Origin of the sequence: Sphaerisporangium album (assembly GCF_003323745.1) — a bacterium.
Lineage (GTDB): Bacteria > Actinomycetota > Actinomycetes > Streptosporangiales > Streptosporangiaceae > Sphaerisporangium > Sphaerisporangium album.
This window is the reverse complement of the sequence record NZ_QOIL01000030.1, coordinates 1-57,671: the sequence shown is the minus strand read 5'-3', so window position 1 is coordinate 57,671 and position 57,671 is coordinate 1. Positions and strand designations below refer to the sequence as shown.

Below are 57,671 nucleotides of genomic sequence, written 5' to 3'. Positions count from 1 at the left end.
CCGTTTCCCGTCCCCCGGGAGGCGGGCCGGTCGCATGTCCGGCTACCTACTCGCCGTCTCCCTCAAGCCGCTTCCCTGTCTCCTCCGCCACCACCTCAAAAGCAGCCCTGATCCCCGCCAGCCACGCACACTGTGCAGCCTCCTCAAGCTCTCCCCATGAGGGGGGACTGTCCCCCGCATCCCCTCGGGCCATCCACTCCCGGTAAGCCGCGTAGGCGGTCTGAGCGATCTCGATCGGCTTCATCTGTCCATCCCCCTCACGCGCTCCTGGGTACGTCACCCGGTTCACGTACGCCCATGACGTGACGTACCCGGCCCCCGGGGCCGGACCGGCGGCATGCGGGGGCACTCCTGGCGGCCGTCGAGCGCGCGCAGCTCGACCACGCCCGACCCGGGCCGCCAGGAGTGCCAACCACCTCGACCCGGTCGCGTACGCTCCCGAGTCCTGGACGTCCTGAAATTCACCAGATCCCCGGTCGTTCGGCCCGGGCAGTGCTTACGGTGGACCGCCGCCGTTTTCAGGCGACACACCCAGTTCCCCGATCTGTCAGGTGATGTTCATGACCATCAGCCAGCCGCAACCCCAGACCCGTTTGTGCCCGGCCTGCAAGGCCGCCGTTCCGCTCACCGAGGACATGGTGGTGGCCATGTGGCTGGAGGACGGGGCGACGGTCGAGCAGATCCACGCCGGCGACTGCCCCGACTACCTGGACCACCAGGCGCGGCTGATGGAGAGCGTCGAGCGTACGCGCCAGAAAGAGGAGCGGGCGCGGCAGTTGTTCCCCGACGCTCACGCCCGGTTCCAGGCCGCCCTCCAGTCGCTGCCCGCAGAGCAGGCCGCCGGCCCGTTCGCTGCGGCGCTGGCCGAGCTGGTCTCCATCCAGGCGGGCCGCTTCTTCGGCAACGGCGGTTTCGTCATCCTGCCGGAGTGGGCCGACATCCTCGATCGGCATTTCCCGGCCACCGGCCGGTGACGTTGCTTCGGGCCCTGCCAGCGGGTTGCGCCGCCCCGGTCACCATCGCGCAAAGGGGCGGCGTCGGCCGGTTGCGGCCTTCTACGCTGACGGCCATGACGAGAGCTGTTGACCTGCTGCGACGCGTTGATGAGGCGATCGCGGCGCACAAGGACATGCGGGATCCGCCGGGCGTTGAGATCGTCTCGATGCCGGTGAACGTCACCGCCCTCGATGACGTGGACGCGGAGTTGGTCCGGATGCGCTACCAAGCCTCAGGTCTCGGCTTCACGCTCGTCGACGACCGCGTCCCCGCCCGCCCGGGTACCGTGCCCGGCTCCTCCCTGACCGCCGCAGAGCGGGAAGCGCTGGCAATGGCGAAAGCGGCGCGCCTGCGGTCCGAGCGGGTGAACTGACAGGCCGCGAGGGTGAACACATCCGCGGCGTCCCTATGGCCTGTCGGTGCTGTTCGACGGGCGCGTGGTGGAGCTGGCCTCCCCCGCCGTGACGGCCACCGCCACGGCGGGCTCGGCCTGCATCCGGGCGTCGATCGCGCGGGCTACAGGCTGCCGGCGAACTGCTCCACTGACGGCGCCTCGGGCAGCTCGCCCGACTCGGGCCCGACGAGCCCGGCCGCGCCCTGGAGACCGAGTCGCCCCATCCAGCCGGTCAACCATCCGGCGACGACGGCGGCCAGCGTCCCCGCCCCGTCCGCGTAGGTGATGGCCCCGCTGTCCCAGTCGCGGGTGGTGAGGACCACAGGAGCAGCTCCGGTGATCCGGGTCCGCCCGTCCTCCACCCGTACGTCCAGCGCGGCCTCTACCCGCCACGGCAGCGGGCCGTCCCAGCACCAGGCGATGATCTCGACGCGGCCCGGCGCGGATTCGGCAGGCATCTGCATGTAGACCTGGCCGTCTGCAGAGCCCGACATGGCGTCCACGGCCTGGAGCAGGCGCTGGGCGACGATCCAGCCACGGCCGTGCGCGGCCCGATCAGCGAGCCGCACGACCAGGGCACGGCCCCGGTACTCGTAATGCGCCTGGGACAGGCGGATGGGCTCCCAGACGCCGGTGAGGTCGACGGTGGCGCCGGGACCGGGCGGGACGTCCAGCACAGCGCACTCGGCCTGTGCCGCTGCGGCGTTCGAGGCGTCCTGCTCCGACCGCTCCCGGTCGGCGGCGGTGGGTTCCGGCAGGTTCTGGTCGCTGCGGGGCAGGAGGTCGTGCTCCCATTCGGCGAACTGCTCGCTGTGGTCCATGTCCCCTCCTCGGGGTCGTCGGGCGGGCGGCCGTCCCGGGCGGGGGGGGGGCGGCCGGTGTCCCTCGAAGGGGTGATGAAGTCTCTCTGCCTACCGATGGACGACGGGCGCCGCTACACCCACCACACGACTCGCTGGTCGTCGTGGCCGCCCTCGGCCTCCGGGTCCTCGCGGTGGTCTTCGATGGCGGTGCGAGCCCGGTCGACGCTCGTCTCGCTGACGCCGAAGCCGCACCAGCACGAGCCCTCACACGGGTCTTCGCCGGTCACGGATGCGACCCTCACGCGCTCGCTGGTCTTCTTGTCCACGACCTAGCCGGTGGCCATATTGACTGCGCTCCTTCCCTCTCACTTACTACTGATGGACGACGCCCCGCTCGTGCATGATCTGCGGCGTCAGGCGCGGATGTCGGCGCGCTCGCGCACCAGATCGGCGGTGTCGGGATACATCTTGTAGAGGCCGTTCAACGCGGCGTCGGCCTGCTCGTCGGTGACGGGTGAGTCGAGCTGGCGTTGTCGAGGCATCCACCACCGGACCGGCAAGGCTCAGCATTCCACCAGAATCCCCGCAACGACACATCGCCGCGGAATGCACCCCACCGAAAGGACGTCGTGATGACTGTGATCACCGGCGCGTACGGCACAGCCCACCGCATACCCCCGACCAACTACCAGGCGCACGCGCGCGCAGCGCTCGACGGCTGGATCATCACCGCGCCGATCTGGCACCCCCTGTGGTCCCAGTACACCCTCAGCGTCGTCACCCTCGCGGACATACCGGGCGTCCCGGCCGCCAACAAGCAGCGGCCGGACGTCACCCACGAGCTGCTGGTGGCGGCCCTCAACCCGGAGCATGGCCCCGTACGGGCCGAGGACGTCCAGGAGGGCTCGCTGCGGCTGCTGACGCCGGTCAACATCGCTGAGCAGGTCACCACGACCGACGAACGGGCCGTGCAGCTCGCCGAGCTATGCGCCCGGGCGGTGGTCGACGGAGTGCTCTGCCCGGAGACCCTTGACGCTCCCGACCTGATCCGCACCATGTGGCGGACCAGCATCCACCAAACCTTCGACCACCACCGCGACCCCCACCACGGGCGGAACTGAAGGACGCCGACCGCCGCCCTCGGCGCCGAGGTAGCAGAGACATCGGGGCCGCCCGACACGCCGGGCGGCCGATGTACGTCCCGGCCTCCGACGCTCAGGCTGATGACGATGTGCGCATGAGTTTCGTCCTGGCGTTCAATCCGCTGTCGACCCCGGTGACGGCCGACGACGGCCGGGTGGTCGGCGCCGGCGAGTGGGAGTGCGTGGACGACACCGGCCCCGTCGTCGCCGAGCTCGTCACCGCCCACCGTCTGAGGCTGCTGCCCGACCCGGCCGAGGCCGCCGAGATGGATCCGCGGGCCGCGGCCGCCTGGGCTCGCGTCCAGGACGCGCGCGCCGGTGCCACAGCCGACAGTGCGACCGGGCCGCGCCGTCGCGGCCGCGCCGCCGAGACCAGCGAGGGGTAGCCCATGCCCGGCGTCAACATCGTCACCGCCACCCGTTCAGGACCGGCCTCGACCGCGCAGAGCGTCGGCGCACGCTACTTCGTGGCGGGCATGACCGAGCGCGGCCCGGTGGACCGGCCGCTGGTGGTGCGGTCGCTTCAGCAGTACATCGACGTCTACGGCGACCGGGTGCCGTACGGGTACCTGTACGACGACCTGCGCACTCACTTCGAGGAAGGCGGGATGGAGGCGGCGGTGATCCGGGTGGTGGGCCCGGCGGCGACCGCCTCGCAGGCCGCGCTCAACGACCGCGCGGGCTCCCCGGCGCAGACGCTGCAGATCTCCGCGGCCTTCCCGGGGTCGTGGGGCACCCGGCTGCAGGTGTCGGTTGCCAACGGCACCGCGAGCAACACCTATGACCTGTCGGTGCTGTTCGACGGGCGCGTGGTGGAGACCTATCCGGGGCTGGCCTCCCCCGCCGCGGCGGTGGCCGCCACGGCGAGCTCGGCCTACATCCGGGCGACCAACGCCGGGTCCACCGCGCCGGCACCGGACAACAACCCGGCGGTCACCACCGCGCCGGTCGGCCTGGCGGGCGGGACCGACGACCGGGCCTCGGTCACCGCGAGCCACTATGTGGCGGCGCTGGCGCTGTTCCGTCCCGAGCTCGGCACCGGCTGCGTGGCGGTGCCGGGGCAGCCGTCCTCGGGGGTCGGGTCGGGGTTGCTGGTGCACTGCCGGGCCAACCGGCGGATCGGCCTGGCGGCGGTCGCGCCGGGCACCCCGGCCGGGTCGGCGCAGAACGCCGCGGTGGCGCTGAAGGCGGTGGCGGCCGGGCAGGGCCAGCACATCGGCCTGTTCTGGCCGGCGATCCGGATTCCCGATGGGGCCACGGTGCGGACGATCACCCCGGAGGGGTACGTGGCGGCGTGCCGGGCCCGGGCGATCGGCCAGGTGGGCGGGCCGTGGCGGGCTCCGGCCGGGGCGATCGCCCAGGCGCGGTTCGTGCTGGCACCCGAGATCGACGCCGACCGGGCGCTCGGCGACAACCTCAACGCCTCCGGGGTCAGCGTGATCCGGACGATCGCCGGGACGGTGCGGCTGTACGGGCGGCCACGCCTGGCCACACCAGGGAGCAGCCTTGACCCACGCCTCTCCCAGCGCCGGCCCGCACGGCTCGCCATGGCATGTGCTCGGCGCCGCGATCCGCCACTGGCGTGAAGACGTACACGGCTGGGGACTGCGGGCAACCGCAGCTCACGCCCACATCAACCACTCGTTTCTCGCCCGGATCGAACGCGGGGAGCGCATCCCGCAGCTCTCCGTGGTGGCGGATCTGGATCGCATCCTCGGCGCCCAGGGCATCTTGATCGCCCTGTTCAAGGGTGCCGAAACGGCCACGCAACCGGTCAGACCGGTGGTGCCCGCGGCGGCGACGGTCGATGCTGAGGGAATGGACGAAGTACGGCGCCAGCTCCTCTCGGGCATCGCAGGGCTGGCAGTGACAGCGGTGGCGGCGCCCCTGCCGGGGCTCGACCAGCTACGAGAAGTCGTTGACGCGAGGATGGGACCGGCCAGCGTCAGCGAATGGGAGGAGACGGCGTGGGAGTACTCCCACGCCGTGCGGGCACGGCCGCTTCCCCAGGTGATCCCGGATCTGGCGCTGGACCTGCTCGCGCTGCAAAAGCTGCTGGCGGCGCCCGGCGGGCGGTCACCGGCGTGGTGGCGGGTGAACGCCCGCATGACCTTCATGCTCGCCCTGGCCGTCGGGGCGGCCGGGCAGACCCGTCAATCCCGGCATTGGTGGGCGACCGCCCGCCACGCGGCCGACCGCACGAGCGACGGCGAGCTGATCGCCGTCACCAACGCCTATGAGGCGGTTCACGCCGTCTTCGAGGACCGGCCCGCCTCCATGATCATCGCGCGCGCCGAGGCCGCCCTGGCCGCGGCCGCCGGTCGTGCCTGCGCGGGCGCGGCCGAGGCCTACGTCGCCCTGGCCCAGGTCCACGCGATGACCGGCAACGCCGAGGCCGCGCGTCAGGCCCTGGAGGGTCAGGCGCGGCTGGTCGACGAGCTCCCCGACACGATCACCGGCGACTACGGCTCCACTGACGGGTGGCCTGTCACCCGGATGCTGCACGCCCGGTCCTTCGTGCACACCTACCTCGGCAGCGCCGACGCCGGTCACGCCCAGCAGGAGGCGCTGAACGCCTATCCGCGCGTTCAGACGTCCTACGTCCGGCGGCAGCTCGCGCTGATCCGGCTCCATCAGACGATCTCGGCGGTCCGGGACGGCGACGTGTACGGCGGGCTGGAACAGGCACTGGACATCGTGGAGGGGCTGCCCGAGCAGACCATCTTCGTCCGCCGGCTCGCCTCCGCGGCCGCGGACGCCGTACCCGCCGCCGACCGATCACGCAGGCCCGTGATCGACTACCGCCATCGTCTGGCCCTGACCTCTGGAGAGTGATCGTGCCCATCGAGTTTCGCCGCATGACCGGGAGCGACGCCACCGCAGCCCTCGACGAGCGCTTCGTGACCGCCTACGAGGAGATCTACAGCGAGCCGCCGTACGCCGGGATCACGCTGTACGGCCGCGAGCAGTACCTGGCCCGCACCCGCGCCCAGGTCCAACGCCCCGGGTTCGAGCTGGTCGCGGTGGAGGACGGCGACCACCTGGCCGGGTTCTCCTTCGGGTACACCATGCCCGCCGGGACCTGGTGGGGCGGCGAGTCCACCGAGCCCGCCTCCCCGCTGCGCGAGGTCGACAAGTTCACGGTGATCGAGCTGATCCTGCGCAAGCCGTACCGGGGAGCCGGCACGGGCGGGCGGCTGCTCCGCGAGATCCTCGCCGGCCGTCCCGAGCCGTGGGCGACGCTGCTGGCCCACCCGCAGGCACCGGCCCGCGCGATGTACGACCACTGGGGGTGGCGTCTGGCCGGGACCTGCCATCCGACGCCGGAGGCACCCGTCCTGGACGCCATGGTCCGCCCGCTCGGCACCACCGAGCAGTGACCCGGCTGTGATGAGCCGGGCGCGGCGGTCGCTCGGCTCCGGCACCTCCGCGACGTTGACGCGCGCCGACCACGTGCACGCCCGCGAGGAGTGGGAGCCGGGGAGGACCTGTCCCAGGTGAAGCCCGGGCAGGGCGCGGCCGCCGGCGCGAGCGGCCGATCGCCGACGCCGGGCACGTTCACGCCTAGCCAGTCCCGCCCGGCGACGTCGCCGCCGAAGGCTCCAGCGTCGCGCTGGCCTACGGCGACCACGCGCACGGCCGCGAGGTCGCCGCCGGAGGCGCGGGCGCGGCTGTCCGGCGACGGCGATTACCGGACCGTCACGTCGAGACGGTGCGCTGGCCCGGCGTTCTATTCGGCGGGGATGTGTGGTCGGCATGCAACCCCGACCGGCTGATCATCGCCCGGAACGGCCTCTACCAGGTCGGCATAAAGATCACTGTCGGCGCGAGCTGGAGCGTGACCACCCTGGCCAACGGCAGGCTCTGGCTGCAGGGGATCCGCGGCGGCACCACGACGAGTCTGATGCAGTGCACGGTGATGTTCACCGGCAGCCCGAACGGCGTCGGCGAGGCGCCCCGGGCGGCGGCACCATGCTGGGCCTGCTGCAACTGGTGTACGGGTGGCGCCGGGATCGGCGCAGGGGTCTCCACGCCGACTATCAACGCCTGGCATTCCTGCTGCAGCATCTCGGCGCATCCGAGGGATTGTGCTGCTGCGTCGCCACGGCCGCCTGGTATTCAGCTGCGAATCCGCTCTTTGCCCAGCCGCACCTCAAGGTGATCTTGGCGATTCCGCTCTCGTTCAGCCTCGTATCTCGGCATGCCTGATGCTGCTCTACGCCCAAACGCCAGCGCGACGACATCGCCCAAGCAGGGAACCACAACGTCCCAGCACTCTCGGTCAGCAACCAACTGATCGAGATCGCTCTCCGGATCGCTCGATCATCGGCTTCCCCCGGTCGTGCAGGTCGAGAGGTCGCCTCAACTCGGTTGCATCAATGGCCAGAGCCACACTTTTCTGTTTACTCTGATTGACAGAAATAGTCAGATCCATGTCAGGTGTTGAAAGGCACCGCGCAGCGGGGGGCTGCGACCAGTGGATGGGCTATGCCGGGGCGGAGAAGTCTAGGTCTTCTATCCGGCGTTTCCCCTGGTCGCAACAGCCATGGCGCCGACTGGGCCGAGGAAGCCCCACCCGCGCTGGTTGTACTGAGCTCTTGGCCACCCCCACCGTTTGTCCTTCTCAAGTCCTAGCCCCCTCCCTGCCTACGGAGTCACCATGGCGATGTCTCTTCTACGAGCGGCGCGACGTCATCCGCTGTTTCAACGGGTGCAACAGGCAGTGATGGGCGGACGCCGCCGCGGCGAGTACCAGGCGGCGCGACGAGGTGAACAGGCTCGGTTTGCTCAAGCCCAGGGAGATGCGGCGCGGCGTCGCTATGCCCGGCATCTGCAGGGACAGTTGGCAATTGCGCAGCCGATCATGCGGCAGGTCTATGAGGATAGTTGGTGGGAGCAAGCCTCTCCGGAGCGGTTGGGCGCAGTGTGGCAGCTCATCGTGAGCTGGGCGGCGGTGGCCGAGCCCACAGCACAGGCAGCCTTGCTCCACCTGACCGCACAGACCGAGGCCCGTTACGGGGTTCGCGTCGGCAGTGTCCGGATGCAGGCGCGCGATGTGGTCGCCCTGCTGGCTCGCACCTGGCCGTCCAACACGCGCCAGCCGGTGTTCCATGGTGACGCGACGACAGAGCCGCGATACAGCTATGTGATTCGTGATCTCTGGTTCGGAACCATCGCAACCCAGATGATCGGCCGCTCCCCCGGCGCCGGTAGTTCGGCAGAGTTGTTTGGCGCTGAGCAGCTGCTCGCGTTCGATGCTCAACTCAGCCAAGCGACGGGGGAAGCCAACGCGGCGCTCTCGCGCCGGTTCGCGATTGAAGTGTTCGAGGGCGACGATGTCACGGCGGATCCGCTCGTCCTCATCAGTGGCGGCCAAGCCAATGCGGTACGTCACAGAGTGCTGGATCGACGTGAACGGATCCTCGCCGGAGAGCCGGCCGAACCTCAAGAGGTGCGCAATGCACTGCTGGTGGAGAGTCGGCGGATCCGTGATCTGATCGCCGTGCACGGCCCGACGTCGGCCGACGAGGTGGGTACCGTCCCCGCACAGGCGGGGGTGCTGGCATCGCTGGCAGAACAGCTGTCGTACGTGGAACTGCGCATCGAGGCCGCTGATGCGGCCATGCGAGGCGAAAACGCCGAACAGGTCTATGAGCGAGCGACTCTGCTGCTGTGGCTCAACGATGACTGGTGGCGGTCTGCGTCCCGCCACGAGGTTCTTGCGATATGGAGAGTGGTTGCAGGCTGGAGCGACGGCCAGGCCAAGCACGACATGCTGGCGTTCCTGGCCAGTGGGGTCGCGGACCACTTCAACATCAGGCTGGGAGCCGAGCCCTCGCTGGCCAGCGCGCTGCAGGCATTTGGCCTGACAGACCCGGCCGATGAACGGCTGCAAACTTCTCCTCCGCTGCCTACCCCAGAGGCAGAAGCCGACTCCGCCCCTGGACCGCATGCTCCCATCGTTGGAGCACCCAGCGTTCCGGCCGATGCCAGGCACGCCGAAACGGCGGCCACCAAGCCCCGCCAGCCAGAGATCACCCACCAGATTGGGGATGAGCCGCGGCACGAGGCCCCTTCAGACGGCGCGCACGAGATGGGCGCCAGTCTGGCGGAAGTACCCAGCGCGAAGCGAGGCGAGCCTGACGAAAACTCCTCGCTCGCTGCGTCGCCTGACCCGCGCAACGACAGCGTGGGCAGTGTCGAGGCCCCCGGCCCAACGCTCAACAGGAGCATGACCGAGTCCGCCGGGTCCCCCGGCGGCGCAACGTCGCCCGACGATGCTCAAGCCCTCACAGACAGCGCACGCCCCCCTATCTCGCAGACACGGGAAGCACCCAACGTTGCAGGGGACCATGCGGCGAGTGCCACCACCGATGCCACCCTCGCCCCACCTCCCCTCTCGCGAGCCCCCCACGCACAAGTCACGCTCACCGATCAGACCCCGGAAAACCCGCTTCACCCGGCGACATCGCGCCCCCTCCCAACGTCTCCCCCAGCCGGCCAACGCCACGGGGGAACCGATCAGCCTGTGGTCCGCGCGATGGACGAACCTGCTCGGAACTCCGGCGCGTCGACGCACCACGACGACAAGCAGCTCCCTCCAGCGACAACGCCGCAGACACCCAAGGGCCTCCAGCATCCCGAAGTGCATCGGCCGTGGCCGGGCAGCCCGGGTGTGGCCGGGCAGATGGCTGCCACGGCTACTGAACCATTAGCCCCCACCTCATCCCCAGAGGCCACGCCTGCTCTCACCAGGGAAGAACCTGCAACGGCCCTAGGACACGCGGAAGAATCCACAACTTCGGCGCCGAAGAGCCCGGCCCGTGATGAGGATCCACCCGCTGACGCCGATCAGGCGCAGTCCGTGGTCCGCCAGGCAGATCCCCCGCTGGCGATCCCTTCGGCCCTCGCAGGTGAGACGCCTGTGCAACTGGTGGCGGAGGCTTATCAGGCCTGGGCGGCCAGTTCGACGGCTCGCACTCTCGCCGCAGAGGAGAAGGAATTCGGCGCGGAATCCGGGTTCTCGGGCACCAATGAAGGTGCTTGGGTGGAGTTGGCCTGGCGGCATGTTGAGCATGCGCTGGCATACAGAGGGGCCCTCACCGAAGCCGTTCGAGACCTGGCGCAGGTATGCCTGGATGGCGAGCGTCTGTTGGCTGCACGTCAGGCCTTCGTGGCAGCCGAGGATCGTATGGCCTTGCACCGTCTGGCCAGCAGTGCCCAAGGCTTCGCCGTCCGCGGCTCCGCCGTCGCTCCCCGTGCTGGGCTGGCTGAGCCAGTGGCGACCACTGCCCTCACGCCGTCTGCTCCGACCCCCACCAGCCCTGCCAGTGTCCGCAGCCAGCCAGATACTCCAGCACCGGAAGCCGGCCCGCTACCAGGCCCTGCGACCGCAGAGGTGGCAGGACGAGATCTGCTGAGCACAGCTTGGCACAAGGCGGAGCCTGACACAGAGTCCTCTTCCGCACGACCACCTGCTCAGGAACTTTGGGCGGAAGAATCGGCATCCAGCACCGCACTACCCGGCCCCGGCACGACCGGCACCAAAGGCGCGCCGCGTTCTCCTGGTCACGATCCCCGCAACGGCGAGAGCTCCAGCACACTCGATGAGCGTTCTCAGCTCAGGCGCGAGCGCGTTCAGCGCTCGCGGCAAGATCAACGCCCACGACAGCCGACGCGCTCTTCATCCGACAGTGCGCTGGTTGCACTGACCTCCACGCTCACGCCCACTGCCGTCTCGCGGTTCCTTGCCTCCCACGGGTGGACCCTTGAGTCCCGAAGAGAACAAGTCAGGGAAATCTGGAGCCGGCTGGGGGAACGAGGACAGCTCGACGCGCGGATCATGCTGCCGTTGGCGACCGACTACGAGGACTTCGCGCCACGTTTCTATGACGCACTTCGGGCCATCAGCGCCGCGCATCGTTGGGACGCAGGCCAGCTCTACCAAAGTGTTCAAGCCGCCCAGTCCCAACCCGCATCTGCGCAGCAGGACGGCGGTCAGGCTGGTGACAACGACACAGCCGCGCAGGTGGCGGCACCAACGCAAGTCCCCACAGCAGAATCCAATCTCGTACCCGACGTAGTCGACCACGACCCGGGTGACCCTGCTGCCGACAATGAGCCGTCCACGGAGGAGCTGGACGGCCGGCGCCTTCCCCGCAGTGACGCAACCGAGCACGAACACCACATCACCTCACCAGCGCTCGTCCCCGAATCGGCCCTGGCCGACCTCTCACTGCAACATTCGCTCGCACGTGAGGCGGGAGATCCCGCTCACCTGACCGCCGCGATGGCAGCTGTCGTGACCCGGGCGCTTGCTGAACCCCTCCTGCGCACCGAAGCCGTACGGGCTTGGCGGCCCGACGATCTCGACGACAGCTCAATAGAGCGGTGGGACGGCTACCACGACTTCACGGAACGTATCTTTTCGGCCTGGGTGTCGGACCTTCTCCGGGACAGCGACGACCCTGCGTTGCAGCGCTTGCGGTCTTTGTATTTCACGAGCCTGGCACCACAGATCGAGATCACATCCCGCCTCGCCCAGTACGTGTGCAGGCATGCCACGGATCCCGCCTACTCGCAACTGCCCGTCCCCGATGCGCCATGGAACGGACCGTGTGAACTGCTCGATGTGGTCATGCGGGGACTGCAGGCGGCCAACGTCTCCTATGGGAGCGTCACGCATCACGAGGACGGGCGGATGCAGGTCACGCTGACCCTGTCCGGCGACACCCTCCCACTCGATGTTGCCGCCGGCCGTCACCTTCCCGCCCTGGGCATCCGGCCGGCCGCGTTGACTGTCCACGATGTCGCCTCTGCCCTAAGCAGCGTGGGGGTGCAATGGTTCAGCCGATTGCTGCAAGCGGTGGAAGACCCCGAACAAGTATCCGCCCTCTACCCCACTACCCTCCTGCGTGAGCATCGCACTCCAGGCCGGCAGCCGGTCCAGTCCGTGCGGGCCGAGCCTCGCGGCCTGCATATCCAGGTAGAGCTGTCAACTGGCACGCGCATCGGGACACTCGGCTGGCGTGCGCTGGCTGACTGGATCCGGCCCGGCATCACCAGCGAAACGGCGAACACGATCCTTGCGGCAGTACGCGCCCGCGACGACCAACGCTCCGCCAGCAGTGATGCTCGAGACAGCCACCAGCGAACGTCTCCGGACGCCGTCGGGGACGAGGCGCTGGCCGTCGCAACCTCAGCTCAGCAAGCGATCGTTGAAGCCGCCAAACAAGCCAATGTCGTCACCGGCTCCTCTCCCGCCCCTGATACCTCTGGCGGGTTGAAAAGGGATGCTCACGCCGCGGCACAGCAGGCGATACCCTCCCCCAACCCCATCGGTCAGAATGTGCCTAGAGCAGCAGACCCGCGGGGAAGGCTGAGCGAACACCAGAACACCGCACCGGATCCACAGCTCGGAGTATTGCCGCTCTTCCAGATCAATACGCGTCACGGCCAAAGCACGGGTGAGCAGCACGGCATATCCCCCGACCTCGTCAAGGACGCGGGGCCAAGCCAGGACGGTCCTTCAGCGCTAGCCGAGCCGCTCGTGCCGTCGGCGCCGCATCGCGATTCACCGGGGGATGACAACCTCACCGACATCGATATCTTCTATACAATTAAGCAATTGAGCGCGCATGATATCGCCGCTGTGATAGTCAGCATCGAAAGGGAGACGGCGCTCAATTCTCTCATTTCCAGCAACTACGGAGCGGGGTGGACCGACCGAGCAGAATCCGAGCCCCAGAGACAGTTTATTCAAGTCGGGCGCAAGGGCATAGAAATCACCATCCGGTGGGAAGGTGGAGAACGCAAGGGTCTTATCTCCTGGGGGCGACTGCGTAAGTGGGTCTCCGCAGGCCTCGACCACGAAACGAAGGAACTATTCCTCACCGCTGCTCGGCTACAGAGCAGGTACAACGCGGCCTGGAAACATTTCCGGCTCATCGACCAGGCGGAGCTTCACACTGCAGCGCTGCGGGAACTTGAGACACTGGCCCATCATGCCGCCACCACGATCGCCGAACGGGCACTGGAGGCCAATCAGAACGGAGCAGTGCCGGCGAAGCCGGCCATCTCCCACAAGATCGCCTCTCCGGTGACTGCTACCACGCTCTTCGAGACGGGCGAACAGCCCTCGGCCAGCCCAGAACACCTCGCCCAAATGCAACGCCTGCACGCGCTTGAAATGGTGTTGCCTTCCCGCTGGCACGACGAGGAGCCACTGACCCATCTGCCACCCGGCACCCTAATCGAGTACGGCGGCTACCAAGATGATGCAGTTCGCATAACCCAATGGCCGGTCGATCGCGGCCAGTACGTCGAAATAACTGGCGAGCTCGTCCTCCGCAAGAAGCCGATAACCATACCGTGGTACAAACATGCCGGACTTGACGCCACAACCCGTGTCATCCATTTACCTCACTCCCTGAAGCCGCTGTTTGCCCCGAGCGACCATGACACCGGGACCACCTCGGGAGCGGCCGCTCAGCCCCAGGGAGCCCACCGGGCGACTATCGGCACATCAGCTCCGGCCGGCGACGACCAGGCAGCTCCTAGCCAATCGCCTCAGCCAACCACCGCCCATGGCCAGGGCGACCAGGTCACACAGGAAACCCAGGCCCCCGCCGTCACGATCGTCGACGCGCCAACCACAGAGCATCACTCCACAGTCACCCAGGACACCGGCCGTGATGCTCGGACACACGCCCCAGAACCACTCCTGCCACACGCCGACCACGACACCGCCCGCCCCGATGACCTGCATGCGGGTGAGGCCGAACCGGCCGCCCAGCAAGAAGCCCCCGGGCACAGACCACAGCCTGATCCCGACCCAGCCCTGCCGGTCAGCGAAAAGACCGCGGCCTCCCCCGCATCGGTCCACGACCTCCCCGATTCCTCTCACGCCCAGGCGCCGACGAGCAGACGGCTCACCGACCAGGACCTGCAGCACGCCTGGCACAGCACCCACACCTGCGATCCGGCCGACTGCCACCTGGGCTCCCTTCCCCAGGACCGCGTCGATGACCTCCAGCACGCGATGGATCTCCAATCGGCATTGGACCGGCTCGGTGTGCCCAACGGGTATCTAGCGCTGACCTGGGATGCCACCATGGGCTCCTTTGGAGTGAGCTGGCGCCCCGCCCCCCGAGCGCGGCCCTGGACCATCTACGTCCGCGCCACCGGCCCTGGCATCTTCCCGGTGTTCCGTGGCAGCACATGGGCCGATGCCGGGCTGGGGATGACCAGCCAAACCCCTGTTGAGGAGGTCGCCAACCGCTTCCACGCCTTTCTGACGGCCCGAGCAGGACTTCACACCTCTCCCCCTGCGGAAACGCCTCCCGGGCAAGCACCCATCGGGCAACACCAAGCGAGCCCAACTCGCTCGGCCCCCACCGAAGACGCAGCAGCGCAATCGGCCCTTCCTTCGGCTGCACCAGCCGCCACACCCCAGTCGACGCCTGCCCGCGCAACACCACAGCCGTCCCTACCCCGCGATGACCCCTCGGCACAGACCACCTCACCGACCGAGCCCTCTGCGCCGTTGACCGCCTCCGATATCGCCCTCACCCTGACCAAACTGCCATCCTCGACATTGGTCGCGGTCATCCGGGCGGCTGTCGATCCGCGCCATCTGCGAGACGTGGACCTATGGGCAACACGCAGTCAGCGACGGCAAGGCGAACCGGATGCGGGCCTGAGCGAGAGCATCGATATCGAGCGGGCCGGCATCACCGTCAGCATCGGTGAAGGGCGGCGCGCCGGACATCTGACTTGGAGACAGGTCCTGCAGTGGCTGGAACCGGCCCTGGACTCGGTGACCTCCGACATCCTGCTGCGCGCCTACCGGCTGGGAAATGCGTACCGCAGCGGGATGGCCAGCCTGGCGTTGATCGGCGAACAATCACTCGGCGCGGTGATCCTCAAGGAGGTCTACGGCTATCTCACCCAGGCCACCTCGCAGCTCACCACCACGGCCCTGGCCGAGCACGAGCGCCCCGCCGGAAACCGCCCAGTTCCGCGCGTACGCCGCTCACTGCTAGAGACCGCTGAGGGGGCTGAGGCGGACGCGCTGTTCTCGATCAGCGAGGTGGCGCAGTCCGCTGTGAAAGACAGCGACCAAACGATCCTGGACAGGTTAGACCTGCTGCAGGCCATGGCCCCTCCGCTCGCAGGCGCAGGCACGCGCATGCGGCTGTCGCAGCTGAGCGGCGGAGCGATCATCACCGACGGCACACAGTCCCGATGGCCGCTGCGACTGGACGGCCCTGCCACAGCCGTTCCCGACGGACTGCAGCTCACCGGCACCCTGCTCCAGTCCCCAGATCCGCAACCAGACGCCAAATGGACCTACGCGCTGGAAAGCGCAACCGCAGAGCCCACCGTGTGGGCGTTGAAAACACCCGCCTCGCTGCGCGACCTAGTGAGCCCACCATCCCCCGCTCCCCCAGTGCCTGGCGCACCCGTCCCCGCGGTAACGCCTGAGGATCTGAGCAACCAGAGCGAGGGCGTCGCCGACGCCAGCGTGCCGGGGTTCGGTAGCCTCGGTGACCTCTTGGCTTACCTGGCCACCCCGGCGCCGGAGACGATGCCGGAGCGGCAACGGCGCACGCCGTTCGGCCCCGCCGACACCGATGAGACCTACGCTGCCAAAGTCAAAAGCCAGCGTGCGCTCATCGAGCACATCCGCCGCAACAGTGAGTTGAGGCTCAGCCCTCAAGGGCATCTGCTGATCTACACCGATCATCAGGGAGACTTCCAGATCGCACTCACCCGCACGCTGCTGCGCTTGCCCGCAGTACTGCTGGAGGGCCGCGGCGGCCAAGAGGTGCAAGCGATAGCCGAATGGATCGAAGACCGCGTCCGCGATACCGCCGGCGTCACGTTCCCGTGGAGCTCACCCCAGGTGCGTCACCAGATTCACTTGTGGCGCTCGGCCGACGGGCTCAACATTCGACAGGAAATCCAGCGGCTGATCGCCGAGTACGACCGCTCACATGGTGTCTCGTCGCTGGCCGTGCGGGAAGACGACGAACGGCGCCGTGGCCTCCTGCAGCGGCAACAACCTCCGAGCGGGCCGATTGGGATCGCTGACATCGCTAGGGGTGAGCGGATACGCGTGGTCTCACGCCGAGGGCTGTGGGAACAGGGGGACGTCCACGATGTGACGGACCATCCTGATCGCCCAACAGTGAAGGTCGTGACGCTACGCAAGGCTGATGGGTCTGACGTCGAGCAGTTGGTCGATCCCGCCGAGCACAAAGTGCTGCGCCTTGCTCGCCCGCCCGCTGATCACTCCGCCGGCCTGAACGCCAACGAACCGCCGTCCTCGTCGAGCACGCGAACGGAATCACGCCACCAAGCCGTGCCAGCTCCTATCGCGTCTCCTTCTGATTCTAATGGCACGAGGGCTGATGCTGGCGAGAGCGTGTTGTCTGACTCGGGTGGGCGTGGCGATGTGCATGCCTCGAGCGGCGCGCCTTTACAAAGTAGATCACTATTCGGCTTACCGACAGATGCCGCCAGCGCGGCGGAGCTCCCCGCTCCCGCTCCCGACGCACCAGGGGAGCAGCGGCGTGCCTACGCTGAAGCGCTGGTCGAGCGTTTGCGGACGCTTACGATTGCCGAGGGCGCGTTCTCCCCCGTCGGCCAGGAGCGGATACACCATGCGGCCGCCGCACTCTCCCAAGCGGTGGAGCGTCGGCAGACCTGGGACATCTACCGCCACTGGGTGGTGCTACAGCATCTCCTGACCGTCGTTGGGCCCGCTGCGCAGACCGACCACGGTGAGCGCGAGCGCACGCGTCTGCTGGCACTAGCGGGCGCCGTGGTGCCCGCCCAAGATCGGGCCTACGGCAACGAGGACATCTCTCCCCAGATGTATTTCGGCCCGGACAAGCCAGATTCAACGCACGTGCTTGCAGGGTTGCAAAACGTCATCGAGCAGGCGCTGGTGGATCTGCCCCTCCGGGCGGCGGCGGCCGCGCTCGACCAGGAGGACTTCACCGAGCGAGTGCTGTCGGCTTGGCTGGTCCGGCTGGTTCGCTCCTCGCAGGAACTGCCCGCAGACTTTCGCACCGCATATTTCTCAAACAAACAGGATCGCATTCACCGATGGATCGGTGTCGCGGTCCACGGTGTCGTCGCTGTCGAGGGAATAGATCCCGCCGGCCCAGGGGCAGGAATAGCGCCCACTCAGCCCGGTACCGAGGCCGAGCGCCTCCAGGACAAGATCCTTTCTGGACTGCGTGACGCCGGCGTCGGCTACCAAATTCGTTACCGGGACAACGGGATCACCTCGGTCTTTGTCACCGATAACGGCAAAGAAATGCAGGCAAAAGATGTTACTTTGGACGTGGCGGCCGCTCGCTTCGCGCCCCAATTAGGCATTAAGCCGCACCCCCTCTTGCATGGCGACATCGTTGACGCGCTGCACGTCCACGGCCGGAGCTGGTGGGCGGAATTCGTCAGTGTCATGTATTACTCGTCTCGAGTGCGCAGACTAACGGGCAAACCCGCCGGGAAAGGCGGAGTGCTGTCCACTCGCGATGGCCTGCAAATCGAGGTGCGAACTGTTCACGGCACCCGCCGCGATGTCGTGTCCTGGCAGCAGATCACCGAACAGTGGCTTCGTCCCGCGCTGAGTGTGGAGCAGCGGCGCATCCTGGTCGAAGCAGAGAATGCCACACGCGAGTACTTCGTCGGCCGCGACGCCACACGATTTGAAAACTACGCCGGTGTGGAAGCCATACGCGCTGAGCAGCAGGCTATGGCCAAGGAAGTATTCGATGCTTTTATCGGCTTCGCCGCCAAGACGCCGCTCAAATCCGCCCCTTCTGGTTCTGGCTCCCGCCCCCGTCCTTCGGCAGCGCCACAGAGCGAAACCCTGTTCCACGACAGCCAGGCTCCCTCCGCCGCAAGCGCGATCGACAAGAACCCCACTCCCGAGGACGTAGCGGCTCTGGCGCGGTTCGACGAACTGGCCGATGAGCTCTCCCGGCGATGGGAGGAGTTCCAGCACGGTCCCACCGGCCCGCAGGCCGCTGTGGCCACGCTCTTCTCCGCAGAGGACCACCAGGCGGATCTGACCAGGAGCACAGGCGCCCTCACCGCGGTCTCCTTGCCACCGGAGTTATTCGCCGCGGCCGATCGCGACCGCATCAACCGCGCCACCTCCGCTCTGGCCCAGGCACTCGCCGGAGCCGACCCGGTGGAAATCTACGGTCAGTGGGTGGCGCTGGAGCGCGTGCTGGACTTTGCTTGGCGGCCTCCGGGTCCGGCCAATACAGAGGCATCCGAGATCCGGCAGCAACTGCGGCAGTTGGCCGACACGGCCCTGCAAGCCTGGCAGCAGGTACACCCAGGCAAGGAACCGATCAGGTTCCAATCGTGGTTTCCCCCTGAACGCCGCCAATCCAAAGCCATCCTGTACGACCTGAGCCAGATCACAGAGTGCATTCTGCTCGTGGACATCCGCGCCGCAGCCGCCTCGGCCGATGCACGCGACTTCACCGAGCGCATCTTGTCGGTCTGGCTTGCGCGGGTCATCCGGGCGGATGCGATGGAGTTTTCACCGCAGTTCCGTCGCGCCTACTTTGGCCGGCATCAAGAGCGGATTCACCAGCGGCTGGCCGCTACGGTGCGGGCGTTAGTGGCGATTGAGGGCGTCAATCCCACGGGAAGGCCGATGGAGCCGGTGCGCCCAGCTGATGAGGCCGAGGCTGTTCAAGACCAGATCCTCACCGCGTTGCGAGACGCCGGCGTGGTCTACCGGATGCGTTACCGGGAAGATGGCCAAAACTCTATCTTCATGACGCACAACGGGCAGGAACCCGAAGAAGCTCATCTTCCTTTGGATGTTGCCGCAGCCCGTTTCGCCCCACAGCTAGGAATCGTCCCCAAGCTGCCGTTGGACAGCGACGTCATCAATGCGCTCCAGCACTTCAGCGTCCAGTGGTGGGCCCACTTCCTGGCCGCCCTGGACGATGCTCAGGAACTTCGCAGCCTGACCTCCACCCCGTACGGCTACGGCGACCTTGGGGTGGTCACCGCCGAAGGGGTTGCGGTGACTGCGCGCACGCGGGAAGGGACGCGGCACGGCATCGTCCCATGGCACCAGCTCATCAGCCGGTGGGTGCGCCCTGGCCTGACCCGCCACCAGCGCAGCATCCTGGTACAGGCGATGCGCGTCCACGGCCTGTACCGGGCGGGAGATCGGGCATTCGCAGCTACAGGCACCACCGACCAGGCGGCGGCCGCGCAACGCGAACTGAACACCCTCGCGCAGACTGTGCGCGATCAACTGATGGACTTCGCCCGTCGTACTCCTTTAGGCCCCGTAAACGCCGTGGCCACGCAGGCCGACCAGCTCCCGCAATCCGGGCATCTGTTCACCACTGACCTGGCGCACAGCGATGTTGACCAGGACCCGTCCCCTGCCGAGCAAGCGGCGCTACAGCGCATCCGGCAACTCGCCGCTCCGCTACCGCCAAAGTGGGCAGACACCAAGGAACTCGCGACGCTCCAGGCCGGTGACGCGGTGTTTGTCGCACCCGATCGGGTCTCTGTTTTGATCGAAGCTCCCCGTGCAGCCGAGGGCACCGTCGAACTGATCGGCCGATCCCTCACCAACGGGACCTACGGTGCGCCCGCAACCTGGGCGATCACCACAGCGGGCCAGGACCCCGGGCAGCAGGTCATGCTGCTGCCAGAGTTCGCTCCCCGCCCCCCTGAGCTGGCAGCTCCCCCGGCCACGACGCACCATCCCAGGTCGCAGAACGCCTCAGCCGCTGACCAGGCAGACCCAGCTGACCCCTCCCCCCTGGCGACCGCGCCCGGTGAGCAGCCGCGTTCACCCGGTCAGGAATCCCAGCCGGCACCCTCACTGGATGCCGCAGTCGAGAGCCTGTGGTCGATCACTGCGCCCAAGGGGATATTCACCCCCCTCGACACCGCTCGTATCCAGCAGGCGATTGCCGATTTCGCTGAGGAACTCCCCAAGCACAAGCCGGTCGAGATATACCGCTGCTGGGCCGTGCTGCAGCATGTGCTGAACAACGCCGACATGCCCGCCGATCCTGCAAATGCCGCGGCCGCGGGCGCCGAACGCGATCGGCTACGGCGCCTGGGACGGGCCGCCCTGCAGGCGCGCGAGCAGCTGTACCTGGATCGCACATTGATCAGCATCGAGTCGCTGCTGCGCGCCAACCACCCCGCGCCCGCCACAATCGTGACGGCGGCCGACACGGTCACCACGCTGGCGTTGGCTGAACTGCCGCTGCGGTCCTCGGCTGCCACACTGGATCCCGACGATTTCACCGAGCGTGTGTTCTCGGTCTGGCTGGTACGACTCATGCGCGAGGGCCACATCGACCTGCCGCCGGAGTTTCGCGCCTTCTACTTTTCTAACCGGCAGCAGGAGCTCCACCAACGGCTCGCCGCGGCGGTGCGCGGCATCGTCGCCGTCGACGGCATCGACCCCACCGACGCGGCCACTGCGGTGGAACCCGCACAGCCGGCCACCGATGCAGAGCGCGTGCAGGACCGGATTCTCTCCGCACTGCGCGATGCGGGGGTCGTCTACCAGATGACCTACTGGCAAGACGGCCTGACCGACATCTGGATGACCTATAACGGTAAGGACTGGGAGAGCTCCAGCCTTCCTCTAGATGTCGCGGCCGAGCGTTTTGCGCCTCAGCTGGGCATTGCCCCCAAGCCGCCTGTCGACCAGGACGTGATCAAGGGACTGAGCCTGTTCAACACCCACTGGTGGGCGAGCTTGGTCGCGGCGATGGGCGATGCGGCCCGATTGGCCGACTTCGGCTCCCGGATCAGCGGCCAAGGGTTCGTTGAGGCCACCCGCCAGGGTCTGCGAATCGAGGTCCGCGCCGTCGACGGCACCCGCCGCGGTGTCGTGCCCTGGCAGCAGATCGTCGATCGATGGGTGCGGCCGGCCTTGACCCACCAGCAACGGCGGATCCTCGTCGAGGCGATGGCCGCATATCGCACCTATGTCGGCGGCCGTGAGGTGTTCGACATCACCGGCACGACCGGCCACGCTGAGGCCCTGCAATACGAACTGGATCGGCTGGCCGAGGCGATCCGCGATCAGGTGATCAGCTTCGCCGGACGCACACCGCTGGGATCCATCGGCTCAGCGGGCTCCGGTGTGGCCAGGGCGCCGCAGGCCGAGGACCTGTTCTCGGCCACCGTCGGCGAACACGACAGCGATTCCGCAGAACACCAGGAGGTGCTCGATCGCATCAGCGCGCTGGCAGCCGAACTGCCCGCGGAGTGGATGACCACAAAACCCCTGTCACAGCTACAGCCCGGCGACGCGCTGGGGAGATTGAACACCAACTTCCGCCTGTTCGTCCTGATCCAAGAACCTCACACCACCGGCGGCGAGGTGATTTTGACCGGCCGCGTGCTGCACCGGGGGGCTTACGCCGAGCCCTCCACCCGCACCGTTCCCATCGACGGTGATGATCCTGTTCAGCAGGTGGTGCTGCTGCCGCGCTTCGCACCACTGCCAGCTGAACTGATCGCCGACGACGCGGTGCCCGCTACTCCTGTGCAGGTCACCTCGGCGGTGGGGTTCGACAGTGACACGCCCGTGAGCTTCCCCACCTCAGCAGCTGTTTCGAAAACCGAGGCCGCCTCGGCCCCTGACGCCGCAGCGTCTGCCCTCGCCGAGACAATTGCTACACCCGCCGGCGTGGACAACATGACTCACCGCCAAGGGGGGGCTGCCGCCGGCCACACCATGGAGATGCCTGTTCGGTACCCCATCGGACCAGGATCCGCGGTGGCGCTGCCCGCCGCTTCGGTGGCCACCACCAGACCGGCGCCGCCCGCGCCTGACACTCCAGCCGAACAACAGCCGCCACGGCCCGGCACCGAGCACACCGCCGACACCACCCCAGCTACCGGTCCGTCTCCAAGCCCATCCTTCGCGCTGAACGCCGACCGCATCACCGCTATCGCCGCTGCTCTCAACCTGCCCCTTCCCGACCTGGAGCCCTTGGCGGCCTTCGTGACCGCTGATCAGCTTGCGCTCACCACGCGCCTGGTACGGCGCCACCTCCAGGCGCTTCAGGCGATGAGCGATGCAGAGCTCCACACCGAGGCGATGCAGCTGCACGCATTGATCGACCAGACGAGCGCATGGCCCCACCTGGCCCCGGGCCTGCGCGCCACCATCAGCCGGGACATCCTCACGGCCCTGGCGGCCTGGGACACCCACCTCAGCGAGCTGGCCGTCCTGGCGCCCAACCGCCAGCCGCAGCGTAACGATGCCTTCCTGGGGGGCGTGGATACGGCCAAGCACGGCTACACGTTCGCCTACGTGGCCTACGACGACGGTGGCCTCTCGGCGCTCATCGGCGCCACACCGCACGAAACCTTGCACGCAACGGCCATCTATGCTCGCGCACGCGCCGACACTCCCGCCACCAGCTCGGTCTCACTGGCGACGGCCCACGCGGGCGCTGCCGCCGCGTGGCGGCGGCTGGCCGATCAGCTCGATGACCATCTGCGTGTCCTTGACCCCGACTACCTGCCCCGCCCCGCTCGCGGGCTGCGCCACGCCAGCCAACCCGCCGACGAGGAGCACCAGGTCACTGCCGATGCCCTTCACGCCGACCGTGGCGGCGCCCTATCAACCTCCGATCCGCAGTCCGCGTACGACCTCGCCGACCTGGATGACAACGCCGAGCCGCTGCTCCCCCGACCCGGGCGGACCGGCTTCGCCGTTGACGACCTGCTCGTTGACGACCTGATCGAGGTCAACGGCGAATGGCTGCGCATCCTGCGGCTCAATGACAAGAGTGTCGGCTGCGCCCGCGCCGACGACTCCACCACCCGGCACGACTATCTGGCAATCACCCGGGCGCGCCGCCCGAAATGGACCGGAGTAGGCGACCGGCAGGTGCCCCGCTGGGAGCGACACGCCTTCGCCTTGGCCTCCGATGCCGTCAGGCACGCCGCAGGGCGGGCACGCGAAAGCGGCCGCCCCTACCACCTGTACGCCCGGGACGATGTCTTCGTCGCCGACGTCGCCGAACCACAGCACGCCCACTTCAGGGTCCGATTGCTCGACGGGAAACTCCAGTGGAGCCGTAGCGCCGACGGGCACGTCGAAGCCCTGCCCCGCGCCCCGCAGTACGACCTGATCACCGAGCTCGCCTTCCGCGACTCCAGCGCAGCACTGGACCTGGATCACATCGTCGAGTACGGAACGCCGATCTTCCCTGCTATGGCCAGCGCCTACCGCGCCGCCGACGTTCGTGTGCACGACGCGGTGGACGTCGACGGGCGCTGGGCCCGGGTGCAGCGCATCACCAACGGGCAGCTGCTCGTCCTGTTCCCCGACGGCGGGCAGCACCTGGTCGGCTACGGCACGGTAGGCCGGGTACGCCGGATGCCCGAGCCCGGACATGTCGATGTCCCCGGCGGCGAGTGGCTGCGTGAGGCGTTCGTCCACGTCGGCAACGCTGCCGAACACGCCCGCACACTGCTCGGCCAGCACCCGGAGGCCATCTACGTGTATCCCCGGGAGGGATACACCGTCGTGTCGCTGCATCGGCCCGACTGTGCGTTCTACTGTCCGGCCTCCGATGGGGGATGGCGGGTGACGGTAGAGGGCCGTACCGAGGCACACCGCACCCGTTTGGAATCCGAAGATGTGCGCGCCATCGCCGGCCGCCCGGCCGTCGCGGCCGCACCTGAAGATCCTCAGACCACACCCCAAGAGCGCCGCGCCGACAGCGCCGCGCCTACCCCCGCCGCTGGCGGCGCCGGTGCGACTCATCCTTCCAGCCTCGCGTCGCCCCCTGCAGCAGCCGCACCCGCCAACGCCGCAGACGATGACGCCCTCGCCGATCCGGGGCAGACAGCCGCCGGGTTCCAGGAGCCAGAACCGGATGCCGCCTCGCCCCTGGCCGATCGGGTTGATCGGCCAGCCCCGGCACCGGCCGAGGCCGACTTGCCGGCGGATGTGGCGCAGATGTTGCGCCAGTGGGGCCGACTGGCCGCTGACGAGTCGGTGGCGATGCACCCCCAGATGCGTATGTTCTTGCGGGGGGTGGCCGACAATGCCGATCAGGAAATCGGCAACTACACGCTGGCGGGCCGGCATCGCTTGGTGGTGCAACGGAGCGGATCTAAGGGGCGGTACACCTACCAGCTGGTGTCGGCCGTACACGGGCATCTTGTTCCCGAACAATTCCAGCCCCAGCATGGTGGCCTGAAGGGTGCGCTGTCCCTGGCCGGCGCCTATGAACATCAGCTCATCGACAGCGCGGGCGCCCCCTACACCTGGCCCCCCGACCCTAAGCTGAACCAGGCCTGGCGCTCTGGTCGACAGGAACCCCTGCTCGAGGCACTGCGACGCGTCAAAGGCGAGCACGACCGCAACCACGGCTACGCGACGCCTGAGGCCGCATGGGTCACCGAGCACGAAGCGGCCGTCCACGTCATCCCCGGCCGCGCCGCCTCCGGCCCCTGGCATGTCTACGGCGACCAGATCAGCATCGGCGACCGGATCCTCGTGAGCGTGGGCCCCGACTGGAACCGCACCTCCATCCTCGGGGAGGTAGCCGACAGCAGCGAAGTACGCCCTGGCGTCTTCCAGGTCACCCTGACCGACGGCACCACCACCGAGGTGTTTCGCAACGCCCGACTGCAGCGCGATCCTGACGAGTCCATCGTCCGCGACATCAACGGTGTCCGCTATGGCGAGAAGGTCCCGAACTACCGGCTCCAGGCCGGGGACAGTGTCGAGTTCCCCGACTTCGACCAGCGGATCCGCGAGGCTGCAGGAATCGCCGGCGACCAGCAGATGTTCGTACGCGCCCGGCTCGCGGGAGACCGGTTCGACTGCGTTCAGGGCGGCCCGCTCCAGGATGTGACCATCCACCTGGCCGACGGCACCGAAGCACAGGTCGACGACGCCTACCGCAGTCTCTACACCCGGTGGGTACCCACCCCCCTGGTCACCCGCTTGGACCAAGCCCAGCCGCAGCGCCTGATGCCGCCGGCGGCCGCGGCTGCGGTCGACCAGCCACTCCCCCAGGGATGGACACAACACCAAGACGCCCACTCCTACCTGCTGCAACCAGGAGACGAGTTCTCCGTCCTCCTCGCCGCCTCTGCCACCGACAATCCTGAGGCCTTCGACAGCATCCCGGCCCCCCGCGGTGCGCAGGTCCGCGTCACGGGGCGGATCGCCCAAGACAGCCGCACACAAGCAGGTACCCCCTTCAGCGAGCTTCACCTGTTGAATGGACGCTGGCAGGCCCTGGACAGCACCGGCACCCCGATGGGCCCGCTGCGGCCCCTCGGAAGTCACCATGCCGACGAGCTGGGACGGCCGTTGACCGCGCTACGCATGTACTCCACCACGAAGGTGACCTACCGGCGCCCGCCCGAGCTACCACCCGGCGCCGCCCCAGATCTGGACGTGGTCCTGCAACGCGTCGATGACCAGGACGAATACCGGGTCCTGCGAGGCGATGAGCTCCTGGGCCGGATACGCCGCTTCTTGAGCGTATGGCGATTCAAACAGGAGAACATCGACCCGTCTGACCTGACGCTGCACAGCTGGCGCGACGCCCTTGAGCATCTGGTGCATCGCGGGCAACCGGCCACGGCCATCGACCGGTACCCGGCACGGTTCACCACCTTGCACCAGGCTCGGGAGCACCTGCGCGCGGGAGGCGACACGCCCGACGCCGCGACCAGACACGGAGCGCGCCAACTAGCCGATCACCAGGAGCTTCAACTCCTCGGCGACGGCTCCTTCCTCCTGATCAGCGATCCAGACTCCGCGCCGGCGTCCCGGCTCATCGCGCACACCGGCAGCGGCCTGCTGCTGAACCACACCGACCTTGTCTCCGACCAGCAAGCCGCCGCCTTGGCCACCGCGCTCAAGGACCTGCGCCTGTCCGATGGGCAGTTGTTCGACTGGGATCAGATAGATGCCAGCGAGCAGTTCTCCGCCCTCGCTTCCGCGGTCGACGAGCTGTATCGAGATCTGCTGGTTCGCAGCCTCCCGCCGACTCTGTCCGAGGAGACCCGGGAGTCGACGATCGCTGCCCTGAGTTCGCCGCCGCCCCAGCAGGCTCTCCTCACATTCGTGCCCTTCGAACCTGCTCAGGATCAAGACGACAGCCCCGCAGTGCGGGACCCAGCGGTGCTTCTCACCGACGTGCGACTGACCATCCAGCGACTGCGTGAGTATCTGCGCCAGCACAGCGATGACATCCTTGCAGGCCTACCCGACAGCGAGCGTGGCCAGGCGGCCGCCGAACTACAGGACCTGGCCGCAGAACCGACGCTGACGGTATCGGCCTCCGGCAACATGTTCTGGTTCCAGCAAGGGCGTCTGTTCCAGATCGGCGCCGTGGGATCGGGGTTGCCTGTGCTGCCCTCGGACATGCGGATCCGCGCCAAGGAGGTCGCCCATTTTGCGGTCATGCTGGAAAGGCAGCTCGTTGGCCCCGAGGGCCGGGCCTTCCCCTGGCGGTCGGTGGAGCTGCGGCGATTCGTCAGAGACTGGCGCTCAGCCCAGGGTCTGGATCTGCACGATGCTGTCACCTCCATTCGGGCGGACTTCGATCGCAGCCGAGGCCGCACGTCGACCCCGGCGATCAAAGCGGCGGCCCATATCGCGGTGATGCTCCAGCAGCATGCCGAGCGCGAGCAGCGCGCCCAGGCCCTGCGCGGGTATGCCGAGTCCACCGGGCGGACGGTCGAGTCCCTCGTTGACCTGATCACCGGGGATCAGATCGAGTTCACCGTCATCTTGTCCACCGCAGACCTCAAACGTCTGCGCGGTAATGACACCCCGGGAGCTGCCGAGCAGGTCACCATCACCGGAACCCTGAACCAGCAGCCCACCTATGAGGCGCCGATCGAGTTCGTCCCAGGAACCGGCCGCTGGCAGGCCTCGGATGGGCGAGAGGGAACCCTCGCGCCCACGGGACGCGGCCGGACCCTTCGCACCGCACGCTGGGGCCACCCGCCCGAGGAGATCCTGGTACGCCGGGCCGACCACTTGCGTGAACTACGCTTCGATACCGCACTCGATCGCTGCGTCGAGCAGGCGCACGCGCTCGGAGTCTCGGTCGCCGGCATGGCGGCCATCCCCGCGTATCTCAACGGACTCGACAGCGAACCGGGGCTGTGGGACAGCTCGACAGCCCAAGATCTCGCGGCGAATCACATGCGACTCGCGGCCAGTGACCTCGACGCCCTGGCCGCATCCATTCGTGCCGGTTTCGACCTGGCCGAGCAGCATGACCGGCTGTTGGACCTCGACCACCGGCACGGGACCGTTGCCTACTTGACCGTTCAACTGGTCGCCCTGCACGCCGAGCGCGTCCGCCGCGGTCTGCCCCACGCTCCTTCTCGCGAATACCAGGAAGGCTGGCAGTGGGTCATCGCGAAGTTCGGCCAGGCCCTGTGGCCAGCGGATCTGCAAGAGCTCAACCTCGATCGGTACACGGGCGCGCGTGACTACGCCCGAGGTCGACTGGAATTCCTGCCTCACCAACAACCGCCGACCCCAGCGATGCAAGCGGAGCGGGAGCAGTGGCAGGAGATGTACGGGGTCTTCGCCGCAGTCGACCGCATTCGAGAGGCGGAACTCACACGCCACCAGCAGGAACGCCACGCCAGCGAACGCATCGCGGCGCTTCCTTCAGCGATCGCCGCGCTTGCCGACCCCACCGGCGCCCAGCAGGCGGCCGGCCACCGGATGGCGCAGCTACTCGTCTCGCTGCGAGAAGAGGATGTGGGTGAGGTCCCGGATTCCTGGGCGGTGATCTCCGACTATCTCAGCGACGCTGTGCAGCGCGACATCGAAGGAGCCGCAGCGCTGCATGAAGAGGTGGCCGCCCTTCTTCGAAATGACGGCTACGAGGCGCCGGACCAGCACACCCGCCGGTTGCGGGGTGAGTGGACCTCGATGTCGGACGCCGAACTCCTCCAGGCACACCAAACCGCGCCGCAGCAGCCGAGTCACATCCGTGACGAGCTTGAGCAAAGACTGCGGGAGCGCGGCTGGCACCCATCCGGACAACCGCATGCGGGGACACCGCATCTGCTGACCGACCCTCAACGCCCCAACCTGGCGATGGTGGGACGGCGTCTGGCCTACAACAATGGCACCGAACAACTGCTGGGCATCCTGCGGCAGGGCTCCGACGGAGGTTTCGAGCTTCACCATCACATCGGCGATCACACCGCCACCCTGTATCTCCAGGCCGACGACTTCGTTGACGTAGTTGCCGCAGATGATCCGCGCCTGGATGAACTCGAACCAGAAAGACTCCTGACCCCGGAATTGGACGCACGGCTCCACGCGCTGTCCCGCACGGCAAGCACTCTGTGGCAGGCCGGCCGCCGCCTAGGCGATCCGGAGTTCCTGCGGGTGTACGCCGAGCATCGACGCCTGGCCTCGATGTGGGAAGGGCGCACCGACCGAGACAGCGGTGAGATTCTGCATGGTGATCCGCTACCATTTTTAGCTGATCTTGATCTGGATCCGCCTACGGCACCTCATGCCGCCTCCTCCAGTCGCCTGCCGGGCAATGACGGCGTGAGCGCTTGGTCTTCGCCTTCCGGCGATGAGCGAGAGTCAGCGCCGGCTGAGCGGGATCGATCCGGAACGCAGGAGGCGGCACCGACAGATGACAGGATGGACGGTCAGGCCGCACCCGCAGCAGGCGAGGTTCATGCAGATGATGAATCAGTACGGCATGAAGGCTCTGGAGCACTGGCAGAGGTGGCTACCAGAGAGGCTGGAGAAGATCGACGACCCGGAGGAGTTCTTCACGGATCTGGGAGAACGAGCGGTCAAGGAGATCGAGACCTTGACAGAGAGCACACCGAGGCCATCGAGCGGCAGCTTCATGGACAATCTGGGATTGGCGAACATGGCGCGCCACTTGGCGGAGGAACAAGTCATTCGGACGATGATTCTGGTGGATCCGGAGGACGAGCAACAGATCGAGGCCCTGCTGGGCTGATCCGGTTCACCCCCCGCACGCAGTCCGATCTCGCGCCTTCCCAGGACATGGCCCGCGTGCGGGCCAACCTGCAAGCCCTGAAATTGCTACAACGGTTGGACCGCGAGGCTCGGCCAGCCTCCGCCGACGAGCAACAGATCTTGGCTCGATGGTCGGGTTTTGGAGCGGTGTCCGAAAAGGTCTTCAAGGAGCGGCACGCCGACTTCAGCTTCGCCCGTGAGGAGCTTGAGCAGCTGCTGACAGCCGAGCAGATCGCCGACCTGCGCCGCAGCACCCAAAATACCCACTACACCGATGCAGCCATCGTGGAGCAGATGTGGGCGGCACTACGCCGTCTGGGTTTCGACGGCGGACTCGTGCTGGAAGCTGGCTGCGGCACCGGCAACTTCATCGGCATGGCGCCGCAGGATGTCGCCGAGTCCACGACCATGGTCGGCGTCGAGGTGGAGTCGATCGCCGCGAACATCGCCTCGGCGCTCTACCCGGATGCGATCATCCGCAATGAGAGCTTCGCCGACACCCATGTCCGTGCCGGCAGCTTCGATGCCGCGATCGGCAACGTGCCCTTTGCCTCGGTCGTGCTCAGCGATCCCCGGTACAACGCCGGTCGGCATTCCATCCACAACCACTTCATAATCAAGTCACTGCGGTTCGTCCGCGAGGGCGGCATCGTCAGCGTCATCACCTCCCGCTACACCATGGACGGGTCGACAAAGGGAGCGGAGGCACGCGCTGAGCTCGCCCACTACGCTGACTTGGTCGCCGCCATCCGGCTGCCCAACGGAGCCCACCAGCGAGCGGCCGGCACCAACGTGGTGACCGATTTGCTGATCCTGCGGCGCCGTGAAGCGGGGCGGGAACCGGATCCGCTGGCCTGGCACAACGTGGTCACCCTCGAGCGCGACGGCCAAAGCGTCGAGATCAATGAATACTGGCGCGACCATCCCGAGATGGTCTTAGGCGAGTTCAGGATCGGACACGGCCCCCGCAATGAAAGTGAGTTGCAGGTCAGGCCGACAGGTCAGTTGACCGTAGCGCTGTCAGCGGCGCTAGATCGCGTGGTGGCGGAGGCGACCGCGCGCGGGCTGACGATGAGCCCTCGCCCGCCCTCCGGCGCGCGGGTGAACCTGGATGAGGTACGGGTGGGCGCCACCCGCGAGGCACGCTTCGAAGGGTTCATCACCGCCCATCGTGACGGCAGCTTCACCCGGATCGTGAACGGCTTCGAGGAAACCTTCAACGTCCCCAAATCCCAGGTCAAGGAGTTGCGCCACCTGCTGGGGCTACGGGATACCGTAGTCGCGCTGCTGGAGGCCGAGGCCGCCACGGCGGAGAATACGCCAGACATCGACGCGCTGCGCCAGCAGCTCAACCACCGATACGACTTCTACCAAGCCACCTACGGGTTTCTCAACCGCAGCAATCGCCAGCAGCGCACGAACAAGAGCACCGGCGAAGTCACCGAGGTCAAGCTCCGCCCTCCCGTGCTTACCCGCCTCCTGCTTGACCCCTTCGGCGTCACGGTGCAGGCGCTGGAGAGATACGACCCCACCACCGAACAAGCCACCAAGACAGACATCTTCCACAAGCGGGTACGCGCGCCTCGAGCACCACGCACCCACGCCGAAACCCCGGCGGACGCGCTCGCGATCTGCCTAGACTCCTACGCCGAGGTCCGCCTGGAGGTGATCGCGCGCCTGCTCGGACTGGCAGACGCAGCGGCCGCCCGAGTCGCGCTGGGGACACTGGTGTTCGAGGACCCTGGCGAAGGTGTCCTCATACCAGGCCCGGTTTATCTGTCCGGGAATGTGCGGGTCAAGCTGAAGCAGGCCCAGGCGGCCGCCGACCAAAACCCCGCGTTCCAGGTCAATGTCGAGGCATTGACCGCAGTGATCCCCGAAGACCTTGGCCCGGCGGAAATCGAGGCTCGGCTGGGATGCATCTTCGTTGAAGCCGACTACGTGCAGCAGTTCCTGCGTGAACTGCTGGATGACCCGGAGCTGACGGTGACCCGCAACCATGGTGTCTGGAGCGTCAAGGGGGACAACCGTAAGAGCGTACTGGCGACCACCACTTGGGGAACCGCCCACCTTTCTGCGGGCAGGCTTGCGGAGCAACTGCTCAACCTGCGCCCCATCAACGTATCGAAGAAGACCCCTGAGGGCTCCTTGGTTCCCGATCACGAGGAAACTGAAGCGGCCCAGGCCAAAGCGGAAGAACTCAACGACCGTTTCAGCACATGGGTATGGGAGGACCTGCAACGTGCTGAAGAAGTAGCACGACTATACAACTGGCATCACAATGCGATCGTGCTGCGTAGCTACGATGACGTGGAGCTGTCACTACCGGGGCTGAACGCGACGGTCACCTTGTTCCCACATCAAATCGCCGCAGTAGCCCGGATGATCTATGAACCGGCAGTGGGCCTCTTCCATGACATGGGCGCCGGCAAGACGTTGGAGCAAATCGTCGGGGTCATGGAACTTAAACGGCTCGGATTGATCAACAAGCCAGTAATCTGCGTCAAGAACCACATGCTGGCTCAGATCCGTGACGAGTTCCTGTGGGCGTATCCGCAGGCGAGGATCTTGTGCGCCGACAACGACGACCTCGCCGATCGCTCAGGGAAGAACGACGCCACCATTCCCGGGACACGGCAGCGCGAGTTCGTCGCCCGGTGCGCCACCGGTGACTGGGACGCCGTCATCTTGACCCGCTCGGCCTTCGAGAAGATCGCGATGACCGAGGGCTCACAGACTCGGTACATCAAATGGCTCAACGAGCTATTCGAGGCCGCCCAGGAAGAAGCTGAGTCCGACGGCGACGAGCACACGATCAAAGAGTCCGCCGCAGCACTACAGAAATTCGAGGAGCGCGCGAAGGATAAGCTGTCGCGCACAAAGTACGGCGGCCTGTCATGGGAGCACACCGGTATCGATTACATCTGCTATGACGAGTCCCAGGACCTTAATAACCTGTTCACTCCGTCCAACCTGCAGGATCAAGCGATTCCTGGGTCCGCCCGGGCGTTCGATGCCGAGATGAAGATTCGCTATACTCGATCCCATTACGGCAAGCGGGTATGCACCTTTGCTACAGGCACACCGGTCACGAATAAGATCAGCCAGATCTACGTCCTGCAGCGGTATCTCCGTCCGGATCGGTTGGAGGAGGCCGGGTTCGACACTCCCGATTCCTGGCTGGGCACTTATGCCACACAGAAGACCCGCCTGGAGCTGAAGGCCAATGGTGCCTACGAGCCCAAGAGTCGCTGCACTCAACTGGTCAACGTTCCCGAACTGCTGCTGACCTATCATGAGATCGCCGACATCAAGCAGTATGACGATCTTGGCTTGGAGCGGCCCGCGCTGATCGGCGGATCTGCCGAGATCGTACCCATCCCCCCATCTGCTGCTCTGCTGGCCTATCAAGCGAATGAGCTGGAGCCGCGGTATCGGAATGCTAAAGGCGCGCGGCGCGAAAAAGGGATGGACACCGTCGTCTCGGTCATACAAGACGGACTCAAGGCCGCCCAGCATGTCGGATTGGTCCGACTGGATACCGACGAGCCGCAAAAGCTCAGCTTCATCACTGACGAGATCTACCAGCAGTGGCTGCTCCATAAAGACGATGACCACTATGTCACCAAAAGCGGCGAACCGGATCCGGTCAAGGGCAGCTTGCAACTGGTGTTCTGCAACATGGGTGTACCGGGCGGGGCAGGCATCAATTTGTATGAGGAACTGCGTGACGGCTTGGTGGCCAAGGGTATGTCTCGCGAGCGGATCCGATTCATTCACGAGGCCACCAATCGGCGGCAGAAGGGAGAACTGTTCGCCGCATGCAACGCCGGCCATGTCAATGTGCTCATCGGCAGCACCGAAAAGATGGGGGTCGGGACCAATGTGCAGACGCGAGTCATCGGTATTCATAAGGTGCACGGTCACTGGCGGCCCGACTATCACGATCAGGAAGATGCACGCGGCCGCCGCCAGGGGAATCAGAACCCGGAGATCTTCATCAAGATCTACCGGACACAGAGGTCGTATGAGCCGTTCCGGGATCAGGCATGCGAACGGAAATCAGACTTTCTGAAGTACTTGAAGAAGCGGGACCCGACCGTACGCACTCTGGACATTCCTGATGGGGACACCATCATGTACGCCCAGATAGCCTCTGTCGGCGCCGACGATCCCCGAATCATGGAAAAGGCGCAGATGGAGGCTGACCTAAAGCGCCTTAAGAGGCGCCGCAGTCAGCATGCCCGCGATCAGAACAGCCTTCGCCTGATCATCTCCCAGCGGGGGTCGGACATAGGTGGCCAAAGAAACTTGATCGCTAGCGTCGAAGCGGCACTCAAGCAACGGGCGCCCACCGCCGGTGACGCCTTTGCCATGGAAATTTCCGGGGTCACGTATACCAAGCGGACTGAGGCGGCTGAACGCCTTCGCCAGGAGATCGACAGCGGCTTGCAGGCCCTCGGCATTATGGGGACAAGCCGACTTCACATCGGCACGATCGGCGGCTTCCCGCTCGACGCGTCCTTAGATCGCGGCCGTGAGCTATCGGTTCTGCTGTTGCTACGCGGATGCCCCGAAGGGGGCGTTTTCTTAGATGGAAACAATCTGCCTGGCGGAATCGGCCTAGTGACGCGCCTCGAAAACAAGCTCACAGCGCTGGAAACAGTAAGGCAAACCGCCATAGCGGAAATCCAAAGGTTAGAGGGTGAGATAGAGAAGGCAACGGCTTCCCTGGGTAAGGCTTTCCGGGAAGCACATGAGCTGGACGAGTTGGAAAATCGACTCAAAGCGCTGGATGACGAGCTGAAGAATGAGCGTGGTAAGCCGGGTGGGCAAGAGTCTCCGCGCCAGGGAAGCTCCTCGTCCGTACACGGGACGTCGCATGCCTACGCGCTTCAGGTTGCGCAAAGTCTACAGGCCCCTGATGCGGAGCAGTTCGCTCAATGGTTCGCTGCCAGCTACAAGCATCAAAAGATGGATGAGCAACCACTGGTGGCGCAGGCATATTTCGAGAGCTGGCTTCCGGGTCAGCCCGACAATCACCCCCTCAAACAGCACGCCCCCGACGAACCTTCTGTCCGCGCCAACGACGGGCGGGGGCATGTGGAGCAGACAGAGCCGGTTTCTCCCACAGGCTCGCCATCCTCAGTGTCAGACGCAGCCCTCCAGCAAGGCGGCGCCGCTTCCTCTTCGGCGGACACGGCGGCCGATGAGCGGGTCTACCGGGTCACTCCCGCCGGCGACGCAGCCGCAAGCTATCTGAGGGAGCAGGAGTTGTTCCAAGCCCTGCACCAGTTCATCGTCGATGGCTTAGTGAGACTGACCATCCCGGTCGCCGCCCGTATCGAGGTCGTCTTCCTGCGGAAGGGCTCGATCGGCGGTGAGGATTTCTCCGCGACCTTGCTCCCCTCAGTCGCGGCGCGGCGCTGGCGGGAGGCCAATCCCGTCCAGCCTGCTCCGCGTCCCGCAGGCAATGGACCCACAGATGCCGCCCATCAGCGACTACTGACGAAGGCGGCTGACGATCACCAGCTACGCGAGTACGTCCACAGCTACCCCGCGCTCCCGTTAAGCGAACTGCTTCTACTCGAACGCTGGATGAACAACCAGTCCTTGTCCGGCTTCCCCGACGTACCCGACGACTTTCGCAGCCGCTACCTCAGTGATCAGGTTTTCCGCACCAACATCGAACAGCTGACCACGCTTCAGCTGTACCGCGCCTTCACCGACGGGGCGGAACTGATCTACGACAGCACACGCCACGCTGATCTCAGCCATGCCTGCCACGCCGCTGCCGATCGAGCACGCATCATCGACCGCACCTGCTACGTTTTCCCAACTCAAGACAGATTCTTGGTGGCCACGTTCGCTCCCGCGGACGGACACCTCTCGATCACCCCTGAGGGCCGGTGGACCTACCACCACCAGGAAGCCTTCATCACGCTGGCCACCGCTCCGCAGCATTTCCCCCCTGCCCTCGCCCATGCACGGCCAGTTCAGCAGGCAGACACCGACTACCGGTCTCTTGCAGTGCTGAGCGGCCCGTACCCCTCCGATGCCGCCATCGCGGCGGGCCGGATCCAGATCCCAGATGACCTCGCTGCAATCATCCACTCGGCGGCCACGTACCGTGCCGCCGACGCGACGATCCAGGCCGCGATCGATGAGTTCCTGACCCAACTGAGGAGGCAAGTCACCACCCTTACCGCAGGTGCCGACCGGCAAACTGTCATCGCAGAACACGCCGCTATCAGCGCGACAGCCTCCGCACTGCGGGACGCATCGGGCGGAGACCTGGCGCGCGCGGCCGGTCGTTTGGCCGGTCATGCCATGCAGCACTGCGCCCACTTGCACGCGATGCCAGCGCACGACATAGAGCGACTCATGACTCAGTCGTGGGAGCGAAGCGCTGACGACGAGCACGTCCAATCCGCGCTCCGCGAACTGGACGCGGCCCCTGAGCCGTACTACGACGGCGGGGTAAGCAGTCACGAGCGTGAGACGGTGGTGGAGCACCTCAGAACATGGACCTACCGACATGCCGGCTCCACCACCGCTGACCCGCTCGAAGCCAGCGACCTCAAGGTCATCTACCGCACTGTCCTCGAGAAGAACACCGATAGTCGCTCCTTGCCAATCGCGCTGCAGCGGTGGAGTCAGGTGAGCGTCGCTGCGCTACAGGCCGGCCACAGTTGCCGGGACGACGGCGAGCGGCAACTGCTCTATGCCATCGCCCGTGGCGCGGCCATCCATCACGCCCGCCTGGACGCACACCGAATCGCCGCCGACGGCAGCCCCGCGTATGTAACTGCGGAGGAGTATCGGGCCGAGCTTCAGCAGCTCACCGACCTCCACAAGTCATGGGTCGATACCCGGACCGGCAAGCTGCTAGCCGCAGGTGGCAAACGCACCAGGGAAGCCAAACTCGAACAGGGACACATTGCCGCTCAGCAATATTTGGGCGCGCGTTCGGCTGCGCAATGGCGTCGCACAGATGGAGAAGACTCCCTCGAGGAGTTCCAACAGCACCACGGCGACCGAGTGGAACAGGCCGCGCACAGCGCCTACCAGATTGCCCTGTCGCTGGCCGGGCCCGGCCAGGGAGGCTACCAGGCCCCAGGTGATCGTGTGCTGCACAAGGCGCTGATCGAAGCGTGGTATCGCCACGCGGCGCGCATTCGCGCGATCGGCCATGCCCCTGCCTTCCTTACCGAGTTACGGGCAGCACTGCTCTCCTCCGGTGCTGCGGCCACCGTAATCGGTCCGTCGGCTCCGGTGGCGGCGGCGTCGGGTCCACTGCACTCGCCTGCCGCGACTGCCGCCCATGCTGCCCCCTCGTCGGTCATCCGTGCCGCCCGCGAGGAGCTGCTGGCCAAAGCCCTCAGCGACCCCAAACTCGCCCAGGCGGCGCGTGCCAACCTCGACGAGAACAACTTCGCCTTCGTCTTTGAACGGTGGCTGACCGACCACGCCTTAGAACTGGCCGAGACGCAGGCCTCCACTGATGGTGGCACCACCCTCACCGCCTGGTTCTCACAGCACAACCCACAGGCGCTGCCGGACCTTATCGCTGAGCTACAACCACAGGTGTACCGCCGCCTGCGGGAGGCCGGTTCCAAGGCCATCGTGTCAACGCCTGACCGAGAAGCTCCCGCGGCCGTCCACGGGCCGCAAGGGGTGGGCAGAGCCACCAATACAGCGACATCGGCGTCAGAAGCTGGCGCCGAGCACCATGCGGATTCGACATCCGCATCAGAGTCGGCGGGTGGAAATGGTCAGAGTATGGCGGGGGGCAGCCTCGCTCCACACCAACAAGATCGCTACGGCGAGACATTCGACCCGCTCGTTCAACCATTGGCCGCCCTGCCTGAACGTCCCACATACTCATCACTCGCCCAGGCGCGCACGGCCTGCTCACGTCCGCTACCGGACTTCGCTGCTCTGGCTCCGGGCGGCAGGTACGTCACCGGCAAACCCAGTCGGCACAGCAGACAAGTCCGCGTCTACCGACTGCCCGAAGGGCAGCCTGCCAGCGCCGACACCTACCCCACTCAGGAGCAGGCGCTGTGGGCTGCCGATCGTTTGTTGAGACAAGAGCTGTGGCAGGACGCCCGGCAGCTGGGCGGAGAGACGAGCCCAGGACCGTACGCGGACGTGTCCTCCGAGGAGGGGCTCGCCGTTGCCCAAGAACGGATGCGGCACGCCAGGGGCGCTGTGGAGGAGGCATGGAAAGCCTGGGCAAGTTCGCCGACTCGCCTCGCCTTGAACAACTCCCGATTCGGGAGAGCCGCCAACAGAGCTCTCGACGAGGCCTGGGCCAGTCGCATGGCCCAGCCGGGGAAGCCCAGTGTCCAGCATCGGATCCGCAGCCATCTGCAGATGCATCGGGCCGCAGTCGCCGCGATGAAACAGCTTGAGGTAGGCAACGAACCTCTTCTCAGTCACCAGGCGGGAAGCGGTGAGGAGCTTCAGCGTCTATCACAGCTCGCCGGCTGGGACGCTCACCGGACAGTCGCCACGATGGATGCCCGCAGCGACTTCAACAACCAAACCCGACACGTCGAGAATCAGGCGGTGATTGCCACGGTCGGCCGCGCGCTCAACGAGTCGCCCAGTGACGCCACCGCAGATGCTGCAGTGCCTCCTGCGGCGTCGGCCCAAGCCAACCCTGTAGAAGGGGAGGACGGCTACCATTACGCGATCGTTGATAGCACTGTCGTCGTCTACGGCCCCGATCACATCCCGATCAGCCAGGCGCCGAAGTCCCGACGGTGGTCCGCGCGTCAGATTTCAGTCGGAACGGTCGGTGGGACACGTGTCGCCGGACGCGGCAGCGCTGAGTATGCGCGCAACGCTGCGCGCCAGCACCGCTCCGCAACCAGAGCGCAGGATCAGCGCGACAGAGCCTGGATTGAGATCGTCCCAGATGACCGTGCCAGAGCTGGCCATGTCATCGTGGTGCACGGCACCGAAAAGAACGACCCCAATGATACTCGGGCGACCAAGGAGATCGGCCACTTCCTGTGGTCCAGTCAGCGCCAGGCCCGGGTGAGCGGCCGTGCATGGACTTCACAGAAAAGCGACGAGAACTTCGCTGCTCTGCTGGCTGAGTTCGCCGCTCAGAACCGGTTCGTCCTCATCCACGATCACACAAGCACCAATCCGGGCGCGAGCACATCCGACGGCGGGCAGGAGCAGACGGCCGAAGTCAGGGGCAGCGAACGAACGTCTCACGTCAGTGAGCCAGTAGCAATCATGCCCTCAGGTCGGGATGAGCAGGCCAGCAAGGCGGGCGCACACCACGACGAGCTGCACCTCCTGGCCCGGCTGTTTGTCGATCCCGCGCAGATTCCTGAAGTCCGCCAAGTGCTGGAAGGGCCTGACGATTTCACCGATCCAGAACTCGCTCATCTGTACGCCGCCACCTTGAGATTGCACGATCAAGGCAAATTCGTCGACGCGGTGCACGCTGACATCGAGGCGGGGCTGCACAAGAATCCAGAGACACAAAACGTGCACCAACTCAAGCAACTGATACAGGAGCTGAAGAGCGTTCAGCACCGTTCTGCGGCGCTCCCCCATGCACTGCGGATCGCCGAGTCCGCAGCGGCCAGGCTGATCGCCGGCTATACCGACACGCTTCCAGCCGCCCCGAGGGACTATCAATGGGATGGGCCGGTCACGATCGCGCTTTCTCATGCCGCCGAGCGAGCCCGCGGTCACAACCAGCCGCACTACGTCTACGGCTATGAAGGTCAGGCAGAGGCACGGCTCAGCAACACTCCACCGGCCGATACTGGCTACTGGATGGTGACGGCGAATGGCATATGGGTAGGCATTAGCGGGCGCAACATCACCACGCTGTCCCCAGAAGAGGCCGATTTCGAGCAGATACGCAGCAGTGAACCGATGGTCCATACCGAAGCACATACCGACCTTGCCCGCATGCTGGCGTCCGGCAAAAGGTTCCTGCTGCTGGCCTGGACCTCACCCCTGGCAGCCGTGCTGCACGCTACAAGGACAGCGAAGGCCAGCGGATCAAGGTTATCGGTCTACGCCCAAGAGCAGACGTTCGTGGTCACCGATACGGGGCCGTCCGAACTGCCGGGCTACTTCACCGTAGACTCTGATGGATCGTGGTTGCTACATCGTGAAGGCGCCGCCACCTCCGTCGAGGCGCCAAAGAGCGCTGAAGCCTTCCGCGCCCTAGTAAGCGCGAGCGCGGCCCCGGTCCCTTCGCCGTCTGCGGGCACGCCGGCCAATCCGGCGCACACGGGCACGACGCCTGTCTACTCGCTGCCCTTCCAACAGTCACAAGGATCCGGACCATCCTTTGGCATGTGATCGCGGCCCAGTCGAGACCATGCATGATTATTCGGCCGGCGAAGCACGTTGGCGTAAGCGGTTCCCCGACGTACCGGCAATTCCGCAAGGGACCCTCATCATGTTGACCTCTGACAGTTTCGCTGAGCCACCCCACCTTGAGCGACTGGGCCACCGCGACCCGCACATCCGGTTCCAGGCCATCTCCGCCACTGTTGCAAGCCTGGGTGCGGCAGTATGCGCACTTCGGCACCATGCCCCGGAGGAGGAGTTCGCCGCTTATGCCTACGCCGTCGACGCGGCAACACATGCCGCGACCATCCTTGAACTTCCCGCTGCGCCGCCCCTCGTATTCCCCTCCCTGTCAGCAGCACAGACCAATGCACTCGCCGAAACAGTCACCGTCGCGTCGATCCGCTTGAGCAGAGCCCTGCTGGCCCTAGCTGCAGAAGAGCACGATGCCGAGCAGCAGCTGAAGATGTCCCAGGCCGCGGCCAGCCTTGCCGAGGTCCACTACTGGCTGGCAAGCGACGACGAATGACTGCGACCTTAGGGAACTTCCTCGATGGCTGCCGCCATAACCTGATGACGGCCAGCTATCTCAGCCGTCGCCGTCTACTCGACGGCCGAGTCCTCGCTGCGATCAGTGGATCACGCGACCTTACCCACGCCATGACCAGGATGTGGGACTTCGTCGCCGCGTCAGCACCCACCACCCTGGCGCGTCGGCGCCTGTTCCCTGGCATGTCCTACCCTGAGCCATTTGACCACCTCACTCGCGCCGACACGCTTCTGCAGCAATGCATGGCTCAACTGGCCCATCGGCACCCACCCGGAGATGACCTGCTCGCCGCGCATCTAAAGGGCGCGGCGACCATTCTTGGCACCGGGTTGGACTTACTCCAGACGCATTACCACATCGACGGTACCGGCAATCGCCTCTCACGGTCCGATTGGACCCGCGTCATCGAGGACCTGGACACCCAACACGCCCTGCTCCACGACCTCGCCGGGAACGGTCTGCTTTTGGGTGACATCCTTGAACGCATCCAATCGGACATTAGACGCGGACCATTCACGCCGCTCCTGGAATCGGCGATCACGGCCTTACGGGCCCTGCCTGGCACGCTTATCTCCGCAACCCTGGGCGCGTATCGAGGCGACGGACACGCGCTACTGTCTGGCGTACCGCCGCGCCAGCCCGATCCACCCCGTCCACCACCCGAACATGCCCAGTCGGTCGCAGAGTTGTGCCGTGACATCATCGCCAACACCGAATCACTGCGGACGCGCTACACCGACAGCGCCCGGCCACTGGTCGACGGGCAAGCGGACATTCGCCAATGGCGCCGCACCGCCGCCGACGGAATCGTGCTCAGCCACATTCACCTGCAGCTGTGCCAGACGATGAATCTCCGCGTACTGCACGCGGAGCGAGGTGCTCACCCCTGCGTACGGCGCTCGCCGAGGCACACCGGGTCAGCGCAAGGGAGGTGGCCAGCTGGCAGGAGATCGGCCAGGCTTGGGATGAGCTGGTGCCGGATTTGCCGGTCAGCCCTCGATCGAGGACAGAGAACCACACGGAACATCTGGTCACCCGGATGGGCCGCCTCTTGTACCTCAATCCGATCTGGACACCCGCACGGCGCCACGCCTCCGCGGTCAAACCGCCCGAACTATTGGCGCCGACCTTCGAAACGATGGCACAGGTCGCGATGGCGATTTGCCACGCCAACGAGTGCCTGGCGATGGTGGCTGATACACACCTGGGCCGAGCAGGCCAGGCCCTGCACGTTATTCGTAGATTGCTGGACCCCTCGCCACACCCTGACGACTACCCGCAACGCTCCACTCGTGTGGAACGGTTTGACCGCCAGGCGCGCGCCGTGCTCCGTTCGTATAGGGCTCTTCTGAGTCAGAGCATGGCCTCTACCTCGGCTTATGGGGAGGTCGCGCTTCTTGCTGTGCACCCCGAACATCGTTTCGAGATCGCACGGCGGATCCTGATACTACAGAGGCGCGGCAGTGAAAGAGACTTCGATCAGAGGTTCAGCGACGCTGAGAGGCTGCTCTCGTCAGACCGTGGGCAGAGCCCGGAACTATCTCGCCGGCCGACAACGGCGCCTGCTCGAAGTGATCGCGTCACCGGCGAGAGTCCATACGTGCCCCCATCGAAAACTCTCCATGGGCTTGACGGCCACGAACGTCGTGCGCACTGGTGACGCACGAAACGGACTTCTCGTACGCCCAATAACCGTGCGATCTAGTCGTCACGCTGCCGCTCTTCTTACAGACACAGAGCCACAAGCAAAGCCAATGGTGGCCCGCATGCCCCATCGTGTTCACCGGGGAAAGCCATTGACGGCTTCTCATCAGGCGGATAGGGACATGCCATGCAGTGCTTTCGGACCGGCCTGGCCGTGGCCCGGAAGTGTTCGATGTCGATGAGTCCCGGGTGCACGCCCTAACGCCACCAAATGAGGCTTAAAGGCTAGTCTAGCGATAGCCTCCCTCCACGGAGGACTGCTTCGCCTTGGAGACCGTGAGAGATTCAGCAGACACAGAGCCGCCGGCAGGAACACCGAGTGCAGCGGCTGCTGAGGAGGGGTCGCTGCCCCTGTCCCTCTGGTGTGTCCGTCGTTGCGCAACCTCACGCGCGGATTCTTCCTTGTCGAGTGACTGCCGCAATGCCGCCTCGGCGGTCAGGTGACGTAGTACGAAGGTCAGTTCCTGGGCCTGATGGTTCAACAGTTCCGCATCCTGTGAAGCCTTCGCCGCGTCCTGGATGTCGGTCGCGTGTGCGCGATTGAGCAGCTGTTCGTGTTGCTCAATCCGACGCTGGAGGCGACGCTGTACTGATTCATGCCCACTGGCGGGTCCTGCTGCCTGCCGCAATGCGCTCCGGCGTGAGGTGAGCTGAGCGATACGGCTCCCGCTAGCAGCGATCTGCTCCTTGAGCCGTGTGGCTTCGTTCGTCGTGCCCCTACGTGTGAGTTGCCCCAGGCGCTCGCGCATCTGCCGCTCGGTGATGAGCTGGGCTTCCAGCTCGGCTTCGACCTCGGCGAGTTCCTCGATCGCGACCGCGTGCGCGCGCAGAGTTTCGTGTGCGCGTAGCACCGCGCTGACCGCGGGCCCGCTACGGGAGGCGGCACTGTCGTGCAGGTTGCTGGCCAGCGCATCAGCCTGAGCAGCGGCCCTTTGCAGGATGGGCAGCCCGGCGGTGACGTCGCGGATCTGCGTGCGCAGCTCGGCATCGGTGAGCAGGCCGAACAGTCGCTCCTGCCATGGCGTCACCGCCAGCTCAGAAGCCTTCGGCAGCGGCGGCAGCGCGCGCTGGAAATCATCCAAGGCAGCCACGGCGCCGGGATGCGGGCTCCCGACCATCACTCCGGGCAGGTGTGCCAGCGCCGCGCGGGCGGCGGCATCCAAGACCGGCAGAGCGAACGCGCCGGACTGCACACGCCGAGGCGGCGCCGCGTCCCCATTCAGATGCCGCTGGATACGCCAGGCAAGGGCGCGTGGCAGCGAACGCGCTCCGTTCAGTGGCCCCTCGGCAGCCGCAGCGGCAACCAAGGCGTCCACGTCGTGGCCGGCCTCGGCCGCCCGTGCCAGGATCCGCGCTAAGACCGGCCACTGCTCGTTGACGGTCACCACCGCGGCCCACGGCCCCAGTGCCCGCCGTACCGCCTCGGCCAGCGGATCGGGTAGGTAGATCCGGTCGCCTACGCGCTGGATGGGGTCTGTCTCTCCAGAGGCGACAAGGTCGATCGGTTCGATCTGCTCGCCGAGTTCGGCGAGGATGAGCCCTTCATCATGGTCGTACTCCAAGGAATCGGCGAAGGCGTTCAGCGCGCGGTCGAATTCTTCGGCGGGGCTGCGCGGCCTGCCCAACGTGGCTTGCCGGTCCTCGTCCTCCAGGGCGGTGCGTGCCAGGAACAGGTGCGCTTCGCGGATGTCGCGTGAAAGAGCGGTGTAGGTGGCGTTGGTGTGCAGGCCGGGACCATAGGTAAGGGCGTAGTCGGCGCCGAGCCCTTGGGTCTTGTGCACGGTCATCGCCATGCCGTACGACAGGCCGCCCTCGGCGATGTAGGCGGCGCTGACCCATTCCCTGATGTGCTGGATCCGCCCATCGGTGTCGGTGCGGCGCCATTGCACCTGCACCCCGCGCTGGCGGTCGACCGCGGTGACGATGCCGCGAAACCCGTTGAGCACGTCGGCGTGCCGGCCGTTGCTGCGCCATTCGCGGTACTGGTTTTTGCGGATCAGCACAATGTCACCGACGGTCAAGGCGAGGGCGCCGCCGTCAGCCAGGGCGAACACGGTATCGGGGCCGGCGAGCTCTCCAGCGGCCCGGCGGATCGCGCGCGCCGAGAGGTTGAGTTCGTCGACATCGGTGTTCTTACCTGCCAGCATCAGTACTTCCGTGATCGCCTCATGGACGTCTGGATACAGGCGTCGGCGCTCATCCCACATCATGAGCATGTGTGCCAGTGCCTGTTCGCGGGTGGTGGTGGCATGCACGCGGCCGTGCTGCGCCCAGGTGCGCAGCGCCTCTCGCCGATTCCCGGTCCGCCAGATCTCCAACGCGCGCCGCTCCACCACATCTTGCTGACGGTAGTTCGTCGAAAGCGTCAGTCCGCCGATCAGCGTATGTACCGCGTTGAAGCTGCCTCCCACGCCGGGCGATTGGAGCTGTGCTGGGTCTCCGATGCCGACGACCTTGGTGCCGACCTCGGCCGCGTGTGCAAGCAGGACCGCTAGTTGACGGTCATCGACCATCGCGGACTCATCAACGATGAGTACGTCGACGCCGGCAAGGCCCCGGCCGCGCTCGATCCGCTCGAGCCATTTGGCGATGGTGAAGGCCGGAATGCCGGTTTCCAGGCGAAGGTTCGCGCATGCCACCGCAGCGGTGGAGGTGCCGGCGATTACCTTGCCCTCGGCCTCCCAGGCGATGCGCGCCACTTCCATCAGCGTGGTCTTGCCCGCGCCGGCCACGCCGATGACCGCATCGACGCCATGGCCGGCCGAGGCCAGGCGCTCCAACACGGTGCGTTGTTCGGGGCTGAGTGTTAGCTGATGGGTGGCCTGGTAGGTGTCGATGGCCATCTGTAGCGTGGCTGGGGCCAGTACGGCGCATCCGCTGCGATAGCGTCGGCGAACCGCGGCAATGATCGCACGTTCGGCTGCGATGATGTCCGCGGTGGTGTAGCGGTCGCTGTGGGTGAGATGAGTGGGGCCAGTGGTAGCCAGCTGGATCGCGTAGCCCCCGTGCTTGAGCGCCAGGTCGGTCAGCTCTTCGGCCTCGGCGCAGGAGGCGATACCGCCTTGAATCGCGTCTATTACCGCGGCCAGCGCCTGGGCGCCGGTGAAGTCCTTGCGGTGTGCGGTCAAGCCCTCATCGGGTCGAAACAGCCACCGGCACAGCGCATCCAGATCTGCTGGACCACTTGCTTGGACGACAGGCTGGCGGCCGATCAACTCGAGCGGAGTCATGGTGGCGGCCACGATCGCATCCGGGTCCTGGCCTGCCGCGCGCGCTTCAGCTCGCCAGTAGGCGCGCAGCCCCTCGGTTGGCGTCAAGGTCGCGTGTTGTGTTTTGGCGTTCTTGAGCACCTCGGCCGCGGTGTGCTGCTGGGTTGCGGTGCAAGTGGTTATGTCGATGCCCCATTGCTTGAACAGGGCGAGGATCTCGGTGTTGCGCTTGGAGAACAGTCGGATCGTCTCCTCGGGGATTCCGACGATCTGCCATACCCCGGTGTGGGTGTTGCGCTGCCAGATCATCCCCCACCGCTCGTGCGTGACCTGGCGGATCCGCGCTTGCATCAGCGCGTCGATGGCCAGGATGTGCCGAAACAGGTCTCGTCCACCGGCGGCGATTGTTGACCATTGGCCGTCCGCGCCGCGGCACATGTTGGCGATGGTGACGTGCGCGTGCAGGTGGGGGTCTCCCACAGGCGCGCTGCCGGTGGGGCGAGCAGTGCGATGGATGTTCACCCAGCCGATGAAGCCGCTTCCGGCTACCCGGGCGGCCTTGGCGCCATCACCGTGGTGCCCTCGCATGCCGTAGCACGTCCATCTCTCCGCCGCCGTCACTGCCTCATCCAGACAATCGACGAAGATTTGCTCGACCTCATCGGCCAGCTCGCCTCGGGCGAAGGCGTACAAGACACTGAATGCCTTGGGGAGGTTGATAGTCAGGTCGTAGCCGCGATTCCCGGCGACCACCCGATCATGCTCCAGGGCCAAGGCCCTCTCGAGTGCGGGGCGCCCATACAGCGCTACGACATCGACACCGGCCGCGTCGCCGAGCGTCAGCAGCGCCGACACCCTCACCCGGTGGGTATCGCCATAAAGGCGCACCTGGCGACTCATCCGCTCGAGACTGGAGCGCTGCCGCTGCGAACGCACCAGATCCAGCGGATCGTGTCCGAGGGCGGCCGCGCGATCACGAATGGCCTCCAACAGCGGCCCGGCCATGAGCTTCGACCCCGGATGTGCTGCGGTCTTAGGTCTCACCAGTTGCTCGCCGGAGCGTGGATCCTGGCCTTTCATCACCGCTCGGGCAATGTCGAACTGCTCACCGGGCAACTCCGAGCCAGCCTCGATGCCCAATTCATTGCAGCCGGCTCCGATCCACCGCAGTGGCCGCTCGGTATCACTCATCCGATAGTTCAGTTGCTGGTCGAGAGCGGCGAAGGCCGCCATGACCGACGGCGGATACAGCGCGTGCACGTCAACCGCTGCCGCTGCGGCTATCTGGAGCACCGCGCCTGCGTCCATCTCAGCGTCGTGCCCATACCGTTGTAGCCGGGCTGAGGCGTCGGCGACCACATGTCGCTGACGGGTGGTGTCGAGCAGTTGAGCCACCTCGACACCCAGCGCGGTGGCCTTGTCACGAAGGGCCTTGATCAACGGCGCGGCTGCCAGTTGGCCGAGATTGCCGCCCGCACAGCCATGCAGGCCGGCTAAGCGGTACTCCACCTGAGCGTCGGAGGGGCCGATAGCAGTGACCCATGACACGGCGAGCCCGTCACCTCCCACGCACGGTATGAAACTCCCGACGTATCGTCACGAAGTGACGATACCTTAGCACTACACATTCTGTCCTGACTAAGAGTGTCTAAGTGAGTCAATAGCTCTCAGTGCATTATCGCCATCTGCATCGAGATGGAAGATCGGCTGAATGCACTGATCATCTTGGCGTTGTCAGTGCTGTCGATCATGATTATTCATAGCTATGCCGATTCACCTGGTTGAGGCGATCCAACGATGATTGGCTCGCGTATCCGGCGATCAGATCCCCGCGACGTCCCGAACGCCAGGGCATTCGCCCTGCCCCGGCCGCCGCCGGTCACCCGTCCAAGGCCGGCCCTGGACATGCAAGAGGGGCCCCAGACCGCAGATGCGGTCTGGGGCCCCTCTTGGCTCCTTGCCGGGGCTGGCGCGCCCCGGCAAGGAGTGGAGCTGTCTGGTTCAGAACAGGCACACCATGGTGACGGTGTCGCCCTCGGGCATCGGGGAGGCCAGCACGTCGGCGACCAGGTCATCTGCGGCCCGCTCGGCCAGCCTTCGCGTGACCTGTTCGGGCTCCTGCCGGTCCAGGTCACCAGCGAGCAGGATCTCGATCAACATCTGGCGGGCCGTCGCCCACGCGAGGGCGGCGCTCTTGAGCTGGCGCCGCTTGCCCCAGCGTCGCCACAGGGGGGCGTTGCTGTGGAGCTTGGAGACGTGGGCGTGACGACGCTGGTGGTCTGCGACGACTTGGGCGGCGCGCAGGATCTGGGTGTCAGTGAGCATTGCGACGTCCTTTCCGGGATGCGGGCCGCCGGTTCGTCGTCGGGAAGGGAGGGGCGAGGAAGATGGCCGGAGCGGCCGTGTTCTGTGGGCCGGTGCGGCGCACTTCGAGCAGCCGTGCGGGCCAGAGTCTGGTGTATGTCCAGGGGTGTGGGCCCCAGAAGGCTTCTGCCGTGCAGTTGTGGGTTCGTCCGATTCGTGCCCAGTAGTGGGTTCCGGAGGGTTCGGCGTAGCGGACCAGGTCGCCCGCCTGGAGGTCGTCCAGGTGGTACCCGGCGGGGGGTGGGAGGACGCGGCGAGCGGTCGCCGCTTCCTGGTGCGGTGGGGTCCAGGCGATGTCGATGCAGGACTTGATGCCCGCCTTGGCGAGGTGTTGCTGGACGTGGCGGATGACGTCGGCGTGTGGGGGGACGAGGGTGGTGCCGGGCATGATCCATTCGCCCGAGGTCTGCGGCGTCTGCTCCCACCGGAAGCCGAGGGCGTTGAGGAGCATTCCGACTTCGTCGTCCAGTCCTTCTTCTGTGGCGCGCGTACCGCGCGTGAAGGAATGTGTGATGTAGAGCATGGTGTCCTTTCGGATCGGTGCGCCATTCCGGAGTGCCATCCGGAATCTTGTATCTCCATTAAACCACTAAATGCATCCTTACTGGGGGGGCGAAAGCAACCCTGCTCATATCGACCTGCGCCGCGCCAAGGCTCGCGGGAAGCAATGTTCCAGGAGGTAGAAATGTCGATGCCTCCCGCTGGCGAGCGGGAGGCATCGATGTTGCTTGCTGCTAGCACTCCAAGGCGGGAGGCTGGTCGCGGGTTGGCATCCGCACGGCGGTCTGGGGGCTTGGTACGGGGCGGCGTATCTCGACGAGGCCGGCGGGCGCGATTCTGAACCCGGCCCTTGGGTGTTCTCCGTAGAAGACATCTACTGTTCGCTTGTTCTTGCGCAATATTCGAAGCCACCCCACATGCTCATCTTGGGTGCGCACGAGGTCGCCGACATGCAGCGCGCGCAAGGGATACACCCTGGCGCTAGCCGCGAAGATGGGGCGGGCCGTCTGGGCTTCGGTCGCTGGGTGCACCCATGGCGCGATGGTCACCGTGGTGGGGAATTTGGCGGCCATGAGGAGAGCCTGTGCCAGGAGGATGCGCCCCCTGTCCGCGGGGGTGAAGGCGGTTCCTTCCACGACCCATACCTGACTCCAGTGATCCCAGGTGAAGTAGCTCGGTAGGGCTCGGTCGACGGCTAGGTACAGCTCACGTCCCCCTTGAGGGGCGATGACCCGTGTCCCATGGAGGAGATCGTGGGTGATGTTGATCACGGTTTTCCTTTCGGATCGGAACGCAAGCCCCAGTGCCATTAGGGCTCACATATGGAATTTACCACTAAATGCACGTTCCTAGATTGGACTGCGGGAGCGGCGAAAGCGTCGCTGTGCGGGGTGCCGGGGGTATGGCTGGCCCGGCCAGCGTGAACCGGCCGGGCCAGCCGAGCGGTCAGCGGCCCGATGCCCGGTTGGCGGCGTTGCGGTCTATCACCGCGAACAGCCCGTCGCCAAGAAGGGCCTCCAGCGTCGCCTCGTCGGCCGATGCGAGGAAGTCGGCGACCAGCCGCCGGTAGGGCAGAACGGTCAGCCAGTGCAGCGACTCGGTGAGCTGCTGCTTGCCGCGCCCGGTGGCGGCGAGCAGTCGGGCGAGGGCACCGGCCTTGCGCTCCAGGATCTTCTCAGGGACGGGGACACCAAGGCTCCGGCAGAGCTGGACGCGGGCGTCGGCCTTGACGTAGGTGTCGCGGTCGCGCACCAGGTCGGGGTTGGCGGCGAGCCAGGCGAGCAGCTCGTCCACCAGGGCGCTCGGCGTCACGCCGAGGGCCGGCGCGAAGGTTCGCCGAAGCACCACCGCGCCCTCCAGCGCGCGGCGGGTCTCGGCGACGTCTTCTTCGGCAGCGCCGTTGGCCTGCATCAGGGCGAACGCGCGGGCGCAGACGCGGGCCTCGTCCGGGGTAGTGGCGGTCATCCTGATGTCCTTTCGGTGGGGAGGGGAGCCTGGCCGGTGGGACCGGCCAGGCCAAGGGTGGGGTGGCTAGCTGGCGGTGTGGCCGCAGGCGAGCTTGTAGGTCTGCGTGGAGTCGGCGGCGCGGTAGGGCGATGGGTCAGTTGATGTCTCGGCCAACTGCACTACGGCGCGTCCCTCTTGACCTGGTAACTCTGGCCGCGGGCAGGCAAGCCGTGTGCTGGGAAGGGTGAGCGGTAGGCGGCCCCGTGATGGCCTCGCTTAGCAGTTCGATGGCGGGTGCTGGTCTGGCCGAAGGGCCATGCCGTGGTCGGCGAACCAGTCTTCGACCAGGCGTGCGATTTCGACCGCCGGTTCTGGGGTGGCGTACAGGGCTCGCAGCGCGTGCCACAGTCGGTAGATCGCTGTGAGGGTGGCGAGCGGATCGGCTGCGAAGCCTGCGCCACTGGCGCCGAGCCTGGTGGTGTCGAGCACCGTGGCTCCGTTGACCGCGAACACCACAGGAACGCAGTCCTCGGTGATGAGCCAGTCTTCTGCGCCGTCCAGTTCGAGGCTGACCCGCAGTGCCCCCCTGCGGGGATCCACGTAGAGGTAGGCTTGGGCGCCGTCCAGTTCCATGCAGGGCAGCGTTATGCCGTCGTGTCGGGGGTGGAAGATGACGGCGTCGTTTGCGTTGGTGGCTTGCTCGGCGGAGATGTGCAGCGTTCCCGGCGCCCATGTTGGGCCGTGGGCGAAACGCAGGATGGGCAATCGGTTGAGCAGGTCGCGTACTGTCGCGGCGAAACCGCCGATGTCCTCCGCGATGGGATGGAGGTAGGTGAACTGCGCGGCGTCGACGGTGCGGTGTAGCTGCAAGCTCCAACGGAACTCTGCTCCATCGCCGGGCAAGGGATGATTGCCACATATGGCACGAGCGGTGTAGCCGTCGGGAACGGCGATGGCGAGGTCGCCGTCGGCGCCCAGGGCGGCATCGATGCCGGCCGCGCGGAAGGTGTCCAGGTATATGGCGCAGAGTGTGGCGTAGTCGCTGGTCACTGTGGGTGAAGTGGCGGGTGCCCATCCGGGGGTGCTCCAGGTGCGGGCGTACAGGACAGCGTCCGTCGGGAGTTCCGCCCCCTGCTGGAAGGCGATGACCTGCTGTACCCATCTGGTCATCCAGTGGCGGTCGGATTCCCGGCCGGGCCAGGTCTCGGTGACCACCGTCGGCTTGCCTTTGCGGTACACGGTGCCGTGTAGGGCGTATTCGGTGTGGGTGATGGCCCTCTCGTCTGGGACGGGGTGGGATGGTGCGCCGACGTGGTGGGGGCCGAGTTCGGCGGGCGTGTCCCTGGTGAGCTGGTAGGTCTGTCGGTCGTTGAGAGCGGCGTAGTAGATGGCGATGGCGTCCGCGTCGCTGTCTGGTGCCGTGGTTGGGGTGGTTGGGATGTTGAGATCGGTGACCCGCCACCATTCCGCGCGGACCTGCTTGGCCAGCGCTTCAAGAGCGTCTTCCTCGGTGGCGAACCGGTGCATCAGCGAGTACGGGGTGTTGTTGGTGGACAGGGACCAGGGCAGGCCGTCGCTCTCCACCTGCCTGGTCAGCTCGTCCAGGTGCGATTGGTCCTCAGCGTGGAGGTCGTACGGCTTGGTCAGCGGCCTGAGGTCGTTGAGGTCGACGTGCACCTGGAAGGGGCCGCCTGTTTCGTAGTCCCAGGCGAAGATGAGAACGAGCGTGCGGTCGTACTCCTCCTGGTGGTCGACTCCGGCGATGACGCCGGGGCCGCTGGCGTCGGCGTCGACCCACCAGACCTGGGAGCCGATCGCCAGGGTGCTTTCCCAGTTGTCGCGCTCACGTTCGCGGTCGATCTCGGCCGGACGGTTCAGTAGGGGCGTTTCCGTCGGGTTAGGGGAATCGTCACGAGGCATTGGGGTCTCCTGTCGGATCGGAGGGGTGGGACCTCGGCAGTGCCATGCAAGGTCGGCATTTAGATTAAACCACTAAATGCGCGAATTAGAGGCATGAAGCTTCGTCGGCTTGGTTCATCCAGCTCCACCATCCGCCGGGTATCCCGAGCCGACAGCGAGAGCGCCCAGTTCGCCCACCTCGAACGAGGCGGCCTGCGCCCTCACCCAGGTGCGAGTACAAGGCCAGGTGCCCGTACCCGGCGGCCTCGTCCAGGCCGGGTACGTATGGGTCGGAGTAACCCACGGTGCGCCCTCCGGGGGTCAAAGGCCGGGCAGAGTGGGTGACCCCTGCCCGGCCGCTTGTCAGAGGACTTGGCGGGTGCCGTAGGTGCGCCAGTCCTCCCACTCGCTGGCCGGCCCCAGGCCGAGCGCCACCGGGGAGACGATCCGGTAGCCCTCACAGCCGATAACGACCCATCCGTCCACCATGACGTGGGACCAGTGCTCGCCGCAGGGGACGAGGACCCACCCGTCACCTACGACCGAGTGCGGGTCGGCCGCCGACGACTGCTCCTCGCACTCCGTGCAGGCCCTGGTGAGCCACGGGGCGATCGCCTCCGCGTGGCCGGGGTCACGGAGAACCTGACGCACGCGGACGACGTAAGCCGCCCGCTCCGGGGTGAGCTGGTCGCGACCGCTTACCGGGCGGTCACCGTCCTGCGCCACCCGATCCACCAGCGGATCGCCGATGTCAAACCGCCAGTCTTCCTTGCTCACTACCTTGTGCCTTTCGCGAGGGATTTACCCCCGGGGATTCCACACGTACCTGAACCGCCCCCCGAATCGGTGAGCGGTCCGCTGCGCGGTGCGGTTCCCCGGGATTTGGTGTTCTCCGAATGGGGAGCAGGCGTTGCGTGCCCATTACGGGGCCGGCGTGCGGGTGCCTTACCTGGCAGAGCTCTCTCCCCTGAGGCGGGGACGGCCGAAGTCGTCAGAAAGTCGGAACGCGGTCGAGTTCGCTGCGCACGTAGGCCACCACGCCCCGAAGGTCGTAGCGTGGGATGACCTTTTCCGAGACCAGAGTGGAGCCCGACCCGGTTTGGCGGCATACGTCGAGTCCGCTGACTGTGCGGTACTCCGGCGGTAGTTCTCCATCGATGCTGCCGATGTTGAGGTCCCAGCCGTCGCAAGGGATGTGAATGACGTTGTACCCGCCGCCGAGGTCCTTGACGAAGGCAGGGATGGCCGCGTCTTTGAGCACCTGGAGTATGGGGGCGTACTGCTGTTCCATCGTAGCGGGGGCGGGGCTGGGATTGCTTTGGCCGGTGGCGCGGAAGGCGAGCGCGTCACCGAGCGGCGTGTAGTCCAGCCAGTCTCCGTGTCCATCCCGCAGCAGGCTGAGGGCTTCGCGTGAGGTGTGGGGTAGCCAATCGGTGTCGCCGGGTACGGTCGCCTTACCCTTCAACAGCAAGTCCAGGATGTCGTGGGCGAGACGACGGTTGTAGGTGTAGAGCCTGCTTCGCGCCTCGGCTGCCTGCTCGGGGGTCATGTCGTTGATGGTCTGCCGCAGGTCGAGGTCCTGGCGGGAGCGGTAAGGGTCTATCCATGAGATTCTCTGGCTGAGAAGCGCGATCAGGTTGTGCGCCGGGCTTCGGTCGTGAGTGTCGAGCGCGGGAATGCGGTCGTACTCGCTGCGGACGTAGATGACGATTCTGTTGAGGTAGTTGGCGTTGATGGTCTTCTGCGAGACCGGTGCGCTGTTTCCGCCCTTGACTCGGGTGATGGTGACCAGGTCGAGGGCGGCGATGTTTTCAGGGAGTCCGAGGTCGGCGTTTTCGCCGGTGATCGTGAGGCGCCAGGAGTTCGGGCAGTCGATTTCGATGGCGTACGCGGTGTCAGCCCAGTACGTCATGTGCGCGGTAAGTCCAGCGTCGGCGAGGCCGCTGAGGTAGTCGTGGTAGAGGTGTGTTGCTGCTGAAAGGCTGGTGAGCGGCTTGCCGTCCTCGTCGCTGGATGTATCGCGATCCTCGTCGGTCTCGATCCTTGGCCAGGCCGGGCCACAGCGTGTCGGCGACTTCGCGCAGAAAGCCCAGCGACAGGCAGTGGTCGGTGGAGTGGGCCTCGTAGCAGGGGGGGCCGTACCCGCCGGCGTCCCGTTCTGGATCCATGCAGGCGGCGACATGGGAGGGATCCGCGGGGCGGAAGATCCGGGTTGGCGTGGCGTCACTGGTGACGGGCGTGATCTGGCCGTCTTGCCGGTACAGCATGTACAGCGGCGCATCGTCGTGGTGGCTTGAGGTCTGGACCAGGCCGACCATGCCCGGCTCGAATACGACGTCTCCGTCTTCGAGGTCACGCCGGGGGATGTGCTGGAAGACCCCTGGAAGATCCCACACCTCACCATCCCGGTGATGCCAGATCTTCCTGGCGGTGAGCTTGAGTTGGTCGATCACGGCGCAGTGGTGGTCGTCGTGCGGCTGGCCGGGCTCGGAATCACAGCCGCAGGTGCCGATGTCGGCGGGGTCATGGTGCCGGTAGAACCGGATCTTGAGGTGCGTTGGTAGATGCTGCTTTCCGCCCTGCACGGTGACCAGGACTGTGCCGTCATTCTGGTGCGCCGGATCGGCGGTCAAGCCGCCGTAGTGGGACGGTCCGAGCAGGAAGTCTCCCGCTTTCAGTTTGCGGGGAGGCAAGAAGAGGAACTCGCCCGGGTAATCGTCGGTGCTCATCGGATTTCCTTTGGATCGGAATGGATGTCTCCTCGCTGTGCCAGCGAGGAGACATCCATTAAACCACTAAACGCATTTCTCGGCAGGGCACGGGGACTGACACGGAACCGTCAGGACGGGCGTACTTCCTTGGGCCAGCGGTTGATGAGGGAGATCACGTCATCCAGGAGAAGGGTGCCGGGACGCATGCGCAGCGACAGCGAGTACTCGAAGGCGCCCTGGTTGTCTGCGTCGATGGACAGGTGGCCAGTAGCGAACCGGACGCTAGGCCCGTCGTAGTAGCCTTCGGGGAGATTGAGCTCCCGCCGGGGATCAGTGCGGCGATCCGCTCGCCTTCTTGTGCGAGCCTCACCTTGCGGGCTTGCTTCTCGGCCTGCCACAGGATTTCCTTGTCGAGCCACCGCAGGTATTCCGGCATCAGCCGTCGCACGATGTCCTTGGCCAGCGTCTCGGCCGGGCGAGCGGCGTTGACCCTGATGCACGGGCCGCTGTTCCAGTAGTGCTTACCGTCTGTTGGGCTCACTCCGGAGATGGTGAGCCGGTTGCGGATGTAGGCGTCGCCCTTGGTCGCGTATTGAAGCATGAGTCGCCGGTCGCCGCTGACCAGCATGACGGCGCTGTATTGGTCCTCAGTCTCACGTAGGAGGACGGCGCGGAACTCGCCCAGTGCGCCGGCGATCGATTCGGCGATCTGGAGGACCTGGTGGGCATTTCCGAATATCGTCATGAAATCTCCTGGTGGGTAGGGCAGTCCAACAGATCAAGTGGCATTGGCCTTGGGTCTTCCTCGGCCCGCTTAGCCGGATGACGGGGGAGGTTCCGGGTCATCCAACGGAGCGGCGGAACAACCCGCAGGCTCGGCGGTGGATGTCCGGCAGTGGGCGCGAGCCGATGCAGGCACACCGGTCGTTGCAGCCGGACATGTAGGCAATCCGGCCGGTCCTGTCCCGCCTTGCCGCATTCGACGCATCCAACGCATGCGCGCGCGAGACGATCTACGCGCGCGGGGCGGTTGGCGCGGTGCGTACCGTGTGGCGACGGGGCGGTGTCGGCCGCCGGAGCGTGGCGGCCGACACCGGGATGGTGCTTCGCAGGCGCGGGGCGGGCGCAGTGCGCCTGGCGCGCCGTTAGCCTGCCGTGGTCATGGCGTAACGCAGGACTTGGGGCGGCAGGGAGTAGTCCAGTTGCCAGACAAAGCGGATGGGCAGCTCACCCTGGTGGCTGACGTAGCGCATCGGCCCGGCATACAGATACGGCGGGGCGCCCAGGCCCTGATCGGTCTTGGAGTGACGAATCAGCAGATGGACGATCGACTGACCCGAGATGTAGCGCTGGGCAGTGGCCGCGGCGGCGCGCAGGGTGCTTTGCGACTCCCACTGGAAGATGCGCTCGCCGAGAGCCTGGTCCTGGTAGCGGGTGCTGGCCTTGTACTGGTTCTCCGTTTTCTGGATGGTGACGAAGAACAGGTCCGCGTGGTGCGCGGCGACGTACTTGACGCCTTCACGCATATGTGCAGGCTTGTCCACTCCGAACGCGGCCAGCACTTCGTTCTTGCTGTAGAAGGCGTGCAGGTGCAGCGGCACCACCGGGTCCAGCGTCTGGGTCGTGTGCAGCCTGGTACCCAGCACTGCGGCCAGTTGATGGAGCTCCGCGGCGCGTGCCTCGTGGAGCATGGCGAGCCGGTCCTCGGCGCCGGAGAACGACTCAGTGCCGCCCCACAGGGCTGCATCGGCCATGGCCAGCAGCCGCTTCCCCCGGGCGCCGTCCGGGTGAGGGCCTCCGGGGAGCGTGCGCAGGTAGTTCAAGCGCTCGGCGTCGTTGATGTGCAGCATGCGACCAAACGCGCGGCCGAGCTGGGTGTCCGCTGCCGGGTTCGCGGCTTCCGGCTGGAATCCGGCGCTGCGCCGAAGGGCCGTCCAGCCCTCCCGGCGACGGTAGAGGTCTTCCAGTTCCAGTTCGGTCCTGGACAAAAAGTTCGGCAGGGTGGTGTCGCCCAGCTCGCGCAGCGCGCGTGTGAGTGCTTTCCAGTTCGGCTGGGTGGCGGGGGCCGCCACTGGACCGGCGTCTGCCACGCGTGCCAGGACTGGGACCTGGGTGGTGGCGAGTTCCCGGTTCGCTGTGGGTGTGGAGGAGGTGTTCATCATGGTCCTCTCGGATCGGAAAGGAATAGCGCCGCCGTTCGGAGTGCCATCCGGTTCGACTGGCTTTACTTTACCACTATAGGCGCGTTGCGCGGGCCTAGAACGTTCCCCCTTTATCGGAGTGAGATAGGCGAACGCCGGCGCCCGTATTAGACGCCGGCGCTAGCCAGAAATCACCGCCGGGCCAATCTCGTCGACCAGGGGTGGATATTACGGGAATCTTTAACCACGGCTGGGCTGTGATTGAGTTTCATCAACAATCGCGTAGTTGCAGAAACCGTCGTCGTAGGGGAGGTCGTCCGGGGTCTTGTCCGCAAGCGGCCCGATCCAACTGGAGGGTGCCCCGGGGAAGTGCGGCGTGTCCGGATCATCGGGGTCACCGTTCAGCCATCGCCACAGGTCACCGACGAGTTTGTGCAGCCGCCCCTCTTCCGTCGCGACGTAGAACTGGGAGTTGCCGCCGACTCCCGCCTCGTCGTAGAGGTCCCACACGCACACCAGGCGAAGGCCCGACGCCTCGCTGATGCGCCCGAGGATCGTGTTCACCGCGCGATCGTCGTACCCCTCAGCCATACTCCCGCGCAGATCGCTGACGGAGTACAGGGGGTGCGGCGATTCGGGCTGGCAGTCCACGAGCAGTGCACGAGCCTCCACCACGCCGCAAAAGCCGATCAGATACTCGATCTGTGACTCCGGGCCCCCGTTGTTGATGTCCGATGCTTGGCTGGCGACGACGTCGTAGATGAGTTCGTCCAGGTCCTCGCAGGTGATGCCGACCACCTCGGCCCAGTCGGTGAAGCTCTTGACATCGGCCGTCTCGCGTTCGGCTTCGGCCAGGACCTGTTCGATTTTGAGACGGCGGTCTCCATTGTCGAGTAGCTCTCCGCTGAGCGGATTGTGGTCGGTGGTGAACGGTTCCCACACCGACTCGTTCAACTCCTCCAGGTTGGTGCAGTAGGGCATGATCGCTTGATCGAGATCGTGCTCCCAGGAGTTGCGGTCATCGCCTGCCCACGCGCCCTTGGGCATGTAGCCGATGCGATGACCTGACGCGCTGTGGTATCCGTCCGGGATCAGGCATGAGCCGTCGTCCGACCAGGTGAGGGCGACGGTTTGGGCCTCAGGGAGTGCGGCTCGGACGTTGCGGGCGATGGCCACCATCGATAGGACGGCGATCCGCCGATCGAGCTGTTGATGCTTGCCTCGCAATTGGGCCAGGCGGGCGTCGATTTCCGTTGTGTCCGTGTTCACGGACCCTCCCGACATTCTCGAAGTTGGCTAGTGCTGTGACCGGAAACGATCACCGGGTTCGCGTGTAGTCCGTCGCACCGATTGGATGTGCCGTACACGTCCGATCGGCGCGAGGAGGCGCGGTGGCAGAACCGGTCAGGGTGCGAAGACTTAT

The 57,671-nt window shown here is 66.3% G+C and carries 26 protein-coding genes; 9 read left to right on the top strand and 17 right to left on the bottom strand.

Annotation, left to right across the window (positions count from 1 at the left end; all coding sequences use genetic code 11):
- Nucleotides 1-46 precede the first annotated feature (46 nt).
- Nucleotides 47-244, bottom strand: coding sequence for a hypothetical protein (locus DQ384_RS36600; protein WP_114033474.1), 198 nt, complete (start codon nucleotides 242-244; stop codon nucleotides 47-49).
- A gap of 316 nt (nucleotides 245-560) precedes the next feature.
- Between DQ384_RS36600 and DQ384_RS36595 the strand changes: the two genes are divergently transcribed.
- Nucleotides 561-974, top strand: a complete 414-nt coding sequence (locus tag DQ384_RS36595; protein ID WP_147269023.1) for a hypothetical protein — start codon at nucleotides 561-563, stop codon at nucleotides 972-974.
- A gap of 95 nt (nucleotides 975-1,069) precedes the next feature.
- Nucleotides 1,070-1,369, top strand: coding sequence for a hypothetical protein (locus DQ384_RS36590; protein WP_147269022.1), 300 nt, complete (start codon nucleotides 1,070-1,072; stop codon nucleotides 1,367-1,369).
- A 143-nt stretch (nucleotides 1,370-1,512) separates the two neighbouring features.
- Here DQ384_RS36590 and DQ384_RS36585 read toward each other — a convergent pair whose 3' ends face one another.
- The 3 genes from DQ384_RS36585 to DQ384_RS43870 all read right to left on the bottom strand — a co-directional run bounded on the left by DQ384_RS36585 (nucleotide 1,513) and on the right by DQ384_RS43870 (nucleotide 2,735).
- Nucleotides 1,513-2,211, bottom strand: a complete 699-nt coding sequence (locus DQ384_RS36585) for a hypothetical protein (RefSeq protein WP_114033471.1) — start codon at nucleotides 2,209-2,211, stop codon at nucleotides 1,513-1,515.
- A gap of 113 nt (nucleotides 2,212-2,324) precedes the next feature.
- Nucleotides 2,325-2,480, bottom strand: coding sequence for a hypothetical protein (locus DQ384_RS41805; RefSeq protein WP_181871609.1), 156 nt, complete (start codon nucleotides 2,478-2,480; stop codon nucleotides 2,325-2,327).
- A 126-nt stretch (nucleotides 2,481-2,606) separates the two neighbouring features.
- Nucleotides 2,607-2,735 (bottom strand): hypothetical protein, encoded by a 129-nt coding sequence (locus tag DQ384_RS43870; RefSeq protein ID WP_281274178.1) that lies wholly within the window; start codon nucleotides 2,733-2,735, stop codon nucleotides 2,607-2,609.
- A 90-nt stretch (nucleotides 2,736-2,825) separates the two neighbouring features.
- Between DQ384_RS43870 and DQ384_RS36575 the strand changes: the two genes are divergently transcribed.
- The 5 genes from DQ384_RS36575 to DQ384_RS36555 all read left to right on the top strand — a co-directional run bounded on the left by DQ384_RS36575 (nucleotide 2,826) and on the right by DQ384_RS36555 (nucleotide 6,715).
- Complete coding sequence (locus DQ384_RS36575; RefSeq protein WP_181871608.1) at nucleotides 2,826-3,314, top strand: hypothetical protein; 489 nt, start codon at nucleotides 2,826-2,828, stop codon at nucleotides 3,312-3,314.
- Nucleotides 3,315-3,430: 116 nt separating this feature from the next.
- Nucleotides 3,431-3,721, top strand: a complete 291-nt coding sequence (locus DQ384_RS36570) for a hypothetical protein (RefSeq protein WP_114033469.1) — start codon at nucleotides 3,431-3,433, stop codon at nucleotides 3,719-3,721.
- A gap of 3 nt (nucleotides 3,722-3,724) precedes the next feature.
- Nucleotides 3,725-4,921, top strand: a complete 1,197-nt coding sequence (locus DQ384_RS36565) for a hypothetical protein (RefSeq protein WP_114033468.1) — start codon at nucleotides 3,725-3,727, stop codon at nucleotides 4,919-4,921.
- Nucleotides 4,842-6,170: a helix-turn-helix domain-containing protein gene (locus DQ384_RS36560; RefSeq protein WP_114033467.1), complete on the top strand. Its 1,329-nt coding sequence runs from the start codon at nucleotides 4,842-4,844 to the stop codon at nucleotides 6,168-6,170. Before DQ384_RS36565 ends, DQ384_RS36560 begins: the two co-directional genes overlap by 80 nt.
- Nucleotides 6,171-6,172: 2 nt before the next feature.
- Nucleotides 6,173-6,715 carry a GNAT family N-acetyltransferase gene (locus DQ384_RS36555; RefSeq protein WP_147269021.1) on the top strand — a complete coding sequence of 181 codons (543 nt, stop codon included), beginning with the start codon at nucleotides 6,173-6,175 and terminating at the stop codon, nucleotides 6,713-6,715.
- A 415-nt stretch (nucleotides 6,716-7,130) separates the two neighbouring features.
- Here the strand turns inward: DQ384_RS36555 and DQ384_RS36550 are convergent, their stop codons facing one another.
- On the bottom strand, nucleotides 7,131-7,403 hold the full coding sequence (locus DQ384_RS36550; RefSeq protein WP_114033465.1) for a hypothetical protein: 273 nt from the start codon (nucleotides 7,401-7,403) through the stop codon (nucleotides 7,131-7,133).
- A gap of 592 nt (nucleotides 7,404-7,995) precedes the next feature.
- On the opposite strand from DQ384_RS36550, the gene DQ384_RS36535 reads away from it, so the two are divergent.
- Nucleotides 7,996-39,732 (top strand): DnaB-like helicase N-terminal domain-containing protein, encoded by a 31,737-nt coding sequence (locus DQ384_RS36535; RefSeq protein WP_147269020.1) that lies wholly within the window; start codon nucleotides 7,996-7,998, stop codon nucleotides 39,730-39,732.
- A 100-nt stretch (nucleotides 39,733-39,832) separates the two neighbouring features.
- A complete protein-coding gene (locus DQ384_RS36530; RefSeq protein WP_114033461.1) occupies nucleotides 39,833-40,252 on the top strand; it encodes a hypothetical protein in 420 nt (139 codons plus the stop codon).
- A 1,955-nt stretch (nucleotides 40,253-42,207) separates the two neighbouring features.
- Here DQ384_RS36530 and mobF read toward each other — a convergent pair.
- The 12 genes from mobF to DQ384_RS36470 all read right to left on the bottom strand — a co-directional run bounded on the left by mobF (nucleotide 42,208) and on the right by DQ384_RS36470 (nucleotide 57,517).
- Nucleotides 42,208-46,734: a MobF family relaxase gene (gene mobF / locus DQ384_RS36525; protein WP_147269019.1), complete on the bottom strand. Its 4,527-nt coding sequence runs from the start codon at nucleotides 46,732-46,734 to the stop codon at nucleotides 42,208-42,210.
- Nucleotides 46,735-47,187: 453 nt separating this feature from the next.
- Nucleotides 47,188-47,511 (bottom strand): hypothetical protein, encoded by a 324-nt coding sequence (locus DQ384_RS36520; protein WP_114033459.1) that lies wholly within the window; start codon nucleotides 47,509-47,511, stop codon nucleotides 47,188-47,190.
- Nucleotides 47,501-48,073 (bottom strand): hypothetical protein, encoded by a 573-nt coding sequence (locus tag DQ384_RS36515; RefSeq protein ID WP_147269018.1) that lies wholly within the window; start codon nucleotides 48,071-48,073, stop codon nucleotides 47,501-47,503. The genes DQ384_RS36520 and DQ384_RS36515 overlap by 11 nt, the downstream gene beginning before the upstream one ends.
- 211 nt (nucleotides 48,074-48,284) lie before the next feature.
- Entirely contained in the window at nucleotides 48,285-48,821 is a 537-nt protein-coding gene (locus DQ384_RS36510; protein ID WP_114033457.1) for a hypothetical protein, read from the bottom strand.
- A 175-nt stretch (nucleotides 48,822-48,996) separates the two neighbouring features.
- Nucleotides 48,997-49,515: a hypothetical protein gene (locus tag DQ384_RS41800; RefSeq protein WP_114033456.1), complete on the bottom strand. Its 519-nt coding sequence runs from the start codon at nucleotides 49,513-49,515 to the stop codon at nucleotides 48,997-48,999.
- Nucleotides 49,516-49,773: 258 nt separating this feature from the next.
- Nucleotides 49,774-51,417 carry a hypothetical protein gene (locus DQ384_RS36500; RefSeq protein ID WP_114033455.1) on the bottom strand — a complete coding sequence of 548 codons (1,644 nt, stop codon included), beginning with the start codon at nucleotides 51,415-51,417 and terminating at the stop codon, nucleotides 49,774-49,776.
- A gap of 342 nt (nucleotides 51,418-51,759) precedes the next feature.
- Entirely contained in the window at nucleotides 51,760-52,173 is a 414-nt protein-coding gene (locus DQ384_RS36495) for a hypothetical protein (RefSeq protein ID WP_114033454.1), read from the bottom strand.
- Nucleotides 52,174-52,387: 214 nt separating this feature from the next.
- Nucleotides 52,388-53,308, bottom strand: coding sequence for a hypothetical protein (locus tag DQ384_RS36490; RefSeq protein WP_114033453.1), 921 nt, complete (start codon nucleotides 53,306-53,308; stop codon nucleotides 52,388-52,390).
- Nucleotides 53,292-54,125 (bottom strand): hypothetical protein, encoded by an 834-nt coding sequence (locus tag DQ384_RS36485; protein ID WP_114033452.1) that lies wholly within the window; start codon nucleotides 54,123-54,125, stop codon nucleotides 53,292-53,294. The genes DQ384_RS36490 and DQ384_RS36485 overlap by 17 nt, the downstream gene beginning before the upstream one ends.
- A 154-nt stretch (nucleotides 54,126-54,279) precedes the next feature.
- Nucleotides 54,280-54,852, bottom strand: coding sequence for a hypothetical protein (locus DQ384_RS36480; protein ID WP_114033451.1), 573 nt, complete (start codon nucleotides 54,850-54,852; stop codon nucleotides 54,280-54,282).
- 400 nt (nucleotides 54,853-55,252) lie between these two features.
- Nucleotides 55,253-56,269, bottom strand: a complete 1,017-nt coding sequence (locus DQ384_RS36475; protein WP_114033450.1) for a DUF3427 domain-containing protein — start codon at nucleotides 56,267-56,269, stop codon at nucleotides 55,253-55,255.
- 219 nt (nucleotides 56,270-56,488) lie between these two features.
- Nucleotides 56,489-57,517 carry a hypothetical protein gene (locus tag DQ384_RS36470; protein WP_147269017.1) on the bottom strand — a complete coding sequence of 343 codons (1,029 nt, stop codon included), beginning with the start codon at nucleotides 57,515-57,517 and terminating at the stop codon, nucleotides 56,489-56,491.
- Nucleotides 57,518-57,671 lie beyond the last annotated feature (154 nt).

Excerpts from the sequence above, each read along its gene's own strand:
- DQ384_RS36535 (WP_147269020.1), top strand. The coding sequence starts at position 7,996 with ATGGCGATGTCTCTTCTACGAGCGGCGCGACGTCATCCGCTGTTTCAA.
- DQ384_RS36600 (WP_114033474.1), bottom strand. The coding sequence starts at position 244 with ATGAAGCCGATCGAGATCGCTCAGACCGCCTACGCGGCTTACCGGGAG.
- DQ384_RS36500 (WP_114033455.1), bottom strand. The coding sequence starts at position 51,417 with ATGCCTCGTGACGATTCCCCTAACCCGACGGAAACGCCCCTACTGAAC.
- DQ384_RS36480 (WP_114033451.1), bottom strand. The coding sequence starts at position 54,852 with ATGACGATATTCGGAAATGCCCACCAGGTCCTCCAGATCGCCGAATCG.
- DQ384_RS36490 (WP_114033453.1), bottom strand. The coding sequence starts at position 53,308 with ATGACGTACTGGGCTGACACCGCGTACGCCATCGAAATCGACTGCCCG.
- DQ384_RS41800 (WP_114033456.1), bottom strand. The coding sequence starts at position 49,515 with ATGACCGCCACTACCCCGGACGAGGCCCGCGTCTGCGCCCGCGCGTTC.
- DQ384_RS36575 (WP_181871608.1), top strand. The coding sequence starts at position 2,826 with ATGACTGTGATCACCGGCGCGTACGGCACAGCCCACCGCATACCCCCG.
- DQ384_RS36515 (WP_147269018.1), bottom strand. The coding sequence starts at position 48,073 with ATGCTCTACATCACACATTCCTTCACGCGCGGTACGCGCGCCACAGAA.
- DQ384_RS36585 (WP_114033471.1), bottom strand. The coding sequence starts at position 2,211 with ATGGACCACAGCGAGCAGTTCGCCGAATGGGAGCACGACCTCCTGCCC.
- DQ384_RS36485 (WP_114033452.1), bottom strand. The coding sequence starts at position 54,125 with ATGAGCACCGACGATTACCCGGGCGAGTTCCTCTTCTTGCCTCCCCGC.
- DQ384_RS36570 (WP_114033469.1), top strand. The coding sequence starts at position 3,431 with ATGAGTTTCGTCCTGGCGTTCAATCCGCTGTCGACCCCGGTGACGGCC.
- DQ384_RS43870 (WP_281274178.1), bottom strand. The coding sequence starts at position 2,735 with ATGCCTCGACAACGCCAGCTCGACTCACCCGTCACCGACGAGCAGGCC.
- DQ384_RS36565 (WP_114033468.1), top strand. The coding sequence starts at position 3,725 with ATGCCCGGCGTCAACATCGTCACCGCCACCCGTTCAGGACCGGCCTCG.
- DQ384_RS36595 (WP_147269023.1), top strand. The coding sequence starts at position 561 with ATGACCATCAGCCAGCCGCAACCCCAGACCCGTTTGTGCCCGGCCTGC.
- DQ384_RS36530 (WP_114033461.1), top strand. The coding sequence starts at position 39,833 with ATGTTGACCTCTGACAGTTTCGCTGAGCCACCCCACCTTGAGCGACTG.
- DQ384_RS36475 (WP_114033450.1), bottom strand. The coding sequence starts at position 56,269 with ATGATGAACACCTCCTCCACACCCACAGCGAACCGGGAACTCGCCACC.
- DQ384_RS36590 (WP_147269022.1), top strand. The coding sequence starts at position 1,070 with ATGACGAGAGCTGTTGACCTGCTGCGACGCGTTGATGAGGCGATCGCG.
- DQ384_RS36520 (WP_114033459.1), bottom strand. The coding sequence starts at position 47,511 with ATGCTCACTGACACCCAGATCCTGCGCGCCGCCCAAGTCGTCGCAGAC.
- DQ384_RS36550 (WP_114033465.1), bottom strand. The coding sequence starts at position 7,403 with ATGCTGCAGCAGGAATGCCAGGCGTTGATAGTCGGCGTGGAGACCCCT.